This window comes from Flavobacterium sp. CSZ, from assembly GCF_015350725.1.
Lineage (GTDB): Bacteria > Bacteroidota > Bacteroidia > Flavobacteriales > Flavobacteriaceae > Flavobacterium.
Genome location: NZ_JADKPQ010000019.1, coordinates 57,672 through 115,342 on the forward strand (window position 1 = coordinate 57,672; position 57,671 = coordinate 115,342).

Sequence of the window (57,671 nt, forward strand, 5' to 3'; positions counted from 1 at the left end):
CATGGTTTTACATATTTTAATTGTTCCGGATATATTTTCGGGTCGTTTGTAAGCTTAAAACTTTCAACGCTCAATATTGCCGACGATGTATGATGTCCGTGGGTCGTACCAGGAGAGCGATGATCAAATCTATTGATGATGACGTCTGGTTGAAATTTTCTAATGGTCCATACTACATCAGCCAGTACTTTATCTTTGTCCCAAATTTCTAAAGTTTCAGTAGGATTTTTTGAATAGCCAAAATCATTTGCTCGTGAGAAAAACTGCTCACCGCCATCTATTTTTCTGGCTTCGATTAATTCCTGAGTTCTAATAACGCCTAATAATTCACGCAATTGCGGTCCAATTAAATTCTGACCTCCATCACCGCGTGTTAAAGACAAATAACCGGTTCTGGCATTCATTTCATTTGCCATATATGAAATTAAGCGGGTATTTTCGTCGTCAGGATGGGCAGCCAAATACAAAACAGAACCTAAAAAATTCAGTTTTTTGATTTGATGGTAAATTTCGACAGAACTTGGTTTTTGTGGTTGTTGTGCAAAAGAAATGGAAATCCCTGTTAAAAAAATAAAAAGAATTTGAATCTGAATTTTTCGCATAGCGTAGTTAAATGGTTTGAAATAGCTTCAAAAATACTAATTATATTTTTGAACAGTATTTAAATGAAATGTTAATGTTTGGTTATTGATTTCCTTTTTTAAGAAAATTGATTCAAAAAAAAAGCTGTCAGATCAAATCTAACAGCTTTTAAGAGAATTAATATATAAACTTATATCATCGTTATTCTAAAACAATACCGAAACAATTATTTCAATTTGTTTTCTGTGTCTTTATAAGTTCCTGTAATGGATACATTACTGTTTTTAGTCACTTTTCCGTAAATGGTAATAGACGAATCATTTCCTATAAAGTTAATTTTTGCACCGCTATTCAATCTTAAGTCCCCCCAGATTACAACCGTTCCTTCAATTTGCAATACAGCGTTACTGTTTATGATTAACTCAGTTGGATTTTGTTGTTGGTATTTTCCTTGTGCCAAAGTTCCTCTCATATTAAAAGTTCCTCCACTGTTTAAAGTCAAACCATTTTGAACTGTAATTGAACCACAATGTGTTAGTATCGCACCAGAATTCACCATAGCAGAACTGATTGCTGTAGAACCTGAGTATGATTTTATTTCATTTGAATTTAAGATCAAATTTTGCCCCTGATTATATACACTGTAGTCTGAACATCCAGCAAAAACAGTATTTGGTTTTTCCATCTTGATGATTTTCAAACCGCCTTTTCCGCTTGCCACATAAATAAAATCACCACTTGATTTTACATAGTTTGATGAACCTACAATATTTACTGTTCCTAATAAATTCAATTGAAAACCGGTTTTGTAAACGTTTAAACCCGCTGCACCATTGGCAACAAATGCGTAACCATCATTTACAGAAACTGCATTGGTTACATTTTCCTCACCAGCAACAGCCAGTGCAATAGTCTGTAATTTAGAGCCGCTATTGATATCATAAACTCCTAAACCATTGTATCCTTCAGATACTAAAAGTTTTGTACCATCAAGATCCATTGTTCTTTTTGCTCCGCTAACATCTGTAGATGTTGTAAAGCTTTTTTGCAATGCAAGAGTAGATTCATTGTAAATATTCACGCCCTTTGTACCGCTTAAAGTAACAATTTTGTCTCCGCTAATTGCTATAGAACGTAAATCTTCCAGGGTCGCTTTTGCAGTTACTGCTTTGGTCGAACTATTTATTTTAAATAAACTTCCCTGATCTCCTGTTGTAGCAAAATATGAATTTGAGTTTGATGCAACATCAGTAGTAACTTTTCCTTCAAGATTTGTAATCGTATATTTATCTGTAAGCATTCCAGAACTCAATTGCATTGTAATTACAATTGAAGGATTTGTTACTGCAGCATTTTTATCAATATCAGTTGCTGCGGCAATAATCAAATTTCCGTTTGAGTAGGTTAGGGATGTAATATCAGTATTGGCAATTAATGCCGATGTAATTAGTTTAGGTTTATAAGGATCAGTAACATCAATAACATCAATAGCTCCTGAATAAACTTCTCCGCTCATTGTATATGCTACATAAGCATAGTTTCCGTTTACGGCAACATGATTTGCCTGTAAAGTTTTTCCGTTGCTGTCTGTTGGCGGATTTACTTCTGCAATTTGTACTAATGGTAAACTGTTTGTTGATGATTCAGCACTTTTTGCAAATTTTCCAGCTGAAAGACCCGTGATAGAAAGTACTCCAGAATTTGTATAATCCAGTCTTTTACTTAAAGAGGTAATATCGTTATTGATTTCGATAGCATTATCTTTTGCCTGATTGTCAATATTTGAGTCATCATTGCTTGTACAAAATGTAAAAAGCGACATTGCTATAAATGAAAATAAATAAACTCCTTTTCTCATGGTATTCTTTAAATTAAATTTTTTGCAAATATACACCATAAAAACAGTAAAATAAGATATTTGTTAGGAATAGTTTAACTCAACTATTTGTTTTATAGTATTTTATGTTAAATGCGCAATGATTCAACTATTTTGTAGTTAAAATTTAAACAAAAAAAGAGAGTATCATGAATTTGATACTCTCTTATATTGAAAATTAACTATTTAGCAAATTATCTTCTTCCAGGACCTCCATGTCCGTGATCATCATCATGTCTGTCGTGCTTGTCGTGATGTCTGTCGTGCTTGTCGTGGTTTCTGTTATCATGATGTCTGTAATCTCTACGATCATTACGACGATCATTATAACCGTAAACTTCTCTTGGTCTGTAAGGTCTTTGAGGTGCACCGTGATATCCTTTATAGTATTTTACTCTGTGACGATCAAAGTAAGTGTAAGGAGTTCTTCCGTGATAGTCGGTTAAAACTACTTTATATCCTCCGTATAAATCATAATTTCTATACTGTCTTGGTAAGTAAGTTGTTCTAACCCATCTTCCTCCTCCAAAATAAATAAACTGAGAGGCTCTTACATCATAATACGCTTCAATGTCTGGTAAATAATAATATTCCATTTCTGCATATCCTGCAGGACCCCAGGCAGGAGGTGATCCTATATTAACATTTATTGATACCTGAGCTTGTGTGGCGCTTGCAACCATCAGAAATAAACCTACGATTGCTATTTTTATTGTTTTCATTTTTTTTTAGTTTTAATGTTAATGTTATTCCTGTTTAGGGATATTCATATACTGTGCCAAAAATGAAAACAAAATGTATTTGGTCGAATAAAAACAGCATTTTAACGAGCAATATTTACTTATTTATTTTGTAACGTTTTGATTTATAAAACGTTTTCGTGAATTTAAAATTTTAAAAAAAAACAGCAAGAGAATTTCAATTATCTGTATTCGACAGCCCTTGGTTTAGCAAGCTCAAAGTTTTGCAGGCCATAATCTGTAGTTTCAAAAGTATTTGTTTTAAATACATTATCTCCCTGATAAGGAATAGTAGGGTAGTAGGAAATTGAAAGCTGAAATGAACTAAATACTAAATAGTCATTACTGATCAATAACCCCAAGGTAATTTTTTGATATGCTTTATTTCTTCCCATGGCATCATTAGGGCTTCCTAATACAGCGATCGAATAATTAAAAAACGGATTCATACGAAATCCCCAAAGAGCATGAGGGGAATAGGTTTGGGTCTGAAGTGACAAAACCATTTTATTTGTTCCGTATATCGCACTGTTAAATCCTGCCAGACCATTTTGTTCATTAATATTCAATTGATCTCCAATAATATCTTCACGGTTTGCACCTATAACAAACTTAGGATTAATAAATTGTCTTAGTTTCCAATTGCCAATCTTATAAAGCTTGGTAAAATAGTTACTTTCGATCAAAAATGCCGTTTGATAGGTTTTAGATTGATGGAAGAAAGTTCCGGCTTCAAAATTTATACTTAGAAATCCCCATTTGTAATAATTTCCAAACGAAAATTGTCCACCAACATAAGGCCGCCAAAAAGTATTTTTATATTGATATCCAAAAGTAACTCCATAAATCCTTCCAATAGGAACATCTTCGACCTGTCCGTTTCTAAAGAGATAGGTTTCTTTTATAAATTTACGTCGGTTAAGTCCAATTCCGGTCAGGATGAATTTTTCGTCTGAATAAAAATTGGCTGGATCGTAAAGAGGAGAAGGGCTTTCTTTATAATTAATATTAAGGAAGCGCGCGGAAGCTACCAAATTTGTGATTCCGTTTTCGTCTTCAAATACTTTAGAGGCATGTCCTACCCATAAATCCTGAAAATTATTTTTAAAGGGCTGAAACGCATACGAACTATCCGGCGCCTGCAATGAATCTCTTCTAAAAATTTGTCCTACATAAGCACCACCTGCCCATTTGGTAAGAGGAGAATAAAAGAGCCGTTCGATATTGATACTTTTAGTATAATTATTGTCCAGATCCATATTGTAATGCAATACAGCACCAATGTAGGTATTCTTGATGTTTGGTACGGTGTAAGTGACATCATTACCATTACTTCCGTCATCAAAACGATTTGTAAAACGGTATTCGAGTTGTTGGCCCGATCCAAAGAAGTCTTTTTCTTTTACCCCAACAGAAACACGATTACTAGATATTGAGAATTTTGGAATGGTACTCCAGGAATCCAGAACTCGAATAGTAACATCTACAGAATCTGCTGCTACACCTGCTACTTTGTTTGTGACCCTTACGGCAGAAACGTATCTTTGAGAACGTATTAAACGTTCCGATTCCTGTACTTTGTAAGTGTCGTAAGGAGTGTTTCTTTTGAATAATAATAAGTTATAAATCGCTATTTTTTTTGTTTTAAGATGCAATCTGTTTCCTGTTCTTTCTCCCCAATTTCTGGGCATTTGAGTGGTATCGGTAATAGAATGCCCAAAAGGGTCTAAAGTTTCAATATTAATCTTTCTAATAATTTTACCATTAAAATTGGTTGTGTCATTTTGAACCAAAATCGGTTCTTTCTTTTTGGTTTTAGCCGACCTGAACAATAGTTTATGAAGTGTCTTAGTAAATTTATTTCTCTTAGAATAATTTTTAATTTTAGTATACACCTCGGTACTATCCTTTTTGCCGTTTGAATCTTTCTTTGGCTTATCAACCTGACCATAGGCACTTTGTAAACAAAAGCACAAGAGAATAAAAACTATTATTTTAGCGTTTATGGACATTAGATAATCAGACGGGCTTAAAAGTTATTTTTTGATATGAATATAGTAAATTAATAAGACTATTTTGTAAAAACGCGATACTATTTAGTTTTGTGCTTTTACTTTTCGAATTCTCCAGGTGAATTTTCTGGGCATATGATTGCCCATTAAGTAGCCCCAGGGTTCTAACGAATCGATTCTGTCAAATATAATTTTTAAAATAGCCAAAAGAGGAATCGCTAAAAACATTCCCGATATTCCTGCTGCAGCGCCACCGACAATTATTCCTATGATGGAAACAAAAGCATTGATTTCGACTTTAGAGTTAATGATTAAAGGCACTAATAAGTTATTATCTATCAACTGAACAATTATATTCACAATTAAAATGCCTAAGATTATTGAGGTATCTGCAGAACCTGTTAAAGAGGCTAGAACGGTAATAATACCAGCAATTAAAATACCTATATAAGGAATAAGATTTAAGATTCCGGTGATTAATCCCAATAAAATAAAATACTTGATTCCGATAATCCAAAGTCCTAAAGCCGTCAATACAGACACGACTATCATTTCGAAGATTAAGCTAACAATATAATTATTTATAGAAACTTTAATTTGCGATAAGATATCTTTCAATCTTTCGTGATCATCCTTGTTGACCAATTTTGCTAAGAACAAAATAAAATGATCTTTATATAATAAGAATAAAAAAGTATAAATAGGGATAATGGTACAGTCTACAAGTAGGTCAGTTATAGATACTAATGCAGATCCTATAGTTGCTTTTCCGTTTTGTACAGAATCTTTTGCAACGGTATCAATATATTTTTTCTGTTCGCCAATGCTTACATGAAAATTGTCTTTTACAAATTTATGAATATCTGTTATAAAGGCGTTTGCATTCTTTTTTATAGTGTCAAAATCATTCGCAATATCGCTAACCTGATAGGATATAAAGATTAGTATACCTACAATGAATGCAGCAAAAATTAAAATACAACATGCCGCAGCAAGATGTCTGGGAAATTTTAATCGTGTGTGCAAAAAGGTAAAAACCGGCACTAATAATACCGAGAATAAAAAAGCCATTAAGACGGGAGTAATAATGTCTTTTCCGGCGCAAAAAATAAAAGCAAAAGATATAAAGCTAACTAATATAAAAGCAAGTTTAGCATAAAACGGTAATTTTATGGTGCGAATCATTGTGTTTTGGTGATTTAGTAAAACTAGAATTTGGTAAAACAAATATTATATTTTATTTAAAAAATATCGTTTTAGCTTTTTCTTAATAGTTTATAAAATTCCCATTCAAATTTTTATTTTTCGCCACGAATTGCACAAATTATCACAAATTTTCTTTTGTGTTTGCTTTAAATGCTTTAAAACTTTGCGAACTTTTTCTGAAATTTTCAGCTCAAAAAGCTTTGTGAGCTTTGCGTAAATCTTTGCGGACTTTGCGGTAAAATTTTGTCCTAGATAAGTTTTAATCAAAAAACTCTTTTTCTTCGTAATGTGCCGGCATTATTGAGATACCTTTTTGAAGTAATAAATTATTAGGGAAAATAATTTTTTCACCTTCTTTTGTTTTTAGATTAACATGAAAAGCACTAATATCTTCGATTTCAGCTTCTATAGGGAAATCTTTATCATGAATTTTGATGGTGTCTCCAATTCTGAAAGGGAAGGAGAAAAACAATATCATTCCTGAAGTAATATTACTTAAAATAGACCATTGCGCAAACATAGCCACTCCAATAACAGTAGCAATTGAAGAAACGGTTATAAAAATATCTTTGGTCTCAACTCCCCAAATTACAATTAAACTTATCGTTACCAGTATATTCATTAAAATATGGATATACTTGATAACCAGATTAGTTCGGTGTTCTAATAAGTGACTTGTACTGGCGTAACGGCGAATTAATTTTGCAATAATTACTCTTAACGCTACTAAAGCGAAAAGAATAATTATGGTGCTGAAAATCTCCTGACTATATTCTTTAAAAGAAAACATAAATTTTTTTTTACACTAAAGTACTCAAATATTCGTAAACTTTAGCTGTTGGTAAGCCCATAACATTGGTATAAGAGCCTTCGACTTTTGCAACTGCCATAAAACCAAACCATTCCTGAATGCCGTAAGCACCGGCTTTGTCATAAGGTTTATAGTTTTCGATGTAATACAAAATTGCTTCATCTGACAAATCTTTGAACGTTACTTTTGTCACATCATTTATTACAGTAGAAGTAAAGCCAGTTCTAAAACATACCGATGTAAAAACTTCATGCGTGTCGTTTGACATTGATTTGATCATTTCAAAAGCTTCCTGGGCATTTTTTGGTTTTCCTAAAGCTTTATCCTGATGCCACACTATTGTATCGCTGGTAATCAGAATTTCATTCTCCTTTAGTTCTCCATCAAATGCACTTGCTTTTAATGCCGCCAAATAATCAGTGATTTCAACTGCTTTTAATTCCAGAGGATAAATTTCTTCAATTTCTTTTAATCTTATTTCGAAATCAAGATCCAAATCCTTAAAAAACTGTTGTCTGCGTGGTGAGCCCGAAGCCAAGATTAAAGTATATTTTTTTAGTTTTTCTTTAAGCATTGTATTTGATATTTAGGGTAATAATTAGAATGGATAAAATTCCGAAGAACAAAATGAGTTTTAAAACGGTACTCAAATGATGATAATCTTTATTAGATTTTGCGGAAATGATTTTTACAATAAAGTATAAAAGCGGCGCCAGAACAAAAGCAAAGGCATAAAATGTTGCGATGAAAAGATTGTTCTGAAAAAAATACATATTGACATAAAGCAGACATAATATAAAAGCAATAACTGCAAAACCGACTGCAATTTTTGCAGCGCGACTAATACCAATTGCAATAGGTAATGTATTCATTCCTTGATTGTAATCGCCATTTACATCTTCGATATCTTTAACAATTTCACGAATAAAATTAATCATAAAAGCAAACAAAGCATAATCTGTCAGTATAGAAAAAAAACTGGCCATCTGCGCCTGATTTTCAGCATTAGTTGCCGGAAAAAGATCAAAAACGCCAATTATTACAACACTTGCAGAAAGTAGCAATGCTACAACAAAATTCCCTAGAATCATGATTTGTTTTAAGGTTGTGGCATAGAAATAAAGCAACGATGCGATCAAAATAAACAGCGAAGCAAAACCAGGCCTTAAAATGATATTAGATAAAACAAAACCCAGAGCAACCCCAGTAATATTAAGTCCGATATAAATATTATACGCAGCAGTTTCTGAGATGCCTTTGCCAATAACAACATCCTTAGGTTTATTGATGGTATCTGTTGCCACATCATATATATTGTTAATTACATAACCGGCTGCGGCCAATAAAACGGTACTCAAAACCAGTAATCCGTATTGCCAGTCGCTAAGGGCTAATGGAATATTTTGCTGTTTTAAAAAAGCATAACGAAATAATACCTGCATAAAAGCAAGCATCAGTAGGTTCTTATATCGAATGAGTTTGAGGAATTTCATTTTTTTTTAAGTTACAAAGGTTCAAAGAGGCAGAGGGACTAAGGTTTTCTTCATTTCAAGTTCACGTCATTCCAAACCTGAATACTGAAACAATTTGTTACTGAGACTGAGACTGAAAACTAATCATGTTTCCCATTAAAATATTCCATCCATTTTCCCTGCACTTTCATCACTTGTTCGATTACATCTCTTACAGCACCTTTTCCGCCTTTTACGTGCGACACATAACGGCAAATATTTTTGATTTCAGGACTTGCATCCTGCGGACAGGTTGGTAAACCTACTAATTTCATAACATGAAAATCAGGAATATCATCACCCATATATAATACCTGTTCAGGCTTAATATTATAGGTTTCGGTGTATTCTTTAAAAGTGGATACTTTATCAGGAGCTCCTAAATGAATGTCTTTAATTCCAAGATTATGCAAACGAACACGAACGCCTTCATTGCTTCCGCCAGAAATAATACAAACATTATAACCACTTTCTACAGCTGCTTTCATAGCATAACCGTCACGAATATTCATCGTTCGGAGTATTTCTCCTTCATTGGTTACAAAAACCGAACTGTCTGTAAGTACGCCATCAACATCAAAAACAAAAGTAGTGATGTCGTTCATTATTTCTTTAAAGTGCTTGTCTATCATCTTGAATAGATTGTGTTATAAGTTTATAGATATTTTTTTGATTTTCACTGGTTAAGTACGCCAAATGCGCATCAATTGTAACCGAATCATTCCGTTTTGCAGGCCCTGTTTGCGCATCGACAGGATTTAAAGTATTGATCTTTTCGGCGGTTTCCTGTATCAATGGTCTTAAAATTTCGAAAGGAACCTGATGTTCCTCACAAATTTCCTGTCCTATATGATATAAGTGATTCGTAAAATTATTTACAAAAACAGCCGCAACGTGCAACGCTTTTCTTTGGTCTGAATTAATAGCAAAAACAGCATTCGAAACACTTTTGGCAACGGTTTCTAAAACACGAAAGTCAAAAGTATTTTCAGCTTCTAAACAAAGCGGAATGATAGAAAAATCAATCTCTTTGTTTTTAGAAAATGTTTGAAGCGGGTAGAAAACACCCTTTCTGTTTTTTGCATCCAGAACATCAAGAGAAGCAGCACCGGAAGTATGAACAACGATTCGGTTGTGAAAAGGCAGTTGTCTCGAAACATCTGCAATAGCCTTGTCTGAAACGGCAATAATGTACAAATCACTTTCCTGTAATTCTTCAAAATCACTTGTAATTTTATCAAATTCAATGAGAGAACTTAAGGTTTCTTTTTTTCTTGAATATACCTGTACAATTTCTACAAGTTCACTTTTGGTGAAAGCTTTTATCAAATGTTGGGCAACATTTCCTGAACCAATTATTGTTATTCGAGTCATAGCGCAAAATTAGCATTATTTTTTTTAAAGAAAATAGCCAAAACTGAGTTTAGCCACAGATTGCACCGATTAAAATGATTTTAATAGCGCATTATTTTGTTAATGATATGCAAACGTTGACTTATAAAGGTATATTTCATCAAACTGAGATTTGTAAAACCATAGAAAACAGTTTTATTATTAGAAAAATACTTTAACCCTTTTAGGTTGCGGACTAATAGTCTCTTTTACAATAAATGGGACTGTTATGTTTTTGTAAAGTTAAGCGTACATTTTTGTGAATTTGATTTAAAATGGTATCCTATTTTTGGTTTTTATTAACAAACTTCAAATATTGGAACTCAACATTTTTAAGTACTTTTGTGCCACTTTTATACAATGTAATTCCTCAAAAATGGATAAAAAAATATTCTCTTTTTTGTTTTCTACACGATTAATGTCTGTTCTTTTTTTAACATTTGCTTTAGCAATGGGTATTGGTACTTTTATCGAAAGTAAATACAATACAGACACAGCCCGAATTCTAATTTATAATACATGGTGGTTTGAAGCAATAATGGTCTTCTTTTTGATCAATTTCTTCGGAAATATCAAACGTTACCAATTGCATAAAAAGGAAAAATGGGCGACACTTATACTTCATATTGCTTTTATTTTTATTCTTATAGGAGCTTTTATTACACGTTATATCAGCTACGAAGGTATGATGCCAATTCGTGAAGGCGCTGCCGAAAATCAAATCTATTCAGATAAAACATTCTTAACTGTTTTTGCAGACGGAGAATACAAAGGCGAAATGAAACGCAGAGTTTTTGACAAAGCACTATTGTTCTCGCCAGTTACCAATAACGATTTTACACTTTCAGGTAAATTCGACGAAACTCCTTTTGAAGTGACTTACGTTAAGTACATCATGGGAGCCAAAGAAACGATAAAACCTTCAGCAAACGGAACTTTATACCTTAAATTGGTAGAAGCAGGAGCAGGCGGACGTGAAGAACATTTCCTAAAAGAAGGAGAAGTTCAGAACATTCATAATGTATTATTTGCATTAAACAAACCTACCGAAGGCGCGATCAATATCAATACTCAAGGAGAAAAATATACCATTCAAACCCCTTTTGAAGGAGAGTTTATGCGAATGGCAGATAAATTAAAAGGAGCTGTAACCAAAGATAATGTTCAGCCTCTTATGATGCGTTCTTTATATAGTATTGGAGACATCCGAATCGTTTTTCCGGATCCAGCTATAAGAGGATTTGTTGATTATGAGTCGGATAATGATTTCAAAGCAAAATCTCATCATGATGCTTTGGTGGTAAAAGTTAAAGCCGATGGACAGGAAAAAGAAGTTCGTCTTTTAGGATCTAAAGGTAGCATAGGGGAGCCTCAAACCGTAAAAATTGGTAAAATCGAATACAGTTTATTCTACGGAAGTAAAGCGTATGTATTACCATTCAAAATAAAATTAAACGATTTTATCGCCACAAAATATCCTGGAACAGAAAAAAGTTATTCTGCTTTCGAAAGTAAAGTAACGGTTCAGGATTCTACAGAAACATTTGATGCCAGAATTTTTATGAACAACGTTTTAGACCATAAAGGATACAGATTTTTTCAATCTTCATTCGATCCGGACGAAAAAGGAACCGTATTATCTGTAAACCACGATTTCTGGGGAACTTCTATTACTTACTTTGGATATTTTATGTTATACTTTGGTCTAATGGCTATTATGTTTACCAAACATTCTCGTTTTGCTGATCTAAAACGTAAATTAGATAATGTAAAAAAGAAAAAACTAATTACGATCCTGGTTTTAATGCTAAGTTTCGCTGGTTTTTCTCAGGCACCACACGTTCATACGCCTGGTGACGGTCACGACCACAATCATAATCATGCACCAGCAGATCCTAACGATCATGCCAATCACGTAACTGCAGCACCAAGTCAGAAACAAATAGATTCGTTACTAACGATTTACAAAGCTCCGGTAGCACACGCCGCTAAATTCGGACGTTTGATTATTCAGGATGCCGGAGGTAGAATGAAACCTATCAATACTTTCTCATCTGAACTATTGAGAAAAGTAAGTCATAAGGATACTTACAACGGAATGAACTCTGATCAGGTGTTCTTGTCAATGACACAGTACGCTCAGGTTTGGATACAAGTTCCGCTTATTTATCTTAATACCAAAGATGATAGTATTCGTAAAATCATTGGTGTAGACAGAAAAGCAAAACTAGCGCCGTTTGTAAAATTCTTTGACGAAAACGGAAATTATAAATTATCTCCTTATTTAGATGCAGCATACAAAGCAGCAAATCCAAATAGTTTTGAGACAGACTTTATAGAAACAGATAAAAAAGTTAACTTGATGGAATCTGCTTTGAGCGGAAGTATCCTGAGAATTTTCCCAATCCCGAATGATCCAAACAACAAATGGATTTCTTATTTAGAAATTCAGAACGCAGGATTAAAAGGCATGGATTCTACATATGTGAAACAAATTCTGCCTTTATATTTCAGTGCTTTAAACAACGGATCAATTTCTAAAAACTTTGATACTGCCGATCATTTGGTGGAAAGTATTGACGGTTTCCAAAAGAAATTTGGAAGTAAAGTACGTCCAAGTGATAAGAAAATCGATCTTGAAATTGCTTACAACACCTACAACATTTTACCAAAAATGTTCTATTGGTATTCACTTGCCGGAATTTTCATGTTGATCTTTACGCTTTTCAGTACCTTCTTTGATAAAAAATGGCTTCGTATTACTGTAAATGGTTTTCATATATTAATAGGAGTAATATTTGCATTTCATACCGTAGCATTAATCGCCCGTTGGTACATTTCAGGTCACGCACCTTGGAGTAACGCCTACGAAGCAATTGTTTACGTTGCCTGGGCAACCATGTTCTTCGGCCTGGCTTTTGATCGTAAATCAAAACTTACCGTTGCATCGGCAGCATTCGTAACAGCGATGATCTTTTTTGCTGCAGACGCCAACTGGATCGATCCTGAAATTGCAAACCTGCAGCCGGTTCTTAACTCATATTGGTTAATGATTCACGTAGCAGTAATTGTAGGAAGTTATGGTCCGTTTGCTTTAGGGATGATTCTTGGTCTTGTTGGATTAATTTTAATCTTCTTTACCAACGAAAAGAACAAGGCTAAAATGGATTTAAACATCAAAGAAATTACCTATATAAACGAAATGTCCTTAACAATTGGTCTAATCATGCTAACGATTGGTAACTTCCTTGGAGGACAATGGGCCAACGAAAGCTGGGGACGTTACTGGGGATGGGATCCAAAAGAAACCTGGGCTCTAATCTCGATTATGATATATGCGTTCGTAATTCACGCTCGTTTTGTTCCTTCATTAAGAGGGCAATGGTTCTTTAATTTAATGAGTATGTTTGCCTTTGTGTCTATTTTGTTTACCTATTACGGAGTAAACTTTCACCTCGTAGGACTGCACTCTTATGCAAGCGGAGAAGCACATTCATTAAGCTGGATCTGGTATTCATTAGGAACAATTTCCCTTCTCGGAATTCTCACATATCCAAAATACCGCAAGTATTATAAAAAGAAAAAATAATAACTAAGGTATTTTTATTAATTCGCAAAAAAGGTTCAACTGTCATAGTTGAACCTTTTTTTATATTTTATTATAAAGATAAATTAGAAATTCCCTTCTGTTACACCTAGATGACTTGAAGAATTAGGAGTTATTTCCTGCTATTCGTTTCAATCTTTTGTGCCGAACACCGACACAAAAGGATTTCCACTTCTATCAGGGCTTGGGCACTCGTTTTCAATATAATTATATCAAAATAAAGATATCAGAAAAAAGATGAAATAAAATTTAAAATATAATTCAGTATAAAACATAGCCAACGGTTTCAACCGTTGGGACGCAATCAATGACACAAAATAAATAGTAGATAATCTATGCTACACAATCAATGATATAAAGATAAATTGTAACGATAAATTGTAACGATAAATTGTAACGATAAAACCCAAGATTGAAACCTTGTCTAATAATAAATAAGAAGAACCAGATTCTAAAACTTAGCCACTTAGTAGCTTAGCATCTTAGCAACTTAAAAAAAACTCTTTCTAAACCAAAAAGCTACATTTACCAAAGCAATCAAAGCAGGAACTTCGACCAGCGGACCAATAACGCCTGCAAAAGCCTGCCCGCTGTTGATACCAAAAACACCTATGGCAACCGCAATTGCTAATTCAAAATTATTGCCTGTAGCGGTAAAAGCAATCGAAGTACTTTTAGAATAATCGGCACCAAAATATTTTCCGGTAAAAAAACTTAAGACAAACATTAAGGCAAAATAAATCATCAATGGAACTGCAATTCGAACAACATCCATCGGAATCTGGACAATCAGTTCCCCTTTTAAGCTAAACATAAGAACAATGGTAAACAGCAAAGCAATCAATGTAACAGGAGAGATAAACGGAATATATTTATCCTGAAACCATTCTTCGCCTTTGAGTTTTATCAAACCGTATCGGCTTACAATTCCCAAAGCAAACGGAATCCCTAAATAAATACCAACACTTTTAGCAATCTCAATCATGTTAATATTGACATTAAAACCTGTGTATCCAAAATAAGGAGGTAAAACAGTTATAAAAATATATGCATAAACACTATAAAGCAAAACCTGAAATATACTGTTTAAAGCAATTAATCCGGCGGCATACTCACGGTTTCCATCGGCAAGATCATTCCAAACGACCACCATGGCAATACAACGCGCTAACCCAATTAAGATCAATCCAATCATATATTCAGGATACTCTTTTAAGAATAAAAGTGCTAAGGCAAACATCAAAACAGGACCAACAATCCAATTTAAGAATAAAGAAGCGCCAAGTACTTTTGTATTTTTAAAAACTTCACCAATTTTATTGTAGTTCACTTTTGCCAGCGGAGGATACATCATCAAAATCAAACCAATAGCCAACGGAATATTAGTACTCCCGTTAGAAAACGAATTGATGAAATTTCCGCTTGACGGAAAAAAATATCCTACAGCAATACCAACAGCCATAGCCAGAAAAATCCAAAGCGTTAAAAACCGATCCAGAAAACTTAGCTTTTTTCTTCCCGCAACGGGATGACAATGATCTATAGACATTTTATTTTTTTATTTGAGAGAAAACATAAAACATTTCAGTCGCGATTTGCAAACTTCTTTCATTATATTTCTCTGATTGTTGATCCGTATTATCAAAAGCTTTTGGATCATCATAAGTTACGGCAATTCTTTTCTCGGCCCCAGCAATAAAAGGACAGCCGCCATCTGCCTGAGAACAGGTCATAATAGCTGCAAATTCATTTTCTGGATTAAAATCATCATCATACGTTTTAGAAAAACCTATAATTGGAGCTTGATTTCCAGCGAATTTTATAGCATAAACAGGAGTGTTACCTTCTGATAACTTCGTGATTTTAAAACCTGATAATGCTAATGTTTCAGCAACTTTAGGATACAAAGCTGTTGCTTCAGTTCCTCCGGAATAACAAAACACATTCTGAATTCCGTAATAATGCGCAGCAGTTTGCGCCCAAACCTGAGATAAATGACTTCGTCTGGAATTATGCGTGCAAATTAAATTCAATCTGATTTCCTGATGTTGTTCAGACTTTAGCTGAATAAAATTAATAAGAGGCTGGAGGATTTCTTTACGATCTTTAGAAATTACTCCAAAATCAAAAGACTGAACTAAAGATTGAATTTCGGAGAATAATATATTGTGATTTGACATTTTGTAGGCATTTAAATTTAACAACAGCTTCCACCAGGAGTACAGGAATTACCTTCATCTGTACCTAATTGTGTCAGTTTAAGTTTTGGTTTTTCTGGCGGAATCCCACATTGATCCTGAGCTAAACAAGCAGTAGTTTTATTTAACAGTAAAAAATCTTTTCCATTAAAATCTAAATCATATTTACCAATAGTAGTATTTTGATATTCTACTTCGATTTCAAAATCTTCTATTCCCAAAACTTTCTCTGAAAGTTCTATGATATGAATTAATTTTTGAGGTTTTAAACGATGTTGATAATCGTTGGCATCCCAAAGCTGAAAATTCACGACAGTTTCTTTACGAACAACTCCGCCACAGTCAATAAAGTTTTTGGTAATCAAACCTACTTCGGTTACGTGAAAATATTCCGGAACAAATTTTCCGTCAGGCAATTGAAAGTTAACGGCTTCAACAGCAGTAAGTATTTTTTTAATTTCTGAAAGTTTCATAATAATTTGTTTTAATAATTTAACAACATTCGTTTTTTCTTTTTTCTAAATGCATATTTATCTGATTGTAGAAGATTTTTATTTTCTCAAAACCCGCTTCGTTAATACAATAGCAAATCGCATTTCCTTCGATATTTCCTTTTATCAATCCGGCATTTTTTAATTCTTTTAAATGCTGAGAAACCGTTGGCTGAGAAAGAGGTAATTCGTTTACTATATCACCGCATATGCATGTATTGACCTTCATTAAATATTGAATAATAGCTATTCGGGCAGGATGACCTAAAGCTTTTGTTAAAATAGCCAATTCGTTTTGCTCATCTGTAAAATGATCTGTTTTTGTAGCTCCCATTGTTATATTTTTATATTGCAATATTACGATATAGATATTTATAAAAAAAGAAAATAGTTTATTATTTTCTTTTTAGAGGATTTATAATGAAAGTCTTCCCGTCATCACAAGCACAATAGTCATTACTATTAAAAAACAAACTAGAAAAACAACATGACTTACTATAGACAGCACGAATGCTTTTGTTTTTGATATTTTATTAAAGAACTGGATATTGGTCCAGAAAATTAATAGGACACCTATTATATACATTAAATTTAAAATCTCTTGCATATGAGGCGTTCCGTTAAAATACAGTAATAATGGAAATATTAAAATTTGAGCAAATAACCTTTGTGAAGCTTTGAATGTATTGAGGACAAAAAGTTCAAAAAAATTATAGCCCTGTTTTCTAAAAACAACATAGGTTCCAATAGTATACAAAGGTATAGTAGCAATGGTTGTCCAGGCAAAGTGCGTAGCATTCCATTCATTAAAATCATTTAGATTTAAATCAGCTTCATTAACCTTAAATAAATTAAGGCGATAATAATGGTATAAAAAACCATAAAATGCAGCCAAAACCGTCACCAAAGACAAGGGTTTGAAATGTCTGACGCGTTTTCCTTCGATAAATTCCCTAATAGAATGTCCGGGCCTTGTAAAAAGTTGTTTTATAGAATAAGGAATCCCTGCATCAAAATGCAATAAACTGTGCTGAATATCATGCCATAAATAATGTGCGTTTATTTTATGAGTATCCGCTGGCTGGCCGCAATTATTGCAGTAATTTCCGGCATAATGTTGCTGACAGTTTTTACAGGTTATTTCCATTGTATTTCGTATTTTAATCTTTATTTATAATATTCATATTCGTATTTATAAACACGTTGAAACTGTTGAGAACGAAATATTATTTCAGTGATTAAATTTTTGCTATTATATTTATAATTAAAAAAATAGACATTTCCATCTTCTAAATTTCGATATATCCGTTCTGATAAAAGATTGTTGTCGTAATTGTATGTTATTGTATTCAAAAGTGTATCATTTTTAAATTCACTTTTTTCAATACAATGCTGGTCTTTATATTTATACTTTAAATTTTTACTTCCTTCTTTTTCGCTAATAACATTTTTGTGTTCATCAAACGTTTTAATTATTTCTCCCATTCCAATCATGTCAGTTTTGTACTTATTTATTATTTTACCAGGTAAGTAGGAAAAAGTATGTACTGAAGTAACATTATTTCTGGAGTCAAAAAAATTTTCATTTAAAGGACGAAGCTTACTATCGTATTCAATCGAAAAATCCAGATATTTTGGTTGGTCAATTAATTTTTTTAAACTTTGAGCATTAAGCAATGCAGTTGTATCTTTAATTCCTTCAATTTCGTTTTTGTATTTATAGTATTCCTCGTCGGATGTCACTACCGAATAGGCATCATCAATGCTAATAGTATCTTGGCCAACAATTGTATATTCTATTCCTTTTGATTTATTTTCCAGATATTTATCATTTTCTAATTGACGTTCTTTTTCGTCTTCAGTTAAATACGAAAAAAGTTGTGTTGATTTATCTGAATATTTTATTTCTTTGCAACTAAAGCCCTGAATAGCGTATGCATTTATTTTTTTAATAAGTCTGTTTTTTTTGTCGTACTTAAAGTAGCCGACGTGATTTAGTCTGTTTTTTAAGAAAAAATAAATAAGTCCCTTGTTATTAAAATAATGCTGCTCCTGAATTGTATCATTTTCTTTGACCGTTATTTTTTTTACTCCTTTGGTATTTTTATTTAAATAATCATAATCATTTATATAACTGTGCGGTTCCTGTGCAAAAGCAAATGTTGAGATAAGAAGAAAAAACAGTAAGATAACTTGATTGAAAGAACTATAGCGATTATCAGCAGGCATCATAGGTTATGTTTATAATTAATAATCAATTCAATTTATACTTTCTTGCATCCATCAGGATACATAATGACCAATAAAACTATAATGAGTAAAAAGTTATACTCGACACCATTTCGGCCGCCGCCAACAACAAACCAACCCTCCTGAAAATGAACGAGAATAATTCCCATGATGAGCACAAAAATCGTTACATAGCCCGCAAGTTTGATATACTTATTTAAAACCAAAAGAACAGCAGCTATGATATGCGACAATTTGATAGACCAGGCGATAAAAACTCCAAAAGGAGCAAACCCGATTTGGTTTAAATACAAATTTCCAAAATCATTAATTCCGTTGTCGAAGATACCAAAAACAGAATGGGTGAGGAGAATAATAGCAACTGCAATTCGTAAAAGTAAAGTTCCGTTCATGGTTTTAGTGACTTGGTTAATAGAGAGTTATTCGAATTAAAAATAATAAAAAAAACGCACATTAAAATAAATTAATATGCGTTCTGAGTTTTATGCTAACTTTATTTTTAAACTTTTCCTAAAGTATACAATTGTGTCATTGTAGGCGTTAAACTTCCGCCGGCAGGCTCAAGTGTAATTCCAAATGCTTCTGCAGAATCTGTCTGGCTTACAGCAAAGATTTTTTGACTGTTTCCTTCAAAATTATCCAGTAAACCAATACTTGTTGGTGTAAGTACCGGGCTCAATTTTAAAGACCAAACCTGATATACCATTCCTTTTGGAGGAGTTGGTAAACCGGCAGCATCAATATAAGTGGTTTTTGTTTGCTTATTCCAGTAAACTTTTGCAAATGAATTAGGAGAAACCGCTTGTCCGCCAAGTGTTACACCAGTATTTTTAATATCCCTTACGATAGTTAAGTTTTTCTCTGTTTCTTTATTTTGCTGATCTAAGAAAGCATATTCTCTTTGTATTTTTTCTTTTTCAGTTCCAACAGTAGAAATAGCTTCTTTTGTTTTGGTCAGTTCCAGAGTTTGATATCCAAGACCTAGTAGTAATAGTACCGCTGCAGCCCAGCCCACATATTGAGACCAGGTCGATGCCGGTTTCATATCGACTACTTTGCCATGTTTCAGTTCTAAACGGGCCTTTATCTTTTCAAAATTAGCTACCGAATGAAAAGGAGAAAAACTTGATGATAAAGCCACAATAGCTTTTTCTATTGCAATAATTTCCTGATCCATTTCGGGATTCTTCTTTGCCATTTCGGCTATTTCCAGATTTTCAGTTTCGGTCAATAAACCGTAAACATACAATTCGAGAATTCCTGAGTCTATATATTCTTGTGCTTCCATTATATTTTTAAATAATTACGTAGGTCGTTAATACAATTTCTGTTTTGCGTTTTGATAGTTCCCAGTGGCAATGCCAATTCTTCTGAAGCTTCTTGTTGGGTATATCCTTTAAAAAATAATAAATCAATGATTTCAATACATTTTGGTTTTAGTTTTTTTACAAATTCCTGAATTCCAATTGTATCAATTCTGTTCATTAGTTTATTACTGTCGTCTAACAGATTTACGAAATTATCTGAAGAAAGGTTTTTTTGGCTGTTATTAAAATTTTTAGATCTCAATTTGTCAATCGATGTATTCCTTGCAATATTAAGGATCCAGGTGTAAAATCGGCCTTTACTCTCATTATAAGTATCAATATTTTTCCAGATTTTGACAAAAACTTCCTGCAAAACATCTTCGGCTTCCTCACGATTTTTAATCAGAACGTTGATGACCGAAAACAAACTTTTCGAATACATATCGTACAAATGGGTAAAAGCTCTTTCGTCTTTTTTGTAAATTAAAACAAGCAATTCATCTTGACTCATAGATTTAGGTTTTTAAGCTTAAACAAAATTTTAGTATACATTTTTATAGATTGAGATAAAGATAATTTATTTTTTTGTGAAATTTTATTTTTTTTTAACAGTCCGAAACCTAGTAAAATAAGGGTTTGAAAAAAAATATCACTTTTTTTTCATTTTTTTAAAACCAAAAGCAAACCAATTACGTAAATGCTATTATAACATCAAACAATAATGCTGAAAATAGCAGAAGAAAGAAAAGAGCTTCAAAAGAAGAATATAAAAGCTGTTTTTGCAGGAGATGATAAATTGAAATTTAACAATTGTTAAACATTTAAGTGTAAAGTAAATCTCAATAATAAAAAATGTCATGACGAAGATATACAATTTAAAAATTTTAATTGTGGGTTTAACAACGGTTTTGGCATTGACCAGTTTAAGTAAAAGTGATTTTAAAAAGAACTGTAAAAGTTCAGAAGTGAATTGTCAAATAAAAATTTAAGAGAAAAACAAAATCTGATTCAGATTTAAATATAGCATTGCATAGTTGATGTCTTCGGACTTCCAAATCGAAAATTAGAATAGAAAACTAAATGCCAATTTACATTCATAAACGATAAATTAAGATATAAACGCCAGAAATAAGATAATATTTAAAAATAAGGTTATATGATTCTAAATATAATTTTCACTATAACCGAAGCATCAACTATAATTTTAACTAACAGAATAATAGATTACAATTAAATTCATGGTTTGATTTGTTTGTATGGGGGGAAGCCTAGCGTCTGATTAACGCTAGGCTTCAATTTTTTATTTAACTTATGTTTAATAAAAATAAAGCAGGCAAAACATTATCCGAAAACAGTTTTTAACTAATTTTATAAAAAAATTAATCGATGAAAAAAATAGCATTTATAGCTTGTAGCTTAATCTTATTGTTGAGTTCACAAGTTCAGGCTCAGACAAGTAAAAACAAAATATCTAAAACAGATAAAGCCATGGCAAAAGAAAACATTTACCAATTTAAAGTACAGGATTTATCAGGAGATACTTTTGATTTTGCATCCCTTAAAGGAAAAAAAGTAATGATTGTAAATACCGCTTCAAAATGCGGATTAACACCTCAGTACAAAGATCTTGAAGCCATCTACAAAGAATACAAAGACAAAGGTTTTGTAATTGTAGGTTTCCCGGCTAATAATTTTGCTTCGCAGGAACCTGGTACAAACAAAGAAATCGAAACGTTTTGCCAACAAAATTATGGAGTAACTTTCCCAATGATGGACAAAGTTTCTGTAAAAGGAGACGATATGTGCGAAGTGTACAAATTCCTGACTCAAAAATCTAAAAACGGTTTACAGGATTCAGAAGTTGAATGGAATTTTCAGAAATACCTAATCAACGAAAAAGGCGAATTGGTAAAAGTTATTAAACCAAGAACATTACCGACAGATCCTGAAGTAATCAACTGGATAAAAAGTTAATCATAACTATCTTTACCAAAAAATCCACAAATTTGAATATTCAAGTTTGTGGATTTTTTTTGTTTTAATTTATGCTAACTTTTGTACGCTGATGAAACGGATTTGCTAAAGCGAAAACGCCCATTGACGCGGATTTTATTTATTTTTATTATAAAAATCGTGATTGACCCTCTGAGATCTAATTTTTTTACATAGTAAAACCCCTTTCCCAACTCTGTGCAAAACTTCGTGCCCTCTGTGGTAAAAAAAGTAATTTTACTTATAAAAATAACCTATTGATTCAACACCTCAATAATTGTCTGCTCAATTCCGGGTTCTGAATCAGAATGCCCGCAATTTTCAATATATAAAGTAGACCTTTTAAGTTTATGGTGTAGTTTTTCGGCATATTCAACAGGACAAATGGCATCGTACTTTCCGTGAATAATAGTCGCCGGAATATCATCCAAAATTTTTATATGATCTAAAATATAATTCTCCTCTATAAAACAATTATTACTTAAATAATGCGCCTCCATAATTGCTAAAGACTCAAACGGAAATTCATTTATAATAGCATCGATTTCATTTTCGGCAATTCCTTTCTTAAATATAGAGATTTCATAAAGCACCCATTCATAGCAAAAGAACTTTTTGTTTTGAGGAGTTCCATTCAACATTTGACCCAGATAATAAGCCGGAATCGTAAGGTTTGAATCTAAAGGAACATTCGCTTTAAAACGATCCCATTCCTTAGGGAATTCATTCTGTACGCCACCATTTACGTAATGATCTATAGACCGTTTATCCCCAAGAAATACACCTCTTAACAAAAGACTTTTTACTTTTTCGGGATTTTGTATCGCAAATACAAGACTTAAAGTTGTGCCCCAGGAACCACCAAAAATATTTACCTTTTTGATTTTGAGATAGGAGAGAAGGGTTTTAATATCGTCGACCAAATTCTGGGTTGTATTTTCTTCTATGCTCCCAAAAGGTTTGCTTTTAGACGCTCCTCTTTGATCAAAAAAGACAACCCTATGTTTTTTAAAATCAAAAAAGCGTTTATCCTGCTCAGAAAATCCCGCGCCGGGACCACCATGAACAAACAAATAAGTTTCGCCATCATCAACACCGCAAACTTCATAATAAATCTCATGAATTTCACTAACTTTAAGATAGCCTTTTTGTATTTGATAGTCTGTATTCAATAGTTGTAGATTAAAATTAGTTCCTTATAAATTAAATTATTAAGTTCGAAACGACAAAAAATATTAACGTCCAGCTTTGCGAACTCAAAGAATGACAATGTTTTTCATAGCGAACTTTGCGTAATTCTTAGCGTGCTTTGAGGTAAAAAAAAGCATTCCAGTAAACCATTATCAAAAAACAGAAAAAATCCGCGTCAATCAGCGTTTTCGCGCTAGCGAATCCGTTTCATCTGTGGGTCATTTTTACCTACTTCAATATAAGCTGCATAAAAACCAAATCAAGCCAATGATCAAATTTATAACCTACTTCACGAATCGTTCCCGTTGCTACAAAACCAAATCTTTCATGAAAGGCAATACTTCCCGCATTATCAGCATCGATTGCACCAATCATTACGTGATAACCTTGTTCTTTGGCCACACGAATCAATTCAAGTAATAATTTAGATCCAATCCCTTTACCTATAATATTATCAACTACATAAACGGAGTGTTCTACTGTATATTGATATCCGATTTTCTCACGGAATTGCCCGTAACTTCCAAAACCGACAACTTCGCCCGCTAATTCAGCAACGACAATAGGTAGGTTTTTAGCTGTTTTATCTTCAAACCATTTTGTCTGAATATCTATAGTTTGAATTTCATAATTATAATTTGCAGTAGTATGCAAAATAGAATGGTTTACAATCTCAAGAATTTTTTCTAAATCGTTGGTTGTGGCTGGTCTAAGTATTACGTCCATGGTTTTTTATTGGTAGTTTTTTTGCCCCGAATTCAAGAATTAATTTATTCTTAATTATAAATATCAATTCGCAAATTCGTGTTTATTTTAATTGTTGTTTGTTTTAAGTTTTAATTCGTCCAAATTATTCAGGACTTTCCCCAAAGCATTTTAGACTGGAATTTGGAATTTTATTATTTTTGGAATTTAACGTCTACTTTTTGCTGAGTTCCACTAATAAATCATCTACTTCCTTAGTGCCCCAACCCATTTCGGCACCAATTTCCTTGGCATCTTTAGCGTATTTCATAGCCATTTTTTTGTCTTTTATTTTGTTGTAAAGTCGGGCGATAAGGAAATTTCCATCATATGAATCGTTTAATTCCAGAGAACGTTTTACCCAGGTAATGGATTTTTTCAAACTCTCGGTATCAGAAATATGCTTTAAATACGTCTGACCAATCTCTTTAAGGAAACTCGCATCATTCCAAACTATTTTCTGAGTATCGTCAAGCGTCACTTTTTTGTATTGCTGCCATTTTTCAGTTCTTTCTGCCAGAGTCAAATCGAATTTAAACACAATAGAATCCGTTTTTTGTAATCGGATCGATTTTGCAATTTCTCTTTGTTTATAATAGTTTATAGTGTCCAGGCCATCAACATACGGACGCAGCAATTCATTTACGATACTTTCTATTTTGCGATCAACACGGTTTTGAGAAGCCACAGTAGCAAAATCTTTCTGATGATTTAAAACATACTGAAATTCTCTTGATTTAATATCCGTTACACCATTCGCAATAACACGCCAATTTAATTCACTAACCAATTGCGCATCAGATTGTGTATTGAGATAAATATGTGTGGGGATCGATAAATCGGTTCTGTCTTTTCCTTTTTTCAGTGTATTCAAATAGGCAAAAAACTTAGTAGAATTGCTCGGGTCATCAAGAAATTGCTTTTCTAAATAAGGCAATTGCATTCTGGGATTCAAAGCATAATTGGCTTCGGTCATAAAATCTGCCTTTTTCGATTCTCCTTTCAAAGCATACAAAAGCGTTTCATTGGCAGGATCTATAAATAAGAAAGTAGGCAGTGATTTGGTGTTGTACTTATCTTTTAGAGCAATACCTTCTTCTTTTTCGACATTTTTCCAAACGCACACATAGTTTTTCTTTAAAAAATCCATAACCGCAGGATCACTAAAAACTTCTTTTTTCATTTGATTACAATGTGGGCACCAATCAGCGTAAAGCATTACAAAAAGAGGTTTACCCTGTGTTTTGGCATTTTCTAAGACTGTTTTATACGGTGTGTCATCCGGAACAAACTGATTTTGAGAATGTAGGACTTGTAGGGATACGCAAAGAAATAAAATAGAGAAGAAACGCATAGAAAGTTTATTTTTATTAAAAAATCTGATTTACAAATATATCTCCTTTTTCTAAAAACAGCCCTTAATATCTTCCTATTTATAAGTTAAATCCAATGCGAAGTTTGTAACTTTGTGTTATCAAAAAGAAATCTTAGACTTTTAGATTCTTTTTACAAAATAATACACATAATAATGATTTACCCCAAAATAGCGCTTGCTCAAAGCATTATCGAAATTTGTTTAGCAAAAGGAATCACCAATATTATAATTTCTCCGGGATCAAGAAACGCACCTTTAACGATAGGGTTTGCACAAAATCCTAATTTTAATTGTTACAGCATTGCTGATGAACGCTGCGCTGCTTTTTTCGCATTAGGAATCGCACAGCAAACCAAACAGCCAATTGCAATTGTTTGTACTTCAGGATCGGCTTTATTGAATTATTATCCGGCTGTGGCCGAAGCATTTTACAGCCAGATTCCGTTAATCGTGATCTCTGCAGATCGCCCGCAAAGCAAGATTGATATTGGCGATGGCCAAACCATTCGTCAGGAAAATGTTTTTCAGAATCACTCCGTTTTCAATGCCAATTTAACAGAAGAAGCTTCTGTAGAAAATGATTTAAAAATCAATAAAGCAATCGAAGCAGCCATTCTTCAAAAAGGACCGGTTCATATCAATGCACCATTCGAAGAACCTTTATACGAAACGGTTTCAGAACTTTCTGTTGAACCAAAGATTACCCATTCAGAGGAGATTCTCGGAACAAAAATTATCGAAAATATTGATGATATAGTTTCTGTCTGGAATACTTCAAAAAGAAAATTAATTCTTATTGGAGGAATAAACGAAGCCAATTCTGTTAGTAAAGAAATTCTCGAAAATTTCGCCAAAGATCCTTCAATTGTAGTGCTTACCGAGACAACATCAAATTTGCATGAACCAAGTTTTATAAATAGCATAGACAGCTTAATTACACCTTTTGACGATTCTGATTTTAAAGAATTAGAACCGGAAGTTTTAATCACCTTTGGCGGTATGATTGTTTCAAAACGTATTAAAGCTTTTTTACGAAAATATAAACCTGCACATCACTGGCATATAGATACTTTACGTGCTTATGATACGTTTAATGCTTTAAGCAAACATTTTGTAATGGAACCAGAAGATTTTTTCAAAGAACTGCTTCCAAAAACAGCATTTGTTTCGAGTAAATATTTCTCAAAAATTGATAAAATTTACGATTTAAGAAAAATCAGAAAACAAGAATATTTGCGTAAAATCACATTCTCTGATTTTAAAGTATTCGAAAAAGTAATAGAATCACTTCCTAAAAACACTCAGCTGCAAATAAGCAATAGTTCAGCGATTCGTTATGCACAGTTAATCGAAATTGATCCTTCGATCGAAGTTTATTGCAACCGGGGAACAAGCGGTATTGACGGAAGCACATCAACAGCAATAGGAGCGGCGGTAGGAAGAAGCGATAAGCAAACCGTATTTATTACCGGAGACATTGGTTTTTTATACGACAGCAACGCTTTATGGAATTCTTATATCCCTAAAAACTTCAAGATTATTTTAATTAATAATGGAGGAGGAGGAATATTTCGAATTCTACCAGGACATGAAGAAAAGCCTGTTTTTAATACTTATTTCGAAACTTCGCATAATCTTACCGCAGAACATTTAGCAAAGATGTATAAGCTTAATTATTTTACTGCCAACGATGTAGCATCTCTTCAAGAGGGAATAAAAAACCTTTACAGTAATAATAATGCTGCCGGAATTCTGGAAGTATTTACGCCAACATTAGAGAATAATGTTATTTTAAAACAATACTTTAAAGAGCTGGTTTAGCATTGTAAATAAAATAAAGTTAAAACACTATTAAATGTAAGGTAAATCTTTAATTTTTGTAAATCTAATCAATTTTAAATTTTTATTATGAGCGCAAGAGAAGAATTAATTAAAAAGTATGCAGAAGATCTAAAAGAAAAAATGTGGAGTAACGCCTAATATGGATTTGCTTACTAAAGTAACTATTGGTTGCGGACCTTCTATTTATAATGCAGATGCCTCTGCGGTTGCCGGAACTCAACAATCTGAGTTGGACACTGTAAAAAATAATTTCCTGATAAAAAATTAGGATTAGCTGATAGCGCGGCCTTAGACAAAGCCATAGCTGAATAAACACAAATACAGAGCAGTTGCGTATTATTTATTTATTGACATTGCATTTTAAAAAAGAAAGTGTTTACAAATAAATCTCACTTTTGAATCCTGGAGTGCCAAATGCAAAACTTTAAACAAATCTCTACCGTCACTAGTGACAAAATAATTAGATAGATTTATGATTTCTGAAGAGATATTGTTTCCCCATGGAGGAGTAAGACTTAAATTACTAATATCCCAAATGATATCTCGTGGTGAATTTTTTTAAAATTCATCCTTTTATACTATTTAATTCATTTATTGCAATACTGATATACTGGCACTTGAATTTACCTTCATATAAATTATTCATTGTAACAGGATATTTGCTACCCCATTTTTTATTTTCTAAATGGTAGCAAATAGTAGAAAAAAAACAGTGAAAAAAATCAGCTGTTCCTATTTCATACTCAATATTCACTACCCCCTTTATCCTAAGACATATTCCCATAACATTAAAAATTTACACAAAGAAACTAAACAAGAAGGAAAAAACCTACTTGTTTTTAATTGTCATCTAAGAAATACCAAATTAGCGCTTTTTATATTATATATTTTAACGAATTGGAACCGGAAAAACAGGTAAACTGGCATGTCCTAATTCATCTACAGCTTGTACGGCAAAAAAATAATTGTCTTTAGAATAAGGGATTTCAGCTTTTGTATCTTTTACAAAAAAAGTTTTTTCCCAATGAGAAGATGATGTTTCTCTCATTAAAATTTGATAACCGTATGGTGTTTTCCCTTCCGGAGCATTCCATGAAAAAGTAGATGAATTAGAAAGATTTTTAACTTCGATGCCTGCATTGGTTGGTGCTTTTGGCGACCAAGCTAAATTGGCCAGAGTAGCTAAATTAGAACAAGTGTTTTTTCTTAAATAATCAAAATCCATAAATTCAACCAAATCACCATATTTAATACCATTTTCAGTTCTTAAATCCTGATGTTGATGATCAAAATTCTCATTCATTTCGCAAAAGCGAACTGCTGTAAATCCATTTTGGCTAAAGGGAGTATGATCTCCGCCACGTAAAAAACGATCGTTTCTATAGACCAGTTTCACCGTCAATTGATCTACGTATTGCTCTGTAACCGTTTTTATGTAACGTGCCAGCAATCTTGACGGACTGTCATTGTCGCGGCTTGTAGCTTTTCGCATTTTAGCTTCTTCTTCGGTTTCAAGAAACGGAATAGTCTCACTAAAAACCCTGATTTGTGTATTGTCTCTTAACTTAGTTCCGCTCGATAAACTATTGCCAATCATATCATTATTTAGCATTGCCATGATATTCCAGTTAGATTCTTTTGCCGTTTCAGCAAGATGACGGGCACCAACAAGTCCTTGTTCTTCGCCCACTACAGCCACAAAAATAATAGTTGCAGGAAAAGATCTTTTACTCATTACTTTAGCTAGCTCCATTACAGCTGCAACTCCCGAAGCATCATCATTTGCGCCCGGAGCATCAGATTTTATATTCATAACATCAGAAACTCTCGAATCAAGATGTCCGCTTATAATAAGCACACGATTATCATTGGGGTCAGTTCCTTTTAAAGTCGCCATCACATTGCCAAGCTGACTGTCTTTGTTGATACGTTTTCCGTCTGCTTTAACCGTGAAATAATCAATCACAGAAGTTAATCTTCCGTTAGATTCCAAGGCATATTTATCAAATTCAGATTTTACCCATTGCTGTGCGGCACCAATTCCTTTCGTCTTACTTTTAGTATCGCTTAAGGTGTGTCGTGTCCCGAAAGAAACTAATTTACGAACAGTAGCTTCAAGGTTTTCGGCTTTAATTTCGGTGATCATTTTTTTTATTTCCGTATCTTCAGCCACTTGGGAAAAGGTAATTTGAGTAAAAAACAGAAAAGTAAAAACAGAATAAAAAAGAGTCTTTTTCATTGATTTGGGATTAATTTAGATCCTCAAATTTAATTAAAAAAAAGAGAAACTCTAAAAAGATGTTTTTACCGGATTTTTATCTAAAACATTTTTCGTTGTACCATTTTCAAACTTCGTACATTTGCACTTTAAAAACTCAGCTGCTTTTTAGCTTAGAATCTCAAGAATATGATTGAAATAGGAAAATACAATACCCTTACTATACTACGTGATACCAAAGTTGGTTTATTTTTAGGAAATCCTCAAGAAGATCCCGAAGGAATTCACGATATATTATTACCCAACAAATACGTTCCCAACGAATTTGAAATAGGCGAGGAGCTTATCGTATTTGTTTATTTAGACCACGAACAACGCCCTGTTGCCACAACACTTGAACCTTATATATTACTGAATGAGTTTTCACTTTTAAGAGTGAATTACACCAATCAGGTAGGTGCTTTTATGGATTGGGGAATGGAAAAAGACATTCTGGTTCCGTTTAAAGAACAAGCTCGTCCGATGGAAAAAGGAAAACGTTACTTAGTTTACCTTTATATGGATGAAAAAACCAATCGTTTGGTAGCTTCAAGTAAATTGAACCAATTTTTAAGCAATGAAAACCTAACGGTTGAAAAAGGTGAAGAAGTTGATTTAATCGTTTCACATATCACTGAACTAGGAATCAACGTGATCATCAACGAGCAGCATAAAGGATTGTTGTACAAAGATGAAGTGTACGATGATGCGATTAGAACCGGAGACAGACTGACCGGATTTATCAAAAATATCCGTCCTGATAACAAAATAGATGTTGCCCTGCAAGTACAAGGTTATCAGAGTATTGAGCCAAATGCAGAGAAAATATTAGATGAATTGAGAGCCAATCGTGGTTTTTTACGTCTAAACGATGCTTCACACCCTGAAGACATCAAAACAGTATTAAAAATGAGTAAAAAGACTTTCAAAAAAGCAATTGGTGCTTTATACAAAGACAAACTTATCGAAATTAAAGAAGACGGGATTTATCTTGTAAAAGAATAATTTTAAAATTCCAATATTTTTAAATTCCAAATTCCAATATGAAACATAGTTATTGGAATTTGGAATTTTTTATTGAAATTTATCCCCACCATAGCCCGTGATTTCAACCACGAGGACACAATACGAGGCTTGATAATATTGCACCCCGTGGTTGAAACCACAGGCAATGTCTCACAAGTTTATAAGTAAAAAACCTTTGTCAAAGTTTAAGAACAAGTTCCTTACACTATTAGGTTTCAACCTTGGGAATTTAAAATCCTAAATCTCAACAACACTCGACGTCGAGTTGGAATTTGGAATTTGTTTTTTTGAATTTTAAATTATTAAAACAGGAAAGGCTACTCATTACAAGTAGCCTTTCCCTTTTTATTCTAGTTTTAAAAAAAATTGTAATTAAAAAAAAACAGAAATAAAATAATTTGAATCCTTCAAGAAATAACAGCTTTAAAAATTTTAGAAATTACTTCTTGAAACGGTATGTCTTTAAATAACTTATACATTCATATTAAGAGCGAAACGTCAATTTCACGGCTAATCCATTGGTTTTATAAAATAACGTATAGAAAGTTTCAGTTAGCATTTTTTCCTCTTTTCGTAATCAATTTTATACTAATTACTAAACAATTCTAGCATTTAACCTTAGGTGTTACTATCTCCTTTTCGAAGTTTCAATAAATGAGTAAATCATTTGCTCATCATTTAAGGGTTTACTATTAAAAACCGTAAAAAAATGAGCGACAAATTTTTTAAATTTTCTCAAAAAAATCATTTTTTAGGTTAATAAATCAGTGAAAGAAAATCAATCCCAAATCAATGAAATAAAATGTATCTCATTGATTTCTAGGGTGTAAAATTACTTATTATTTTTTGAAACTAATGTTAAAAAATGTTATTTTTTGCCTCTGAGCAGCAATTGTTAACATTGAAAGTAATTTTCGTACAGACTTAACGCAAATTGAGTAGGTAAAAATGTAAAAATGCTTTATTTTTACGCTATAATTATTAAAAATAAAACAAATAGAAATGGATTGGATCACTGCCAGAGAATTTGAAGATATAACTTATAAAAAATGTAACGGAGTTGCAAGAATTGCATTCAACAGACCGAATGTTAGAAATGCTTTTCGTCCTAAAACAACTTCAGAATTATACCAGGCTTTTTACGACGCACAAGAAGATACTTCGATAGGAGTGGTTTTACTTTCTGCAGAAGGACCATCGACCAAAGATGGCGTATATTCTTTTTGTAGCGGAGGAGATCAAAATGCCCGTGGACACCAAGGATACGTAGGCGAAGATGGTCAACATCGTTTGAATATTCTCGAAGTACAGCGTTTAATTCGTTTTATGCCAAAAGTAGTTATCGCAGTTGTTCCAGGCTGGGCAGTTGGCGGCGGACACAGTTTACACGTAGTTTGCGATATGACATTGGCAAGTAAAGAACACGCTATTTTTAAACAAACAGATGCCGATGTAACTAGTTTTGATGGTGGTTACGGATCAGCATACCTGGCTAAAATGGTAGGTCAGAAAAAAGCACGTGAAATTTTCTTTTTAGGAAGAAACTATTCCGCTCAGGAAGCGATGGATATGGGAATGGTAAATGCCGTAATTCCTCACGATGAGTTAGAAGACACCGCTTACCAGTGGGCTCAGGAAATTCTTCAAAAATCTCCAACTTCTATCAAAATGCTAAAATTCGCCATGAACCTTACAGACGACGGAATGGTTGGCCAACAAGTATTTGCCGGCGAAGCCACTCGTTTAGCTTACATGACCGAAGAAGCTAAAGAAGGAAGAAATGCATTCTTAGAAAAAAGAAAACCAAACTTTGGCGAAAACAAATGGCTTCCTTAATATTTTAGATTGCAGATTTTAGATTTTTTAAATCTGAAACTGACATCTCAACTCTAGAGTAGAAAAATAATATTTATTTAGATTACAGATTTTAGATTTTTAAAATAAAAGAATCCAACAATCTAAAATCTAAATTCTAAAATCTAAAATTAAAAATAAATGAAACATTGGATTGAAGCCGCAAGATTGCGCACATTGCCTTTATCAGTTTCCGGAATTATAGTTGGAAGTATCTATGCGCTTTCAAATCCAACATCAACGATCGACACCCCAACAGAAGTATTCAGTTGGAAAATTTTTGGTTTTGCACTCTTAACAACATTAGGTTTACAGGTTTTATCCAATTTTGCAAATGATTACGGAGACGGTGTAAAAGGTACTGATAATGAAGACAGAGTAGGCCCAAAACGCGCTATTCAGAGTGGTATTATCACACCTGAGGCCATGAAAAAAGCAATCATAATAACTTCTGTATTGACTTTATTATCTGCTATTACCTTAATTTATTTTGCTTTTGGCGAAACCAATTTCGTTTATTCAATCTTTTTCTTATTGCTTGGTGTAGCTGCAATTATTTCTGCAATTCGTTATACTGTAGGTAATTCGGCTTATGGATACAAAGGATTTGGAGACGTTTTTGTTTTTATATTCTTTGGCTTGGTAAGTACCTTAGGCGTTAACTTTTTGTATTCTAAAGAAATCGATCCGCTTTTAATACTTCCTGCAGTCGCAATTGGTTTATTAAGTGTAGGAGTTCTAAACCTAAACAACATGCGTGATGAAGAATCTGACCGAAAATCAGGAAAAAACACCATCGTAGTTCAAATGGGCGGGGCAAAAGCTAAAGTTTATCACTTTACACTTATCATTACCGCTATGGTTGCAGTGGTTCTTTTTGCGATTTTAAGCGACTATAATTTCGATCAATATTTGTTTTTATTGGCTTACATACCTTTAACTAAACATTTAATTACGGTTTATAAAAACCAAAACCCTAAGCTTTTAGATCCGGAATTAAAAACACTGGCACTGAGTACATTTTTACTTTCAATATTATTAACAGTATGTATGATATCCTTGATTTCAGACATTATTGTGAACCTTTTCTTAGGCGGAAGATAAAACAAAGTTCAACTTTAAAATTTAAACAAAATGAAAATCACATATTACGGACACGCTTCATTAGGTATTCAAGTTGGCGGAAAATACATTATTGTTGATCCTTTTATTACCGGAAATCCAAAAGCCGCAGGTATAGATATCAATACCTTACAAGCAGATTACATCTTGCTAACGCACGCACATGGCGATCATGTTCTTGACGTCGAAGCTATTGCAAAGCGCACCAATGCTACGATCGTTTCAAATGCAGAAATTACAAGTTATTACGCTCAAAGAGAGTTTAAAGCGCACCCAATGAATCACGGCGGAAGCTGGCAATTCGATTTCGGAAAAGTAAGATACGTAAACGCAATACACTCAAGTTCTTTCCCTGACGGAAGTTACGGCGGAAATCCCGGAGGTTTCGTGATCGAAAGCGAGCACAAAAACATTTACATTGCCGGAGACACAGCGCTTACATACGACATGAAACTGATTCCGTTACGTACAAAATTAGATTTAGCCATTCTTCCCATCGGAAACAATTTTACGATGGATGTTGAAGACGCCATTATTGCTTCAGATTTCATCGAATGCGATAAAATCCTTGGTTACCATTTTGATACTTTTGGTTATATCGAAATCAATCACGAAGAATCAATTCGTAAATTTTTCGATAAAGGAAAAGACTTAATGCTTCTTGAAATCGGAGAATCAATCGAATTATAATTTATAGGAAACTGGTTTGTAGTTTTTTTAGAATTTATCAAATCTTAAATTTTCAAGATCAGATTTGGAATTTGAAATTTAAAATATTGGAATTTATTAAGAAGCTATTTCCCTCTTTCGGCTATATCTTTTTTGAGAAGATTTTTCATCTTCTCAAAAAAGGATACCGCCTCTATCGGGGCCAGGGTTTTAGTATTCATAAGAAATTTATATGAACGACACCATTACATTTATTTGCGATTGTTGCGGCAAAGAACACGAAAGCTGGCCGGCAATAACCTACAATGCACCAAATAGTTACCACAATCTTTCACCTCAGGAAAAAGAAGAAATGGCTGTTATCGATGAAGATTTTTGCGTAATTAAACATTCAGATGATCATATAGACCGGTTTGCAAGAGTCGTTTTGATTCAAAAAGTAAACAACCATTGCGAAGATCTCGAATACGGTTTCTGGGTTTCATTAAGCGAAACAAGTTTTAATGACTATCTCGAAAACTTCGATAACGAAAATCATGAAACACACTATTTTGGATGGCTTTCCAATTATATTCCACAATATGAATTTTCAAATAGCATTCCAACAACAGTAGTTACTAAAACCGGGAATAATCGACCCGAAATTTTTCCTCATGATGATTTCGATCATCCTTTTGTAAAAGATTTTTATAAAGGAATTACAAAAGAAGAAGCCGAAAAGAGGATTCGGGAAATACTATAACAATCATCATCATCAAATCCTATCGAACAATCAAACTTAAAAAAATGAATTTTAAAAAACTGTCTGTTTTTCTTTTCCTTATAATTTCATGTAGCACATTTGCCCAAAAATGCTCTTGTCAGGATAATTTTAACTGGTTAAAGAAAAATTTTGAAGAAAACGATGCAGGTTTTCAATTTGTAATTGATAAAAAAGGACCAGCCGCATATCAAAATCACAATGTCCTTTTTAGCCAAAAAGCAAAAAAAATAAAAGACCTAAATACTTGCAGAGATGTCCTTTTTGACTGGATGTTATTCTTTAGACCCGGACATTTATCTTTATCGGTAAATCAGGATTTTGCAAAGAAATCAGTTTCTGAAACTAATACAACTCCTGAAAAAGAATGGGAAAAACTGGAAATAAATGAAGATCAATTAAAAAAAAATCTATCAAATATTTCACAACCGGGCTTTGAAGGTATTTGGGTTTCGGCTCCATATACTATTGGAGTTGCAAAAAGAAACAATGAATATATTGGTTATATTTTAGAAGCAAAAAAAAGTAAATGGAAGCAGTATCAGGTAAAATTCAAAATAAAAGAAAACCCTGACAAAACCTACAGCGCAGTATTCTTTTTAGGTGATTATTCTAGTCAAAAAATTAATGAAGTTAAACTTATTGGAAATAATTTTCTAAAGATGGGTTTTGTCTCATTACAAAGAAAATTTCCTGCATATCAGGAAAGTAATCCCGAAATAACGAACTATGTTGAATCAGTAACGACTCAAAATCCATTTCTTAAAGAAATCTCAAGTCAAACCATTTTACTGCGAATACCTTCATTCGATTATTCTAACAAAAAAGTTATTGATAGTATATTAGCCGCCAATAAACAATTAATCCTGTCAAAAGAAAACTTAATAATTGATGTAAGAAATAACGGCGGCGGATCTGATGCCAGTTTTCAGGAAATAATCCCCTATTTATACACAAATCCAATTAGAATCATTGGTACAGAATACTTATCTACAGTTCAGAATAATAAAAGAATGGAGGAATTCATAGCAAATCCTGATTGGTCTGTTGAAGAGAAAGAATGGGCAAGAAAAGGATTAGAGAAATTAAATTCTAATTTAGGTAAATTTGTTAGTTTAGAAGATGCGATAGTTCAGGAAAGTAAGTTAAATATCGTTTATACCAATCCAAAAAATATTGGGATTATTATAAACGAAAATAATGCAAGTACCACCGAAGAGTTTTTATTACAAGCAAAACAAAGTAAAAAAGTCAAACTTTTTGGTACAACGACAGAAGGTATTTTGGATATTTCAAATATGCACTTTGTCGATTCTCCTTGCAAAGATTTAAAGTTAGGATATTCGTTATCAAAAAGTTTCAGAATTCCGGGCATGCAAATTGATGGTAAAGGAATTCAGCCGGATTATTATCTTGACAAAAGTATCCCTGAATATGACTGGGTGAGATTTACAGAAAAAATATTAAAGGCGAATTAAATAAAAGATTTTAAAAAATCGTAACATGAATGTAAAAAAAATAATTTTATTCATTTTAATTGCAGTTTCCTATAACACATTCGCTCAAAAAGATGGCTATTGGGACAAGGAACGCGCTACAACAAAAGAAATCATAGTTTCAGCACGAGACCGAATTGTGCTAAAAACAGAAGATTTACCTGTTGGAACAACAGAAATCGTTTATAGAATCACACTATTAGATGAAAATCAGGAAATGACGAATAGTTTAGTTTCCGTTTTAAAATCTATTCCCGATCCAACCGGAATTTCTCAGGGTTCTGCCGGAGCCGTTTTTTTAATGTCTAAAATTTCTGGTGACGATACTTGTTCTTACGCACTTTTTACTTCAAACGAAAATGCAAAAAAATACATTTCCAATGGTAAAACAGATAAAGCCTGTTACGCTCAGGAAGAACCTTTAAGCAAAGATGCTAAACGATTATCACTTGATAAATCTTCATGTTTGGGGCAAAATATAAGTACACTCTGGTTTGGTTTTCATAGTAAAAACTGGCTTTTAAATCAAAAAATAGTACTTGAAGTTGTGCCATGGGTCGATTCAAAACTAAATCGTGGTTGGAATCAGGACAACAAAAACGAAATTATCAGCCTTTGTAAAACTTCGACAATGGCTCAAAAAATGGCCAATTCGGATGATTTTTGCGTTTGTATTCTCGAAAAAATAATGAAACAATATCGCTATACCGAGTTTCAGAAATTATTGCCAATCGAGAAAAACAAAGTATATAAAGACTTCGGAAACAGCTGTTATAAAGATGCCGATATTTCTAAAAACGTTTATAGCGATTTAAGAACTCAGGCTTCAACTCTAATAAAACTGCAAAAATACAACGAAGCGATTCAAAAACTAAATACCATCATCAATGACGGAAAAGCAACCGCAATTGATTATGGTTCTATTGGTTATTGCTATATTTTGACCAAACAATATGCAAAAGCGATTAAATTCCTGAAAGAAGGTGAAAAATTAGACGATACAGAATTATTGGTGAAATTAAATCTGGCCCACGTTTATCTGGTAAGCGATGATTACAGCGAAGCAAAAGCCATTTATAAAAAATACCAGACTCAAAACGTTACAGAGAGTTTAAGCTGGAAAGAAAAAACAAAACAGGATTTTATAGTTTTCGAAAAAGCAGGATTACCATCAAAAGACTTTGAAAGAGTTTTGAAATTATACAATTAATAAAAAGTGTTGCCACTGATCACACAGATTAAGAAAACTAAAAAACATAATTATTTTAAACAAAACAAAAACATTTAATGTTTTAAAAATCATTTTAATCTGGGCAATCTGTGGCATAAAAAAAACGATATTTTGAAAGCAACTTACCAAAAATACATGCTGGAGTTTAAACGTCCTTCCGGAACTTCCAGAGGCGTTATGACCGAAAAAGAAACCTGGTTTATTATTCTTGAAGAAAACGGCAAAAAAGGAATAGGCGAGTGCGGAATTTTACGCGGTTTAAGTGCCGACGACAGGGATGATTACGAAGAAAAACTAAACTGGACTTGCCAGAATATTCATTTAGGAGAAAACGCTTTATGGGACGCTTTATTAGAATTTCCGTCGATTCAATTTGGGATCGAAATGGCTTTTTTATCGCTTAAAAGCGAAAATCCATATGTATTATTCCCTTCTGATTTCACCAATAATTCTAAATCAATTAATATAAACGGCTTGGTTTGGATGGGAGAAGCTTCGTATATGAAACAACAAATCGAAGAGAAATTAGCCGATGGTTTTAATTGCATCAAACTCAAAATTGGCGCTATCGATTTTGAGAAAGAGTTAGAATTAATACACTTTATCCGAAGTCATTTTTCAGCAGAACAGATAGAAATTCGCGTGGATGCCAATGGCGCATTTGCCTTAAATAAAGCTTTAGATAAACTTAATCAATTGAATCAATTTCAGCTTCATAGTATTGAGCAGCCCATTAAAAAAGGAAACGTCAAAGCAATGGCTGATTTGTGTAAGACCACTCCTTTTCCTATTGCATTAGACGAAGAACTAATAGGTGTTTTTTCATTACCAGAAAAAGAAAAATTAATACAAGAAATAAAGCCACAATACATTATCCTGAAACCAAGTTTTGTGGGAGGTTTTAGAGGTACTAAAGAATGGATTGATTTAGCTAATAAATACAATATTGGCTGGTGGATTACATCAGCATTAGAAAGCAATATTGGCCTTAATGCCATTTCGCAATGGACCTTTATTCAAAACTCAAAAATGCCACAGGGTTTAGGAACCGGTGCACTTTATACCAACAATATCGATTGTCCGCTAGAAGTTTCGCAAGGACAGTTATGGTACAATACTTCTAAAAAATGGGAATCTTTTTTTTAGAAGGTGCAAAGGTGCAGAGCGACAAAGGTTCAGAGGTTTAAAAGCATGAAGTAAAGAGTAAAGAGTAAAGAGTAAAGAGGTATCAAATAAAAGGCACAGAGTAGAAAAGCCTTTGAACCTTTGCAACTCTGTACCTTTGAACCTATCTTTTACTCTTTCCCTCCAAGCAATCCTTGTTGCCAGTCTTTAAGTTCCTGCCATTTGCCCTGATAAGCCAATAAAGCTTGTTTTGCCCAGGTACTCGGATTGTGAATGGCGTAATTTTCGCCGCCGGCATCCAGAATAGATTGTAATTTTTCAGTTGAAGTTTCAGAGAGCTCTCTCCATGTTGTTATTCCTGTTGCATTAAATAAAGCCTCAATTTTTGGTCCGATTCCTTCTACAATTTTCAAATCATTTTCTTTTATTTTTTTGCCATAAACTGTTGTAGCCAATGCCGCATCAAATAAAAATGCAGGAGCTGCAGCAGCAGTAAATGATTGTGTAGGGGCGGCAATAGATGCTTTTGATGCTAAATCGGCTTCTAATGACGAAATTTTAGCATTCAAATTTTTGGTATTTGCTTTACAGGCATCTAAATCAGCTTGTAGTGACAATGCAAGAGAATCGTCTCCTTTTGAATTCATTTTTCCTAGTAAGTAACCCAAGATTCCACAGATTAATCCCACTAGCACCGGTATTAAGATACAAGGTATATTCATAATAGTATATTTTTGATTAATTATTTGATTGTAATTACAGTTCTTCTGTTGTTTGCTTTTCCTTCAGCAGTTGTATTTTCACCTATAGGTTCATCCGGACCTTTTGAGTCAGTGGTAATACGGCTGCCATCGATACCTTTTTTAGACAGGTAGTTTTTAGAAAATTCGGCACGTTTTTGTCCAAGTACAACATTAGAATCGCGGTTTCCAACATTATCACTATGTCCAACGGCCAGAATAACCGCATCTTTAACGTGTTCCATATATTTAACCAGATCTGCTACTTTTTGTTTTTCCGCGTCGGATAAATTGTTACTGGATTTATTGGTGCTGAAATGTAAGATTAGCGGATCACCATTGATTTTATCTTTCAAAATAACCCATTCATCAGTAACAGCAGGAGAAGCTTCCATAGCTTCAAACTTATAGTCAGCAGGTCCTAAAAGAGTATCCTTGCTTGTTTTCCACGTATCTACTATCTCGCCTTTTGTATTAAACTGAGAAGCCGATAATCCTTTCGAAACAAAATACTTCTTAATGTCATTTGCCCTTGCAAGACCAAGATTTTCAAAAGTGGTAGAGTTTGTTTCATCAGAAGTAGCATAACCCGTTATCGTTATTTTTTGCTTAGGATTTGCAACCAAAAATGTTTTAAGATTTTCAATTCCAATTGCTACAGAATCACTAACAGGCAGGACTACTGCAAAACTGTTTTTAAGGAACTTGATGTTATCATTACTATGATAATCAATTCCTGAACCATTTAGAATAAAAGGGACAATAACCGTCTCCTCAGCCACAACTACCGATACTTTTTCAGTATCAACCGCTGGTGTTTTAATAGTGCAATTGCAACAGAATTTCACATACAAAAAAGTACCCAAAATGATTGTTATTGCAATGCCTAATAGATAAAGTGCTTTTTTAGACATAAGTGATGAAATTAAGATTCAATCAAATTTAACAAAAAAATAGATACATAATGCATTAATAATCAGTTATTTCGAAGTTATATATCTAGTTTTAAGTCGGTTATAGAATTTAGCTAAACAGCTACGGTTTTGTTGAATCTCAATTTATAAGACTGAATTAAATTGAGTAACTTGCATAAAAATTAAATTGAGACAATAAAAATGGTCGAAATAGAAAGAAAGTTTCTTGTAAAATCGGATGATTTTAAAGAACAGGCTTTTACCCGAAATAATATCGCGCAGGGATACTTGAGTTCTATTCCTGAAAGAACTGTTCGGGTTAGAATAAAAGGAAATAAAGGCTTTATTACGATAAAAGGAATTGGTCAGCAGGGAGGAATGTCCCGTTTTGAGTGGGAAAATGAAATTCCGCTTGACGAAGCCCAAGAGTTACTTAAATTATGCGAAAAAGGTAAAATAGAGAAAACCCGTTTTGAAGTACAATCAGGAAAACACATTTTTGAAGTAGATGAATTCTACGGAGAAAATGAAGGTTTAGTAATGGCCGAAATCGAGTTGGAATCTGAAACAGAATCATTTGAAAAGCCTGACTGGCTGGGCGAAGAAGTAACAAATGACAAAAGATACTATAACGCTTATTTGAGTAAAAATCCTTTTAAAAGCTGGGAAAAGCAATAGAGTTATGACAACACAATATGATTTGATCATCGTTGGAGGCGGCCCTATAGGTCTGGCTTGCGCGATCGAAGCACAAAAGAAAAATTTACGTTATTTGATTATTGAGAAAGGCGCGATTGTAAATAGTATTTTCAATTATCCATTCTACATGACTTTTTTCTCGACAGCAGAAAGGCTTGAAATTGGCGATATTCCGTTTAACTGCCTAGCTCCAAAACCCGGTCGTCAAGATGCTTTAGAGTATTATCGAAATATTCATCGTTATTTTAATTTTTCAATTCATTTGTTTGAAAAAGTAAATCAAGTGCTGAAATTAGAAGATCAATCTTTTAAAATTACAACCGATAAATCTTCGTACAAGTCAAAAAATGTAATAATAGCAACAGGTTTTTATGATATTCCGATTGAAATGAACGTAAAAGGCGAAGAATTGCCTAAAGTACGTCATTATTATAAAGAAGCACATGAATATGCTTTTAGAAATGTATTAGTCGTAGGTGCCAATAATTCCTCTGTTGATGCTGCTTTAGAATGTTGGAGAAAAGGAGCAAATGTTACGATGGTGATTCGTAAAAACGAAATTAATAATCGGGTAAAATATTGGGTAAAACCTGATATCGAAAACCGAATCGCCGAAGGAAGTATCAAAGCTTATTTTGAATCGAATATTACTGAAATTGGAGAAAATGAAGTAGAAATAAAAACACCTGACGGAAAAGTGACTATAGAAAATGATTTTGTTCTGGCATTAACAGGATATAAACCAGATTTAAGTTTTCTGGAAAAAATGGGGATCGAGTTATCTAATGATGAATTAAAAACTCCTCATTACAATCCTGAAACTATGGAAACCAATATTAAAGGTTTATTTTTAGCAGGCGTAGTTTGTGGCGGAATGCAAACACACAAATGGTTTATCGAAAACTCTCGTATTCATGCCAATATGATTGTAGATTATATTACTTCTAAATAGAAAAAGTTTGTCACGAATTTCACCAATATACACTAATTATTTTTTTTAACATCGAGATTAAAATTAGCGTATATTGGTGAAATTCGTGGCAAAAAACTTTTAAGAACTACAAGAAAGCATAGAACAACCTACTTTAGATCGTGCCCAATCCGGGCGTTTCGCGAACCATTTTTGATATTCAGGCTGTTCATCATAAGGCTTTTGCAATAATTTGTAGAGTTCATCAGTTAAAGAATAATCTCCCTGATCTGCTGCGTCAATTGCCAATTGCGACATATAATTTCGAAGCACATATTTAGGATTCACAGCATTCATTTTTTGTGAACGAACTTCATCTGATAAAGTTTCAGTATTTAAACTTTCGATATAAACTGTAAACCATTTTATCCAGGCTTCTAATATTTCTCCTGAAATTTCTTCCGGCTTATAGTAAGCATCATTTACTTTTTTTATTGCATTTTGTGGGGTATCTGATTTTAGAATTTGACTTAAATTTCTAAAAAAAATAGTCATATCTGTTTCCGATAATTGTAAAACAGTTTCTAAAGCGGTAATTAAATTACTATCAGTTTCAGTCGAAGTAAATATTCCTATTTTGCTCAAAAACATTGTTTTATAGTCAGAAGCATACTCATTAATAAACGATTCTAATATTTTTTCTAAAGACTCAGCTTCATTAATTAAGGGATAAAGAGCATTTGCTAATTGATACAAATTCCATTGTGCAATTTGAGGCTGATTCCCAAAACGATATCTTCTGTTTTGGCTGTCCGTAGTATTAGGTGTCCAGTTGGGATCGTAATTTTCTAACCAGCCATATGGGCCGTAATCGATTGTGATTCCGTGAATTGACATATTATCTGTATTCATTACACCGTGCACAAAACCTACACGTTGCCAATGCAAAATCATTTCACGTGTTTTATCTGCAACCGTTTGAAAGAATTGTAGATATTGCTCTTTTGGTTCTCCTTTTATTTCAGGGAAATAATGTTTGATATTGTATTCTACAAATTGCTTTAGATTTTTGAGTTCGTTGCGCGCTGTCAGCATTTCGAAACTTCCAAAGCGAATAAAGGAGGGAGCAACACGACAAACAATCGCGCCTTTTTCGTAAGCCGGATTTCCGTTGTATAAAATATCACGCAAAACTTCGTCACCGGACAGCATTAGCGAAAGCGATCGGGTAGTGGGAACCCCCAAATGATACATGGCTTCGGCACACAAATATTCTCTGATAGAAGAACGTAAAACAGCCAAACCATCAGCAGTTCTGGAATAAGGTGTTTTTCCGACACCTTTTAACTGAAGCGTGAAAAATTCATTATTATGTTCTACTTCGGTTAAGTTGATAGCACGGCCATCACCCAATTGTCCAGCCCAATTCCCAAACTGATGCCCGGCATAACACATAGCATACGGACGCGTTTCCGGAAGAATTTCTTTTCCTGAAAAGGCATCCAAAAAAGCTTGTGACTGAATTTCATCTTCAGCAATACCTACTAATTCAGCCACTTCTTTTGATGCGTGAATAAGTTGAGGATTCGAAGGTTTTGTTGGATTTACATAAGAGAAAACAGCATTCGAAACCTGACGAATTTCATTTGTTTCGTTAGCATCTGCAGGTAATTCAGCAGTAAATCGATTATTTATTTTTAAATTTTTCATTAGAGTTTTTATTTTTAGCCACAGATTACACAGATTAAAATGATTTTTAAAATGTTAAAATTAGATTTTAAAAAAAACTTTTAATCCTTTAATCTGTGGCAAAACTTTATTTAGTCAACTAGTTTATGATCATACATTTTCTTTAGTTTTTGCACTTTCGGGTCAATAACGATTTGGCAATAACGCGCATCCTGATTATTGTTGTAATAATTTTGATGGTCGTCTTCGGCATTGTAAAATACCTCGAAAGGCACTAATTCCGTAACAATTGGATCCTTATAGAATTCTTTTGCTTCTATCAAGACTTGTTCCGCGATTGCTTTTTGTTCTTCATCATGGTATAATACTATAGAACGATATTGCGTACCAACATCTGCTCCCTGACAATTTAAAGTTGTGGGATCGTGGCTGGTCATAAATATAAAGATCAAATCATGATATGAAATTATGTCAGGATCGAAAGTGACTTGTATCACTTCAGCATGACCGGTTCTGCCAGTACAAACTTCACGATAAGGAGGATTCTTTATAAAACCTCCTGAAAATCCTGACTTTAATGATTTTATTCCTTTTAAACGCTGAATTACAGCTTCAATACACCAAAAACATCCACCACCAAAAGTAGCTACTGCCGAATTTTTCATAAACGTATTGTTTAGTTTTACTTGCCCTATTAATCCGATAGAATATTATGATAAATTATTAATAAAACAATGTTTTAATTAAATATACCAAACGGTTATTGAAAGTTTGAAGTTTACAATTGATAAATTCGCAATTTTATAAAAAAGCAATATATTTGCAATCAAACTCAGACACACTAATGAATAGCAAAAATAATACCATCACCTTAGAAACCTATTTTCAGGATTTTAGAAAGCATATTGTTGGAATTGATCAGGAATTTACTTCTCCATATGGCAAAAAAAAGATCATTTATACAGATTGGACTGCCAGCGGAAGGTTATATCGACCAATTGAAGAGAAACTTTTGAATGATTTTGGACCTTTTGTAGCAAATACTCATACGGAAACTACTGTGTCAGGTACTGCCATGACAAAAGCGTATCATCATGCCAGAAACATCATAAAGCGTCATACCAATGCCAGTAAAGATGATGTTTTGATTACTGATGGAACGGGAATGACCGGTGTTGTCAATAAATTTCAGCGTATTCTGGGACTTAAAGTTCCTGAGAATCTAAAAGATTTCATTACTGTTCCTGCAGAAAAAAGACCAATTGTTTTTATTTCGCATATGGAGCACCACTCGAATCAAACGTCCTGGTTGGAAACAATTGCTGATGTAGAGATTATACCGTCTTGCGAAAAAGGGCTTTTTTGTCTGGATAATTTGGCTTTATTATTAGAAAAATATGCTGACAGAACAATTAAAATTGCTTCGATAACTTCCTGCTCGAATGTTACAGGTTTAAAAACTCCTTTTCACGACGCAGCAAAATTGATGCACCAGCATCATGGTGTTTGTTTTGTGGATTTTGCCTGTTCAGGACCTTATGTCGAAATTGATATGCATCCTGAAGATCCGGAAGCGTATCTTGATGCTATTTTCTTTTCGCCGCATAAATTTTTGGGCGGACCCGGAACTTCTGGCGTTTTGATTTTTAATAAAAAATTATACAATAACATGATTCCTGATTGTCCGGGTGGAGGAACCGTAAGCTGGACAAATCCTTGGGGTGAACATAAGTATATTGACAATATAGAGGATCGCGAAGATGGCGGAACTCCTGGTTTCCTTCAGGTTATTAAAACTGCTTTGGCTATTGAGCTAAAAGAAGAAATGGGAATTGAAAACATTCTGCAACGTGAACACGAGATCGTTGATTATGTTTTTGATGCCTTGGATCCGGTTTCAAATATTAAAATTTTAGCAGGACAACATCAAAATCGTTTGGGTGTAATTTCGTTTTTTATTGAGGATCTTCATTTTAATTTAGGAGTAAAATTACTGAATGATAAATTCGGGATTCAAACCAGGGGAGGTTGCAGCTGTGCCGGAACTTACGGACATTTTTTGTTGCACGTAGATCAGGAAACTTCTAATAAACTGGTGAATGAAATTACGATTGGGGACTTGATCAAAAAACCGGGATGGATCAGAATGTCGATTCACCCAACGACAACTGACGAAGAAATTGCTTTTGTGTGTGAAAGTATTAAGGATTTAGCAGAGAACCATAAAAATTGGGCTTTGGATTATTCTTATAATAAAAACACAAATGAGTTTATTCATAAAAATGCTAACTCGTTTGAGGATGAATTGGTTGCCGGTTGGTTTAGATCTTAATTTTTTTTGAAAGCTGAAAATTTAACCGCAAAGAACGCAAGAATCTTTTTATTGGGTTGAAAATAATCTCGTAAAAAAACTTTGATCATTGCGAACTTTGCGGTTAAATTCGCCACGAATTCACGAATCTACACGAATTTTAAATTAAAACTTAAAAAAAATCTGCAAAATCTGCGTGAAAAAAAAACTTTGCGTCTCGGCGTGCTTTGCGGTAAAAGTCAATCTAGTACTTATAAATGATAAATTTCTCGACTAGCCTCTATAGAGACGGTATCCTTTGAGAGGAACGAACAAAGATAAAGGCGAAAGCGGGACTAAATGCCTTGAAAAACCTCATTTTTTCTGCTCCTTAAAAATCTATTACATAATCAAACGAACTCCGCCGAGATCTGAAACACGGTACGAAAACTTATTTCCGGGGGAGCCTATGAACATAAAGTTTTTGGGTATTTTCCACTTTTTGGATAATTCGTCGATGATTTCTGGACCAAAAACACCTTTAATTTCGAGATATTCGAGATCAATTTCGTCGTAAGCGCGATCCAGAACTTCAAGATCTTTTATCAAGGCTTCGTTTCTTGAAGTGTTGTTTGTTACGTATACGATTTTCAATTTATTGGTGGTTTCATTTCCCTGAACATATTGCAGGACTTTGTTGAGAATGGCAATATCATCGCCTTTGGTAAAAAAGACAAATTCCTGCGAATTTATCTCAACGCTCATTCGCTGCAAATAACGATTACTGAGAATTACTATTTTTCGTAATGGCTGATAGAAATATTCTAAAGCTTCGATGAGTAATCGAATTAGAATGACACGGTTTAGCATGATTCCGATAAAAATCAGGGATGGAACCATATATTTTAAGAAGGTATAAAAAGAATTGATGTTCAGTTTCATGTTGCCGATGAAGGCAGCTATGATAAAGGAAACAGCGATAACAACTGTAATTCCTCTTGCGCGCTCAGGTCTTGGTAATTTTTTGCGTTTGAATTTGAGCAATAAATTTCCAATTCCGAATAGTGCCATTACGGCCAGAAATGAAAAAGTATACACTCCGGCCAAAGATTCTAAATGTCCGCTGGTAGCAAAAAGTACGGAAATACATAAAACCAGAAAACTGATTACAATTCTATAATGCGAACCTCTTTTGTTTTGTTTTAGAAAATAATTGGGTAGAATTCTGTCTAAGGTCATTCGGTTTAATAATCCTGAAACTCCAACAAATGAGGTTAATAGGGCTACACATAAAACTAAAACTGCATCGATAGAAATAAGCCACGCGAGCCATGATCCACCGGTAGTTTGTCCTAAATGGGCGAGAAGGGATTCTTTATTGGTGCCAACTTCGGTTAGCGGAATAATACTGATTAATAATATGGCAATTACAGGATTGAAGAAACTTACGATTGCCCACATATTTCTAAGCGTTTTTGGAAAAACTCCTGGCTCTTGTTCTTCGACAAAATTGGCAGAACTTTCGAAACCTGAAATTCCGAGCATGGCTGCTGAAAATCCTAAAAACAAAGCGGTTTTGATGTTTCCGTAAGCTATAGGTGTTTCCCAATTGATGTGAAAAGTTTCTAAGCCATTGTTTAAGATAAACCAAAGCGAGGCAAACACCAGTAAACTTAAAGTAGCTAAATGTGTGATAAAAATGATGACGGCCACAAAAGCTGATTCGCCAATTCCTAAAATAGCAAGTCCTGTAAAGAGGATTAGAACGACGACTGTTGCAATTGTTACATTTAAACTTTCGAAGATTCCGTGTAGATAATGCATGCCTTCTGAGGCCGAAATTACTGCTGTTGCCATATATGACAAAACGGTTAGTGTCGCAGCAAGGGAAGCCAGCCGTTTGGTTGATGTGTTTAATAAAACGTTGTAAGCGCCACCGTTTAAGGGGATTGCACCCACAACTTCGCCGTAAATTTTTCTGAATAAAAATAAAACAACTGCCACTATTAATAAGGAGATCCATGCATATTGACCAGCGTATAAAATAGTTAACGCCGAAACATATAAACAGGAGGAACTAATATCGTTTCCGCAAATTGACGTTGCCTGTAATTGATTTAGTTTTTTGTGTACAAGTTCTTTCATAGTTACTCAAGATTAAAACACGATTAAATCAACAAAAGACAGAAACAAGCAATTTAAAATCGAAGGCAGATAATTCAAGTAAAAAAAATAACTAATATTTTGAATTTCGAAGTTATTGGAATTATTTAGATTCCTGAAACTTTTTGAGCGACAGCAGGGCCTGGTCCTGAATTTTCTTCTGAAAAAAACCTGTCCATCCTAATAAATATCCCATTGGGCCAAAAGCTTGTTTCGACCATTTCCAAACATCAAAATTATCGGTATGTTTGATGATTAATCCGTCCTGAAAAGCAAATTCAGCAGTAATTATATTGATTACTTTTCTATTGGTTTTACTAAAATTATAGGTAGCAACCCATTTTGCAGAGCCTGTAAAATCATCCGCTTTTACATCTGAAAATTCTATTTTGATATTGCCTTTGCTTTTTAAAATAAGCATTTCCCACATTTTAGAAACCTGATCTTCTTTTAGTAAGCCAAAAGCGGGATCTATAAAATGAATTTTAGGATGGTAGCATTCGCTCATGGTTTTAGCATCGGCGTTTGCAAAAGCAGTATAGAATTTGGTAATTAAAGCCTCGTTAGGATTCATAGGTATTATATTAGAGTATAAATATAAGATTTATTAGATTAAATAATTTATTTATAAAGCACTAATTGCTGCGGCAGTGTCAAATGATTTTTTAGATTTATCGAAGGCTGTAGAAAAATAATCCTTTTTATTAGAGGCTGTAAAATATCCCGTTTGGTCGCCAAAGGCATTTGAGTTTCCGCTAACTATAAAGCGAATTCCTTTGATGTCATTTTTTTTCAATTTTATCATTTCTGACGGAGTGAAATAATAATAGGATGATGTTGTGCCTTCAGCACTTTCATTTACTTTTTTATCAACGCAGGGAATGACATCTGCATTTGCTAAATCAACATATAAACCGCCGGAAATTCGGGTTTTATCGTTAGCAGTCTTAATGGTTATTTTTAAAACACCTCCTTTTTCTGTCTTTGCAATCTGAACATTTGCTTCGCCCGTGTAAACATATTTTTCGCAAATGAAAGTATAATTTTCTGTTGCTGGATAAGGTTTAGAACCTTTTATGCTCATAGTTTCCTGAGCGTTTGCAAATGTCGAAATCAACAGTAATAAAAAAAAAGGCAGTTTTAAATTCATAATTGTATTTTATTGTTCAGTTAGTTTAGAATCAAATTTTTCATCCCAATCCATTGATTTTATGGCAGAAACCAAATTGTCTTCATTTACAAAAACGCGCAATTCTTTATTGGCTATTTTTTTTGTGTATAAGGCGTGATAGCGGTAAACTACTTCTTGTTTTGTTTTGTAAACGCCATCTAGTTTTAAATCTATAAAGCTTCCGTAATACTGCCTAAATCTCTGACAGGTTTTTGTTAAACGCTCTTCGGTTGTGTTTTCTCTAACCGAGGCCGTAACTTCTGTGTCATTAAAAGGTTTAAACTTTGATGTATTACAAGTTTCTAAAACTCGTTTTCCTAACTCGTAAGCTTTTTGTTGTTGATTGGCATTGATTTCTGAACCAGAAATTTTCTTAATCTTTAAATCTTCAGTATCTCTGCTAACGGTTTTCGATTTACACCCAATTAACAACAACAAACATATAATCAATCCTGCTTTCTTCATAACTATTTAAGTAATTTTTAATAATAAGTTGGGGTCAGGACAATTTTCTATATAAAAATTCAAATCATTTGTATTGCAAACTCCCGGATAATCTCCGTTATACTCTTCGATATTTTTTATGATCTGAAAGTGTACATGAGGCGCATAATCGCCGTTTACAATTGAATCTCCAAGGGTTCCAATTTTTTGACCTTTATTAAAAAATGTCCCAACACTAAGGTTTTCTATACTTTCTAACGATAAATGTCCGAATAAAGTATAAAATTTTTCATTTTCGACGATGTGTTCCAAAATAATGGTCGGGCCATAATCTCCCAAACCAATATTGTTTTTAAAGCTGTGCACTTTTCCGCTAAGCGGTGCCAAAACCGCAGTACCTGCTTTTGTCCATAAATCGAGACCAATATGAATATTGCGTTCCGGAATAGAATCATTTTTGAAAATCGTACTTCGTTGGTACAAGGTACGACCTTCTATATAACCGCCATAGGCGACTTCGGCATTATTTTTTTCTAAGTAATTAAATATAAATGTTTCAAATTCAGTTGCATTCCCAGGTTTTTTCTCCATCAATTCGTGATTCGTTACAGATAGATCTAACGGAATGTATTTTGAAAGGTGAATATTAGAGTCAATTACTTTAGTAGGTGGAAAGGCTTTTAATATGGAGACAAGAGGTTTCATAAAATTTAATTTTTAGACGACTTTTTCGATAATTATTAATTCGTTATGTACTTCTATGCGGGGCAGCATTTTTGAAGTAAAAAATTCTGAGTTTATTTCTGAAATATATTTTCTATTACGAACATTATGGGCTTCATCTAAAATCATGGTATTAAAGAGTACAAATCCATGATTTTTTAAAAGAGAGCAAATGCGTTCGCTAAAAAAACTTTCAAACAAAAAGTTGGGCATTTTTATATCTTCAAAAATATCAATAATAATGAGATCATATTTGTTTTTTGTTTTTAAAACAAATTCGAAAGCATCATCAATTACAATTTCCAGTTGTTCTATCTGATCAAGGCTGAAGTACTGATTGGCAATCTGAATAATTTCTGAATCAATTTCGACACCTGTAATTTTGCCTTTATATTCAATTTCGTCTACAAGGGTTTTAATGACGCTCCCGCCGGCAACTCCTAATAAAAGAATGTGATCCATTTTAAGAATGGCATTGTAACCTATGTTTCTAAGACCGTATCTTAATATGCGTTGTAAACTTCCGTATGAATAATTGGTATTTTCAGAATCCAGAACCAGCTCACCATTGGCCCATGTAACTTCGATAATTTTACTTCTTTCTGATTTTTTCTTGAATATTTTTATTGGAATGATATAACTGAATAATTTTTGAATCATTTTTAAATGCTTTTACTCAAATTTACCATTTAAATCTTTTATTTTGCAACACAAAATAAATTTTAATGAAAAAACAGTTGTATAAATTCATCTTTTTTAAGCTAATGGGCTGGAAAATAGTAGGAATTGAAAATGCGGAAGTGAAAAAATGTGTGATGATGGTGATGCCCCATACAAGTAATCATGATTTTTATTTAGGAATATTTACCCGTGGCATTTCAGGACTGGAAATGAACTGGGTCGGAAAGAAGGAATTATTTAAGTTTCCGTTTGGATATTATTTTAGAAGCGCAGGAGGAGAACCTCTGGATCGTTCGGGAGGATTGAATAAAGTAGATTCGATTGCGGCTATTTTTGACAGAAAAGAAGTTTTTCGTCTGGCTGTTGCGCCCGAAGGAACCCGTAAAGAAGTAAAAGAAATCAGAAGCGGATTTTATTATATTGCAATTAAAGCAAATGTACCTATTGTCCCGGTTGCTTTTGACTGGGGAAAGAAAGAAGTGAGCTTTGCAAAACCATTTTATCCAACAGGAAATTACGAAGCAGATCTTATGATTTTAAAAAAACATTATAAAGGAGTCGTAGGTAAAATTCCTGAGAATGGCTTTCAGTTGTAAATTTTCGATGTTTTTTAAGTTACGTGAGAATCGTTTAAACGAAAAATATTTTCATTTTTTTTGGAATATGCGATTTTTTCGATCTACGGATTATAGGCCTTGAAGGTTCCGTTTTTATAAAAAATAACAATTTTCTCCATTTCACTCTCTTGAGAACTTAAATTTTGATTTTTAATTTCTGGAGAAATTCTTATTTCGGTTTTTTCAGCTTCTTTATATTGAATAGCCGAAAATAAATCTCCGCCACTTATATTTTCATTTGAAGAAATAGGAGCAGGATTTTTTGTCGTTTCTACAACTTCTTCATTGTTTTTAGGAAAACTTCCTTTTCCGTTCAAAATCCAATACAGATCAACATCAGGAAAAACTTCCATAATCTTCATCACAAAATCCAAGCTTGGTTTGTTTCTGCCAGAAAGTAGGTGAGACATACTAGAACGCTGTACGCCAATTTTATCAGCAAACGAAGAGGCATTTAAGGCATAATAGTCAAGTATTATTTCAAGACGTTTTACAAAATCATCGATGTTTACCATTGTAAATTATTGTTTTTAAAACCGTTGTTTACAAATGTAACTAAAAGAATCTAATAAAGCAATTTTACAGTTGTAAATTATCAAAAGTAAAGTATAATGTATTAATTATAACTTTAACTAATAGCACATAAGTAACTAACTACAAGTTATTTGATGTTGTTTAATTAAAATTATAACATTTGTCAACTCCTGTGTATACTAAATGATTAATAATCTTTAAAATCTTGTTTACAATTATAAATTATCTTTATTTTCAACTGTTTACAATTGTAAAAATAAAGATGTTTACTTTTGTAAACTAATCAAAAGACAATGAATTTAGAAGAATTATTTAGCCAATACAAAGAGAAAACAATAGAAGGTCGTTATTTAACATTAGATCATATTCAACCCATATTAGATAAACTAAATACTAATAATCAAGTACAAATAATTGGAAGATCGGTTTTAGACGAACCTATATATAGTTATCAAATTGGAACCGGAGAAACGCGTATTTACCTTTGGTCACAAATGCACGGAAACGAAAGCACGACCACAAAAGCCTTGTTTGACTTTATTAATGTCTTAAACAGCGGATCTGAGATTGCAGAGAAAATACTTAATACGTTTACCTTTTACTGCATTCCTATTTTAAATCCAGACGGCGCAAGGCTTTATACAAGGGAAAATGCCAATAAAATTGACTTAAACAGGGATTCACAAAACCTTACTCAACCTGAAAGCAGGGTGTTAAGAGAAGTTTTTAAGACCTTTAAACCTCATTACTGCTTTAATCTGCATGATCAGCGTACTATATTTGGTGCAGGAGATACTGGAAAACCTGCAACCGTTTCATTTTTAGCACCTTCTTATAATGAAGAAAGAGAAGTAAATGAAAACCGTTTAAAAGCTATTAATGTGATTGCCGGAATCAATGATGTATTACAAAAGCACATCCCGGGACAGGTGGGCCGATTTGATGATTCATTTAATATCAACTGTATAGGGGATACGTTTCAGTTTTTAGGAGTACCAACAATTTTATTCGAAGCAGGTCATTTTCCTCATGATTATGACCGCGAAATCACTCGAAAAATCATATTTTTCTCACTTTTTTCAAGTTTTAAACTCATTAGCGAAAACGATTTAGTTGATAACAGAATTAATGATTATTTGAATATTTCACAAAATAAAGTCGTTTTTTATGATTTTATGTATAAAAATATCAAAATAAATTATGATGGTATCGAAATTATTACGAATTTTGTCGCACAATACAAAGAAGAATTGATTGAAAATAAGATTCATTTTAACGCTTACATAGTTGAAACGGGCGAATTGGAAAATTATTTTGGACATTATGAATACGATGCAAAAGGCGCAATTTATTCTGATGACTTTAGTGGTTTTCCGAAATCGAATCAAAAAGCAGATTTTTATTTAAATAAAAATGTTAAATTTGTTAACGGATTGATAAAAAGTTAATTTTTATGTGAATTTGTTGTTTTTTATATATATTTTTATACTTTGTAATAGCAATTAGTAATATTAATTAAAGAATTATGAGTAAATTTCGTTTAGATGAAGTAGATCACCAGATTTTAGATATGTTAATAGACAATACGAGAGTTCCGTTTACTGACATTGCAAAAAAACTATTGATATCTGCTGGTACAGTGCACGTTAGGGTTAAGAAAATGGAAGACGCAGGAATAATAATGGGTTCTTCATTGGCTTTGGATTACGATAAATTAGGGTATTCATTTATTGCATACGTTGGTGTGTTCCTTAATAATACGTCTCAAACTAAATTTGTATTAGAGCGAATCAATCAAATTCCGTTCGTAACAGTAGCTTCTGTAACGACAGGAAAATTCAATATCTTTTGCAAAATTAGAGCAAAAGATACTAAGCACGCAAAAGAGGTTATCTTTATGATAGATGATATCGATGGTGTTTACAGAACAGAAACTATGATTTCATTAGAAGAAAGTATCAACGATAAGAAGCGTTTGATGCATACTATTTTTAAAAATATGTAATTTTTTCTTGAATGCTATATTAAAATATAACCTCAAGTTTATTCTTGGGGTTTTTTTATGACTAATTAACCACAACTACAATAGATTATGTACACGTTACCAAAAATTGAACGCTTTAATCAAGATGTTCTTTCAAAATACCACATTTACAATAGTGTATTTATAACATTGCCTTTTGATTCTATTGATAATACAGGAGCGCTACTTCCTTTATTTACAGAGACATGCGAAACGGGATTTAAAAAACAAGAAACACCAAAAGAAATATTCGATTTCTTCTCTAATCGATATTTAAACAATGCAACTGAGACAGATAAGATCGATTTAATGTTTCGATTTATCCAGTATACAGAACGTCAGATTGTATTGTTTGATGCCATTGAAGATGCTGCTTTTCCGGAAGTTAATAATATGGAAGGCCGCGGATCTTTGCGTGATATTAAAGAGAAATCAGACGCTAAAGAGAAAGACGATGAATTGATCGAATTCTTAGAAAATTTTAATGTCAGAACAGTTCTAACAGCGCATCCAACGCAATTTTACCCGGGACCGGTTCTGGGAATTATAAACGATTTGACCGAAGCTATTCGTTTGAATGATTTATTAAAAATAAAAGAATTACTAGCGCAATTAGGAAAAACACCTTTTATTCAGAACGAAAAACCAAATCCTTACGATGAAGCAGTTAGTTTGATCTGGTATTTAGAGAATGTTTTTTACGCTACTTCAGGCGAAATTGTTCATTATTTACAAAAAAACATTCTTCAGGGAAATGCTATTCAGAATCAATTAATAAAATTAGGATTCTGGCCAGGAGGAGATCGTGACGGAAATCCGTTTGTTACTACAGAGATTACTTTGAAAGTTGCAGAACGTTTACGTACTTCAATATTAAAGTGTTATTATATCGAAATGAGAAATTTAAAACGTAAGTTAACTTTCTCAGGAGTAGATACTTTGGTATCCGAACTTGAACATAAACTTTATCGTTCTGTTTTTTATTCTAAAGGAGAAATTTACATCACTTTAGATGAATTATTGACACAATTAAATCTTATTCGTGATATCATTATCGAAAAACACCAATCTCTTTATTTAGATGATCTGGAAGCATTTTTGGTAAAAATTAATCTTTTCGGTTTCCATTTTGCTACTTTAGATATTCGTCAGAATAGTAAGATTCATGATGCCGTATTTAAAGATGTAGTAAATCATTATTTAAATTCTGGTTCTCCGATATTTCCATCAAATTACTTTGAATTATCTGAAAGTGAAAAATTAATTGTTTTATCTAAAGTGAAGGGAGAATTAAATCCGGCTGATTTCGAAAATGAAATCACCAGATCTACTTTAGAATCCGTTCAGGCAATTAAAACAATTCAAAAAGCTAATGGTGAGTTTGGTGCTAATCGTTATATCATTAGTAATAACGAAAGCGCATTGAATGTAATGGAGACTTTTGCTATGATCAGATTGAACAATTGGGAAAATCCAACTGTAGATATTATTCCGCTTTTTGAATCTGTTGATGATTTGCAAAATGCGCACCATATTATGGAGCAATTGTATACCAATCCTGAATATTCAAAACATTTGCAGGAAAGAGGCAACAAGCAAACAATTATGTTAGGTTTCTCTGACGGAACTAAAGATGGTGGTTACCTAATGGCAAACTGGAGTATTTATCAGGCAAAAATTGCTTTAACCGAAATATCCAGAAAATACGGCATTAAAGCGATTTTCTTTGACGGACGCGGTGGACCTCCAGCTCGTGGCGGTGGAAAAACACATAAATTTTATGCTTCTTTAGGGCCAAAGATCGAAAATAATGAAATTCAGATTACGGTTCAGGGACAAACGATTAGTTCTAATTTTGGAACTTTGGATTCTTGTCGTTATAATATCGAGAATTTATTGACTGCCGGTGTAACCAATCAGGTATTTAGTAAAGAGAAAAACGAATTGAGTGCAGATGAAACTCAAATTTTAACGCAATTGGCTGATTTAGGTTATGAGAAGTACCTAAGCTTTAAAAACCATCCAAAATTCATTCCGTATTTAGAGAAAATGAGTACGTTAAAATATTACTCAAAAACTAATATCGGAAGCCGTCCATCTAAAAGAAGTAAATCTGAATCATTAGATTTTGCTGATTTAAGAGCGATTCCTTTTGTAGGTTCATGGAGTCAATTGAAACAAAATGTACCTGGATTTTTTGGAGTAGGATCAGCGTTAAAACATTTTGAAGAATCAGGACAATGGGATAAAGTACATGATTTGTATCATAATTCTTTATTCTTTAAAACATTGCTTGAAAACAGTATGATGTCGTTGGCTAAATCATTTTTGCCGTTAACAGCTTACATGAGAAATGATCCTGAATTTGGTGAATTCTGGCAAATTATTTACGATGAATTCCAGGAAACAAAACGTTTATTACTTAAAATTGCAGGACATAAAACGCTTATGGAAAACTATCCTGATGGTATAGCATCGATTCAGGTAAGAGAGCGTATTGTATTGCCATTGTTAACAATACAACAATATGCTTTGTTAAGAATTAACGAACTGAACAAAGAAAATGAGATTGATGAAGAGTTGGTAAAAGTATATGAAAAAATCGTGACGAGATCACTTTTCGGAAATACTAATGCAAGTAGAAACTCTGCATAAATTTGATTGAAAGAACTGCAAAAAAAATATAAATATGAATTCAAATCAGTTATTGGAAACAGAATATTCAGGTCCTTTTGCGAATTATGTCCGCGAAGCCGGAGAAATTAATCTGATCGAGGAATTAGAAATTTCTCTTCATGATTTTATTCGATTTGTTCAAAATATTCCATTAGATAAATTTGACTATCGCTATGCCGAAGGTAAGTGGACGATTAAGGATATCATTCAGCATTTGATTGATTGCGAGCGTATTTTTGCTTATCGTGCTTTGCGTTTTTCAAGAAATGATAAAACCGCATTACCAGGATTTGAAGAAAACGATTATGTTGACAATACCGCTGCAGGCAAAAGAAGTATTCAGGAATTACTAACTGAGCTTTCCGCGCTAAGACATTCAACTTTATTGTTTTACAAAAGTTTATCTGAAGAGCAACTTAAAAGAGTTGGAACGGCTTCAAACCATCAAATTTCTGCAGGTGCTTTGGGTTTTGTGATTATCGGACACCAAAAACACCATCAGAAAGTTTTTGAGGAAAGGTATTTATAGATCTTAGATTATTGATATAAAAAAATCCTGTGAATCAACTTCACAGGATTTTTTTTTGTTTTTTAAGTATGGAGGCTTCAGTTTGTCATCCCGAAGAACGAGGGATCTACGCAAGAAACTCCGCAAGCAAAATTACCAATCTTTGTCGAGCTACTTATGTAGATCCCTCGTTCCTCGGGATGACAACTAGACGAAAACATT

General features: G+C 33.2%; 53 protein-coding genes and 1 pseudogene (1 of these 54 only partly in view). 20 read left to right on the forward strand and 34 right to left on the reverse strand.

Annotated features, from left to right (window positions below):
- The 10 genes from IRZ78_RS19920 to IRZ78_RS19965 all read right to left on the reverse strand — a co-directional run.
- On the reverse strand, positions 1 to 602 hold the 5' end (the start) of the coding sequence (locus IRZ78_RS19920; protein WP_194618190.1) for a PIG-L family deacetylase. The gene continues 1,930 nt to the left of window position 1, outside the view; the window shows 602 of its 2,532 coding nt (coding positions 1-602); it begins with the start codon at positions 600 to 602; the stop codon falls past the left edge of the window.
- A 206-nt stretch (positions 603 to 808) separates the two neighbouring features.
- Positions 809 to 2,440, reverse strand: coding sequence for a hypothetical protein (locus tag IRZ78_RS19925; RefSeq protein WP_194618191.1), 1,632 nt, complete (start codon positions 2,438 to 2,440; stop codon positions 809 to 811).
- Positions 2,441 to 2,652: 212 nt separating this feature from the next.
- Complete coding sequence (locus IRZ78_RS19930; RefSeq protein WP_194618192.1) at positions 2,653 to 3,180, reverse strand: hypothetical protein; 528 nt, start codon at positions 3,178 to 3,180, stop codon at positions 2,653 to 2,655.
- A gap of 200 nt (positions 3,181 to 3,380) precedes the next feature.
- Positions 3,381 to 5,210, reverse strand: a complete 1,830-nt coding sequence (locus IRZ78_RS19935) for a hypothetical protein (RefSeq protein WP_194618193.1) — start codon at positions 5,208 to 5,210, stop codon at positions 3,381 to 3,383.
- 84 nt (positions 5,211 to 5,294) lie between these two features.
- The gene (locus IRZ78_RS19940; RefSeq protein ID WP_194618194.1) at positions 5,295 to 6,395 is read right to left on the reverse strand and encodes an AI-2E family transporter; all 1,101 of its coding nucleotides are present in this window, start codon (positions 6,393 to 6,395) and stop codon (positions 5,295 to 5,297) included.
- 280 nt (positions 6,396 to 6,675) lie between these two features.
- The gene (locus IRZ78_RS19945) at positions 6,676 to 7,206 is read right to left on the reverse strand and encodes a mechanosensitive ion channel family protein (RefSeq protein ID WP_194618195.1); all 531 of its coding nucleotides are present in this window, start codon (positions 7,204 to 7,206) and stop codon (positions 6,676 to 6,678) included.
- Between the two features lie 10 nt (positions 7,207 to 7,216).
- Positions 7,217 to 7,801 (reverse strand): Maf-like protein, encoded by a 585-nt coding sequence (locus IRZ78_RS19950; protein ID WP_194618196.1) that lies wholly within the window; start codon positions 7,799 to 7,801, stop codon positions 7,217 to 7,219.
- Positions 7,794 to 8,720, reverse strand: coding sequence for a geranylgeranylglycerol-phosphate geranylgeranyltransferase (locus IRZ78_RS19955; protein WP_194618197.1), 927 nt, complete (start codon positions 8,718 to 8,720; stop codon positions 7,794 to 7,796). The genes IRZ78_RS19950 and IRZ78_RS19955 overlap by 8 nt, the downstream gene beginning before the upstream one ends.
- Before the next feature lie 119 nt (positions 8,721 to 8,839).
- Positions 8,840 to 9,367 (reverse strand): HAD-IIIA family hydrolase, encoded by a 528-nt coding sequence (locus IRZ78_RS19960; RefSeq protein ID WP_194618248.1) that lies wholly within the window; start codon positions 9,365 to 9,367, stop codon positions 8,840 to 8,842.
- Entirely contained in the window at positions 9,351 to 10,112 is a 762-nt protein-coding gene (locus IRZ78_RS19965) for a Rossmann-like and DUF2520 domain-containing protein (RefSeq protein WP_194618198.1), read from the reverse strand. The genes IRZ78_RS19960 and IRZ78_RS19965 overlap by 17 nt, the downstream gene beginning before the upstream one ends.
- Positions 10,113 to 10,506: 394 nt before the next feature.
- Here IRZ78_RS19965 and ccsA point away from each other — a divergent pair, with 394 nt between their 5' ends.
- A complete protein-coding gene (gene ccsA, locus IRZ78_RS19970) occupies positions 10,507 to 13,719 on the forward strand; it encodes a cytochrome c biogenesis protein CcsA (protein WP_194618199.1) in 3,213 nt (1,070 codons plus the stop codon).
- A 508-nt stretch (positions 13,720 to 14,227) separates the two neighbouring features.
- Here the strand turns inward: ccsA and arsB are convergent.
- From arsB to IRZ78_RS20015, 9 genes are all read right to left on the reverse strand, one after another.
- The gene (arsB, locus tag IRZ78_RS19975; protein WP_194618200.1) at positions 14,228 to 15,286 is read right to left on the reverse strand and encodes an ACR3 family arsenite efflux transporter; all 1,059 of its coding nucleotides are present in this window, start codon (positions 15,284 to 15,286) and stop codon (positions 14,228 to 14,230) included.
- 1 nt (position 15,287) lies between these two features.
- A complete protein-coding gene (locus tag IRZ78_RS19980; protein WP_194618201.1) occupies positions 15,288 to 15,917 on the reverse strand; it encodes a protein-tyrosine-phosphatase in 630 nt (209 codons plus the stop codon).
- 17 nt (positions 15,918 to 15,934) lie between these two features.
- On the reverse strand, positions 15,935 to 16,408 hold the full coding sequence (locus tag IRZ78_RS19985; RefSeq protein ID WP_194618202.1) for a DUF6428 family protein: 474 nt from the start codon (positions 16,406 to 16,408) through the stop codon (positions 15,935 to 15,937).
- Positions 16,409 to 16,427: 19 nt separating this feature from the next.
- On the reverse strand, positions 16,428 to 16,760 hold the full coding sequence (locus IRZ78_RS19990) for a metalloregulator ArsR/SmtB family transcription factor (RefSeq protein ID WP_194618203.1): 333 nt from the start codon (positions 16,758 to 16,760) through the stop codon (positions 16,428 to 16,430).
- Between the two features lie 81 nt (positions 16,761 to 16,841).
- Entirely contained in the window at positions 16,842 to 17,573 is a 732-nt protein-coding gene (locus tag IRZ78_RS19995) for a DUF3667 domain-containing protein (protein WP_194618204.1), read from the reverse strand.
- A 20-nt stretch (positions 17,574 to 17,593) separates the two neighbouring features.
- Entirely contained in the window at positions 17,594 to 18,658 is a 1,065-nt protein-coding gene (locus tag IRZ78_RS20000; protein ID WP_194618205.1) for a hypothetical protein, read from the reverse strand.
- A 32-nt stretch (positions 18,659 to 18,690) separates the two neighbouring features.
- A complete protein-coding gene (locus IRZ78_RS20005; RefSeq protein WP_194618206.1) occupies positions 18,691 to 19,068 on the reverse strand; it encodes a DoxX family membrane protein in 378 nt (125 codons plus the stop codon).
- Between the two features lie 107 nt (positions 19,069 to 19,175).
- Complete coding sequence (locus IRZ78_RS20010) at positions 19,176 to 19,964, reverse strand: anti-sigma factor (RefSeq protein ID WP_194618207.1); 789 nt, start codon at positions 19,962 to 19,964, stop codon at positions 19,176 to 19,178.
- A complete protein-coding gene (locus IRZ78_RS20015) occupies positions 19,964 to 20,494 on the reverse strand; it encodes an RNA polymerase sigma factor (RefSeq protein WP_194618208.1) in 531 nt (176 codons plus the stop codon). The genes IRZ78_RS20010 and IRZ78_RS20015 overlap by 1 nt, the downstream gene beginning before the upstream one ends.
- Before the next feature lie 875 nt (positions 20,495 to 21,369).
- Here IRZ78_RS20015 and IRZ78_RS20020 point away from each other — a divergent pair.
- Entirely contained in the window at positions 21,370 to 21,957 is a 588-nt protein-coding gene (locus IRZ78_RS20020; RefSeq protein ID WP_194618209.1) for a glutathione peroxidase, read from the forward strand.
- A 272-nt stretch (positions 21,958 to 22,229) separates the two neighbouring features.
- On the opposite strand, the gene pip is transcribed toward IRZ78_RS20020, so the two are convergent.
- From pip to IRZ78_RS20035, 3 genes are all read right to left on the reverse strand, one after another.
- The gene (pip, locus tag IRZ78_RS20025; RefSeq protein WP_194618210.1) at positions 22,230 to 23,147 is read right to left on the reverse strand and encodes a prolyl aminopeptidase; all 918 of its coding nucleotides are present in this window, start codon (positions 23,145 to 23,147) and stop codon (positions 22,230 to 22,232) included.
- Between the two features lie 247 nt (positions 23,148 to 23,394).
- Positions 23,395 to 23,892, reverse strand: coding sequence for a GNAT family N-acetyltransferase (locus IRZ78_RS20030; protein WP_194618211.1), 498 nt, complete (start codon positions 23,890 to 23,892; stop codon positions 23,395 to 23,397).
- Between the two features lie 193 nt (positions 23,893 to 24,085).
- A complete protein-coding gene (locus IRZ78_RS20035; RefSeq protein WP_194618212.1) occupies positions 24,086 to 25,264 on the reverse strand; it encodes a thioredoxin family protein in 1,179 nt (392 codons plus the stop codon).
- A gap of 174 nt (positions 25,265 to 25,438) precedes the next feature.
- On the opposite strand from IRZ78_RS20035, the gene menD reads away from it, so the two are divergent.
- Both menD and IRZ78_RS20045 read left to right on the forward strand, forming a co-directional pair.
- Positions 25,439 to 27,106: a 2-succinyl-5-enolpyruvyl-6-hydroxy-3-cyclohexene-1-carboxylic-acid synthase gene (menD, locus tag IRZ78_RS20040; protein WP_194618213.1), complete on the forward strand. Its 1,668-nt coding sequence runs from the start codon at positions 25,439 to 25,441 to the stop codon at positions 27,104 to 27,106.
- An 87-nt stretch (positions 27,107 to 27,193) separates the two neighbouring features.
- A pseudogene (locus IRZ78_RS20045) lies at positions 27,194 to 27,513 on the forward strand (DUF2853 family protein).
- A gap of 503 nt (positions 27,514 to 28,016) precedes the next feature.
- On the opposite strand, the gene IRZ78_RS20055 reads toward IRZ78_RS20045, so the two are convergent.
- Complete coding sequence (locus tag IRZ78_RS20055; RefSeq protein WP_194618214.1) at positions 28,017 to 29,366, reverse strand: M28 family metallopeptidase; 1,350 nt, start codon at positions 29,364 to 29,366, stop codon at positions 28,017 to 28,019.
- 168 nt (positions 29,367 to 29,534) lie between these two features.
- Here IRZ78_RS20055 and IRZ78_RS20060 point away from each other — a divergent pair, with 168 nt between their 5' ends.
- The 8 genes from IRZ78_RS20060 to IRZ78_RS20095 all read left to right on the forward strand — a co-directional run bounded on the left by IRZ78_RS20060 (position 29,535) and on the right by IRZ78_RS20095 (position 38,688).
- Complete coding sequence (locus tag IRZ78_RS20060; RefSeq protein WP_194618215.1) at positions 29,535 to 30,389, forward strand: S1-like domain-containing RNA-binding protein; 855 nt, start codon at positions 29,535 to 29,537, stop codon at positions 30,387 to 30,389.
- Between the two features lie 1,023 nt (positions 30,390 to 31,412).
- Positions 31,413 to 32,246 (forward strand): 1,4-dihydroxy-2-naphthoyl-CoA synthase, encoded by an 834-nt coding sequence (locus IRZ78_RS20065; RefSeq protein WP_035625114.1) that lies wholly within the window; start codon positions 31,413 to 31,415, stop codon positions 32,244 to 32,246.
- 159 nt (positions 32,247 to 32,405) lie between these two features.
- Positions 32,406 to 33,368 carry a 1,4-dihydroxy-2-naphthoate octaprenyltransferase gene (gene menA / locus IRZ78_RS20070; protein ID WP_194618216.1) on the forward strand — a complete coding sequence of 321 codons (963 nt, stop codon included), beginning with the start codon at positions 32,406 to 32,408 and terminating at the stop codon, positions 33,366 to 33,368.
- Between the two features lie 30 nt (positions 33,369 to 33,398).
- Positions 33,399 to 34,076, forward strand: a complete 678-nt coding sequence (locus tag IRZ78_RS20075; protein ID WP_194618217.1) for a metal-dependent hydrolase — start codon at positions 33,399 to 33,401, stop codon at positions 34,074 to 34,076.
- Positions 34,077 to 34,287: 211 nt separating this feature from the next.
- On the forward strand, positions 34,288 to 34,797 hold the full coding sequence (locus IRZ78_RS20080; RefSeq protein WP_194618218.1) for a DUF2199 domain-containing protein: 510 nt from the start codon (positions 34,288 to 34,290) through the stop codon (positions 34,795 to 34,797).
- A gap of 44 nt (positions 34,798 to 34,841) precedes the next feature.
- Entirely contained in the window at positions 34,842 to 36,293 is a 1,452-nt protein-coding gene (locus tag IRZ78_RS20085; protein ID WP_194618219.1) for a S41 family peptidase, read from the forward strand.
- 25 nt (positions 36,294 to 36,318) lie between these two features.
- Positions 36,319 to 37,521 carry a tetratricopeptide repeat protein gene (locus tag IRZ78_RS20090; protein WP_194618220.1) on the forward strand — a complete coding sequence of 401 codons (1,203 nt, stop codon included), beginning with the start codon at positions 36,319 to 36,321 and terminating at the stop codon, positions 37,519 to 37,521.
- A gap of 132 nt (positions 37,522 to 37,653) precedes the next feature.
- The gene (locus tag IRZ78_RS20095; protein WP_194618221.1) at positions 37,654 to 38,688 is read left to right on the forward strand and encodes an o-succinylbenzoate synthase; all 1,035 of its coding nucleotides are present in this window, start codon (positions 37,654 to 37,656) and stop codon (positions 38,686 to 38,688) included.
- Positions 38,689 to 38,837: 149 nt separating this feature from the next.
- Here IRZ78_RS20095 and IRZ78_RS20100 read toward each other — a convergent pair whose 3' ends face one another.
- Both IRZ78_RS20100 and IRZ78_RS20105 read right to left on the reverse strand, forming a co-directional pair.
- On the reverse strand, positions 38,838 to 39,389 hold the full coding sequence (locus tag IRZ78_RS20100; protein ID WP_194618222.1) for a hypothetical protein: 552 nt from the start codon (positions 39,387 to 39,389) through the stop codon (positions 38,838 to 38,840).
- A gap of 20 nt (positions 39,390 to 39,409) precedes the next feature.
- On the reverse strand, positions 39,410 to 40,321 hold the full coding sequence (locus IRZ78_RS20105; RefSeq protein ID WP_194618223.1) for an OmpA family protein: 912 nt from the start codon (positions 40,319 to 40,321) through the stop codon (positions 39,410 to 39,412).
- A 201-nt stretch (positions 40,322 to 40,522) separates the two neighbouring features.
- Between IRZ78_RS20105 and IRZ78_RS20110 the strand changes: the two genes are divergently transcribed.
- Positions 40,523 to 40,999: a CYTH domain-containing protein gene (locus IRZ78_RS20110; RefSeq protein WP_194618224.1), complete on the forward strand. Its 477-nt coding sequence runs from the start codon at positions 40,523 to 40,525 to the stop codon at positions 40,997 to 40,999.
- A 4-nt stretch (positions 41,000 to 41,003) separates the two neighbouring features.
- On the forward strand, positions 41,004 to 41,972 hold the full coding sequence (locus IRZ78_RS20115) for a YpdA family putative bacillithiol disulfide reductase (RefSeq protein WP_194618225.1): 969 nt from the start codon (positions 41,004 to 41,006) through the stop codon (positions 41,970 to 41,972).
- Between the two features lie 99 nt (positions 41,973 to 42,071).
- Here IRZ78_RS20115 and IRZ78_RS20120 read toward each other — a convergent pair whose 3' ends face one another.
- Together IRZ78_RS20120 and msrA are read right to left on the reverse strand one after the other, a co-directional pair.
- Entirely contained in the window at positions 42,072 to 43,640 is a 1,569-nt protein-coding gene (locus IRZ78_RS20120; protein WP_194618226.1) for a protein adenylyltransferase SelO, read from the reverse strand.
- A gap of 110 nt (positions 43,641 to 43,750) precedes the next feature.
- Positions 43,751 to 44,284, reverse strand: a complete 534-nt coding sequence (gene msrA, locus IRZ78_RS20125) for a peptide-methionine (S)-S-oxide reductase MsrA (RefSeq protein WP_194618227.1) — start codon at positions 44,282 to 44,284, stop codon at positions 43,751 to 43,753.
- Positions 44,285 to 44,463: 179 nt separating this feature from the next.
- Here msrA and IRZ78_RS20130 point away from each other — a divergent pair, with 179 nt between their 5' ends.
- Entirely contained in the window at positions 44,464 to 45,951 is a 1,488-nt protein-coding gene (locus tag IRZ78_RS20130; protein ID WP_194618228.1) for an aminotransferase class V-fold PLP-dependent enzyme, read from the forward strand.
- A gap of 360 nt (positions 45,952 to 46,311) precedes the next feature.
- Here IRZ78_RS20130 and IRZ78_RS20135 read toward each other — a convergent pair whose 3' ends face one another.
- The 6 genes from IRZ78_RS20135 to IRZ78_RS20160 form a co-directional block, all read right to left on the reverse strand.
- On the reverse strand, positions 46,312 to 48,054 hold the full coding sequence (locus IRZ78_RS20135) for an APC family permease (RefSeq protein ID WP_194618229.1): 1,743 nt from the start codon (positions 48,052 to 48,054) through the stop codon (positions 46,312 to 46,314).
- 121 nt (positions 48,055 to 48,175) lie between these two features.
- On the reverse strand, positions 48,176 to 48,646 hold the full coding sequence (locus tag IRZ78_RS20140) for a nuclear transport factor 2 family protein (protein ID WP_194618230.1): 471 nt from the start codon (positions 48,644 to 48,646) through the stop codon (positions 48,176 to 48,178).
- 51 nt (positions 48,647 to 48,697) lie between these two features.
- A complete protein-coding gene (locus tag IRZ78_RS20145) occupies positions 48,698 to 49,222 on the reverse strand; it encodes a hypothetical protein (RefSeq protein ID WP_194618231.1) in 525 nt (174 codons plus the stop codon).
- 9 nt (positions 49,223 to 49,231) lie between these two features.
- Positions 49,232 to 49,708 (reverse strand): hypothetical protein, encoded by a 477-nt coding sequence (locus IRZ78_RS20150; RefSeq protein ID WP_194618232.1) that lies wholly within the window; start codon positions 49,706 to 49,708, stop codon positions 49,232 to 49,234.
- 6 nt (positions 49,709 to 49,714) lie between these two features.
- Positions 49,715 to 50,392 carry a peptidoglycan DD-metalloendopeptidase family protein gene (locus IRZ78_RS20155; protein WP_194618233.1) on the reverse strand — a complete coding sequence of 226 codons (678 nt, stop codon included), beginning with the start codon at positions 50,390 to 50,392 and terminating at the stop codon, positions 49,715 to 49,717.
- 12 nt (positions 50,393 to 50,404) lie between these two features.
- Positions 50,405 to 51,070, reverse strand: a complete 666-nt coding sequence (locus IRZ78_RS20160; protein WP_194618234.1) for a fused MFS/spermidine synthase — start codon at positions 51,068 to 51,070, stop codon at positions 50,405 to 50,407.
- Between the two features lie 65 nt (positions 51,071 to 51,135).
- Here IRZ78_RS20160 and IRZ78_RS20165 point away from each other — a divergent pair, with 65 nt between their 5' ends.
- Positions 51,136 to 51,687, forward strand: coding sequence for a 1-acyl-sn-glycerol-3-phosphate acyltransferase (locus IRZ78_RS20165; protein ID WP_194618235.1), 552 nt, complete (start codon positions 51,136 to 51,138; stop codon positions 51,685 to 51,687).
- A gap of 83 nt (positions 51,688 to 51,770) precedes the next feature.
- On the opposite strand, the gene IRZ78_RS20170 is transcribed toward IRZ78_RS20165, so the two are convergent.
- On the reverse strand, positions 51,771 to 52,223 hold the full coding sequence (locus tag IRZ78_RS20170) for a helix-turn-helix transcriptional regulator (protein WP_194618236.1): 453 nt from the start codon (positions 52,221 to 52,223) through the stop codon (positions 51,771 to 51,773).
- A gap of 312 nt (positions 52,224 to 52,535) precedes the next feature.
- On the opposite strand from IRZ78_RS20170, the gene IRZ78_RS20175 reads away from it, so the two are divergent.
- The 4 genes from IRZ78_RS20175 to IRZ78_RS20190 all read left to right on the forward strand — a co-directional run bounded on the left by IRZ78_RS20175 (position 52,536) and on the right by IRZ78_RS20190 (position 57,470).
- Entirely contained in the window at positions 52,536 to 53,690 is a 1,155-nt protein-coding gene (locus IRZ78_RS20175; RefSeq protein ID WP_194618237.1) for a M14 metallopeptidase family protein, read from the forward strand.
- 77 nt (positions 53,691 to 53,767) lie between these two features.
- A complete protein-coding gene (locus IRZ78_RS20180) occupies positions 53,768 to 54,247 on the forward strand; it encodes a winged helix-turn-helix transcriptional regulator (RefSeq protein ID WP_008468989.1) in 480 nt (159 codons plus the stop codon).
- A gap of 87 nt (positions 54,248 to 54,334) precedes the next feature.
- Positions 54,335 to 56,920 carry a phosphoenolpyruvate carboxylase gene (locus IRZ78_RS20185; RefSeq protein WP_194618238.1) on the forward strand — a complete coding sequence of 862 codons (2,586 nt, stop codon included), beginning with the start codon at positions 54,335 to 54,337 and terminating at the stop codon, positions 56,918 to 56,920.
- A gap of 34 nt (positions 56,921 to 56,954) precedes the next feature.
- Positions 56,955 to 57,470, forward strand: coding sequence for a DinB family protein (locus IRZ78_RS20190; protein ID WP_194618239.1), 516 nt, complete (start codon positions 56,955 to 56,957; stop codon positions 57,468 to 57,470).
- Positions 57,471 to 57,671 lie beyond the last annotated feature (201 nt).

Bases quoted from the DNA above. Each gene is read 5' to 3' on its own strand.
- IRZ78_RS19925 (WP_194618191.1), bottom strand. From the start codon at position 2,440: ATGAGAAAAGGAGTTTATTTATTTTCATTTATAGCAATGTCGCTTTTT.
- IRZ78_RS19930 (WP_194618192.1), bottom strand. From the start codon at position 3,180: ATGAAAACAATAAAAATAGCAATCGTAGGTTTATTTCTGATGGTTGCA.
- IRZ78_RS19935 (WP_194618193.1), bottom strand. From the start codon at position 5,210: ATGTCCATAAACGCTAAAATAATAGTTTTTATTCTCTTGTGCTTTTGT.
- IRZ78_RS19940 (WP_194618194.1), bottom strand. From the start codon at position 6,395: ATGATTCGCACCATAAAATTACCGTTTTATGCTAAACTTGCTTTTATA.
- IRZ78_RS19945 (WP_194618195.1), bottom strand. From the start codon at position 7,206: ATGTTTTCTTTTAAAGAATATAGTCAGGAGATTTTCAGCACCATAATT.
- IRZ78_RS19950 (WP_194618196.1), bottom strand. From the start codon at position 7,801: ATGCTTAAAGAAAAACTAAAAAAATATACTTTAATCTTGGCTTCGGGC.
- IRZ78_RS19955 (WP_194618197.1), bottom strand. From the start codon at position 8,720: ATGAAATTCCTCAAACTCATTCGATATAAGAACCTACTGATGCTTGCT.
- IRZ78_RS19965 (WP_194618198.1), bottom strand. From the start codon at position 10,112: ATGACTCGAATAACAATAATTGGTTCAGGAAATGTTGCCCAACATTTG.
- ccsA (WP_194618199.1), top strand. From the start codon at position 10,507: ATGGATAAAAAAATATTCTCTTTTTTGTTTTCTACACGATTAATGTCT.
- arsB (WP_194618200.1), bottom strand. From the start codon at position 15,286: ATGTCTATAGATCATTGTCATCCCGTTGCGGGAAGAAAAAAGCTAAGT.
- IRZ78_RS19980 (WP_194618201.1), bottom strand. From the start codon at position 15,917: ATGTCAAATCACAATATATTATTCTCCGAAATTCAATCTTTAGTTCAG.
- IRZ78_RS19985 (WP_194618202.1), bottom strand. From the start codon at position 16,408: ATGAAACTTTCAGAAATTAAAAAAATACTTACTGCTGTTGAAGCCGTT.
- IRZ78_RS19990 (WP_194618203.1), bottom strand. From the start codon at position 16,760: ATGGGAGCTACAAAAACAGATCATTTTACAGATGAGCAAAACGAATTG.
- IRZ78_RS19995 (WP_194618204.1), bottom strand. From the start codon at position 17,573: ATGGAAATAACCTGTAAAAACTGTCAGCAACATTATGCCGGAAATTAC.
- IRZ78_RS20000 (WP_194618205.1), bottom strand. From the start codon at position 18,658: ATGATGCCTGCTGATAATCGCTATAGTTCTTTCAATCAAGTTATCTTA.
- IRZ78_RS20005 (WP_194618206.1), bottom strand. From the start codon at position 19,068: ATGAACGGAACTTTACTTTTACGAATTGCAGTTGCTATTATTCTCCTC.
- IRZ78_RS20010 (WP_194618207.1), bottom strand. From the start codon at position 19,964: ATGGAAGCACAAGAATATATAGACTCAGGAATTCTCGAATTGTATGTT.
- IRZ78_RS20015 (WP_194618208.1), bottom strand. From the start codon at position 20,494: ATGAGTCAAGATGAATTGCTTGTTTTAATTTACAAAAAAGACGAAAGA.
- IRZ78_RS20020 (WP_194618209.1), top strand. From the start codon at position 21,370: ATGAAAAAAATAGCATTTATAGCTTGTAGCTTAATCTTATTGTTGAGT.
- IRZ78_RS20030 (WP_194618211.1), bottom strand. From the start codon at position 23,892: ATGGACGTAATACTTAGACCAGCCACAACCAACGATTTAGAAAAAATT.
- IRZ78_RS20035 (WP_194618212.1), bottom strand. From the start codon at position 25,264: ATGCGTTTCTTCTCTATTTTATTTCTTTGCGTATCCCTACAAGTCCTA.
- menD (WP_194618213.1), top strand. From the start codon at position 25,439: ATGATTTACCCCAAAATAGCGCTTGCTCAAAGCATTATCGAAATTTGT.
- IRZ78_RS20055 (WP_194618214.1), bottom strand. From the start codon at position 29,366: ATGAAAAAGACTCTTTTTTATTCTGTTTTTACTTTTCTGTTTTTTACT.
- IRZ78_RS20060 (WP_194618215.1), top strand. From the start codon at position 29,535: ATGATTGAAATAGGAAAATACAATACCCTTACTATACTACGTGATACC.
- IRZ78_RS20065 (WP_035625114.1), top strand. From the start codon at position 31,413: ATGGATTGGATCACTGCCAGAGAATTTGAAGATATAACTTATAAAAAA.
- menA (WP_194618216.1), top strand. From the start codon at position 32,406: ATGAAACATTGGATTGAAGCCGCAAGATTGCGCACATTGCCTTTATCA.
- IRZ78_RS20075 (WP_194618217.1), top strand. From the start codon at position 33,399: ATGAAAATCACATATTACGGACACGCTTCATTAGGTATTCAAGTTGGC.
- IRZ78_RS20080 (WP_194618218.1), top strand. From the start codon at position 34,288: ATGAACGACACCATTACATTTATTTGCGATTGTTGCGGCAAAGAACAC.
- IRZ78_RS20085 (WP_194618219.1), top strand. From the start codon at position 34,842: ATGAATTTTAAAAAACTGTCTGTTTTTCTTTTCCTTATAATTTCATGT.
- IRZ78_RS20090 (WP_194618220.1), top strand. From the start codon at position 36,319: ATGAATGTAAAAAAAATAATTTTATTCATTTTAATTGCAGTTTCCTAT.
- IRZ78_RS20100 (WP_194618222.1), bottom strand. From the start codon at position 39,389: ATGAATATACCTTGTATCTTAATACCGGTGCTAGTGGGATTAATCTGT.
- IRZ78_RS20105 (WP_194618223.1), bottom strand. From the start codon at position 40,321: ATGTCTAAAAAAGCACTTTATCTATTAGGCATTGCAATAACAATCATT.
- IRZ78_RS20110 (WP_194618224.1), top strand. From the start codon at position 40,523: ATGGTCGAAATAGAAAGAAAGTTTCTTGTAAAATCGGATGATTTTAAA.
- IRZ78_RS20115 (WP_194618225.1), top strand. From the start codon at position 41,004: ATGACAACACAATATGATTTGATCATCGTTGGAGGCGGCCCTATAGGT.
- IRZ78_RS20120 (WP_194618226.1), bottom strand. From the start codon at position 43,640: ATGAAAAATTTAAAAATAAATAATCGATTTACTGCTGAATTACCTGCA.
- msrA (WP_194618227.1), bottom strand. From the start codon at position 44,284: ATGAAAAATTCGGCAGTAGCTACTTTTGGTGGTGGATGTTTTTGGTGT.
- IRZ78_RS20130 (WP_194618228.1), top strand. From the start codon at position 44,464: ATGAATAGCAAAAATAATACCATCACCTTAGAAACCTATTTTCAGGAT.
- IRZ78_RS20135 (WP_194618229.1), bottom strand. From the start codon at position 48,054: ATGAAAGAACTTGTACACAAAAAACTAAATCAATTACAGGCAACGTCA.
- IRZ78_RS20140 (WP_194618230.1), bottom strand. From the start codon at position 48,646: ATGAATCCTAACGAGGCTTTAATTACCAAATTCTATACTGCTTTTGCA.
- IRZ78_RS20145 (WP_194618231.1), bottom strand. From the start codon at position 49,222: ATGAATTTAAAACTGCCTTTTTTTTTATTACTGTTGATTTCGACATTT.
- IRZ78_RS20150 (WP_194618232.1), bottom strand. From the start codon at position 49,708: ATGAAGAAAGCAGGATTGATTATATGTTTGTTGTTGTTAATTGGGTGT.
- IRZ78_RS20155 (WP_194618233.1), bottom strand. From the start codon at position 50,392: ATGAAACCTCTTGTCTCCATATTAAAAGCCTTTCCACCTACTAAAGTA.
- IRZ78_RS20160 (WP_194618234.1), bottom strand. From the start codon at position 51,070: ATGATTCAAAAATTATTCAGTTATATCATTCCAATAAAAATATTCAAG.
- IRZ78_RS20165 (WP_194618235.1), top strand. From the start codon at position 51,136: ATGAAAAAACAGTTGTATAAATTCATCTTTTTTAAGCTAATGGGCTGG.
- IRZ78_RS20170 (WP_194618236.1), bottom strand. From the start codon at position 52,223: ATGGTAAACATCGATGATTTTGTAAAACGTCTTGAAATAATACTTGAC.
- IRZ78_RS20175 (WP_194618237.1), top strand. From the start codon at position 52,536: ATGAATTTAGAAGAATTATTTAGCCAATACAAAGAGAAAACAATAGAA.
- IRZ78_RS20180 (WP_008468989.1), top strand. From the start codon at position 53,768: ATGAGTAAATTTCGTTTAGATGAAGTAGATCACCAGATTTTAGATATG.
- IRZ78_RS20185 (WP_194618238.1), top strand. From the start codon at position 54,335: ATGTACACGTTACCAAAAATTGAACGCTTTAATCAAGATGTTCTTTCA.
- IRZ78_RS20190 (WP_194618239.1), top strand. From the start codon at position 56,955: ATGAATTCAAATCAGTTATTGGAAACAGAATATTCAGGTCCTTTTGCG.